Below are 56,321 nucleotides of genomic sequence, written 5' to 3' on the forward strand. Positions count from 1 at the left end.
GCAGCCCTTGCCCCCTGGCTGCAGGCGTACAACACGCGACGACGCCACACCGCCCTGAAGGGACTCCCATCCGTCAGCCGTCTGTCACCAACGTCATGACCGAGTACATCTAGCGCCTGCGTGACGGGGCGCGGCGCTCGAGGAGGGCGCCGCTGCCGACGGGGATCTCCGCGAAGAGGGTCTCGAGCACGACCGCCGGGTCGGTGTGGAGCAGGCGTGACGGCAGCGAGCGCAGGAGCGTCACGAGCGAGGCGGGCAGCGTCTCGTAGGCCTCGCCCGAGAGCACGAGCAGGCGCTCGCCACAGGCGATCCGGGCCGAACCGGGCGCACCGGGGGTCTCGGGCACGAGGTGCACGTCGTCCGACGTGACGAGCAGGGCCGGGGGTGCCGCCCACGAGCGCACGACGACCTCTCCGTCGTCCTGGCACACCACGTCGGTGTGGCAGGGCCCCCGCGTCCCGGCGTCGAGGTCCGCGGTGCCGTCACCGACGGTCACGACGAGTCGGCCGTCCACGCGTTCGGCGTAGGCCTGCGCCCCGGCCTGCTGCAGCATCGTCACCTCCCAGGCGACCGCGTCGGCGCCGGTGACGAGGTGGCGCCGGGCGAGCCCGCGCGGTCGGGCGGCGACGGTGCTCACCGCCGGCCTCCCGTCGCAGGTCCCCGCACCTCGAGCATCCCGCACCGGCGGAGCACGTCGAGGTTGCGCGAGCTCGGGTTGGTGACCCGGACCTCGATGCCGTGTCGCAGGCAGCCGCGCTTGACCCAGAGGAGCACGGCCACCGTGGCCGAGGAGAGCCGGGCCACGCCCGAAAGGTCGACACACACCGTGCCGTGGCCGCTCATGAGCAGTCGGGCCACCTGGCCACGCAGCTCCCGGAGGTCGCGGAGCAGGGTCTCGTCGTCGAGGCGCACCTCCACCGCGTGCCCAGCGGGCGCCAGGGTCATCTCCACCGTCATCCGTCCTCCCCGAGGGTCTCGTGCCCGGTCTCGTCGTGCTCCCCACGCTGGCAGGTGGGTGTCTCGCTGGTCGGTCGGGTTCTTTGCAGTTGTGTGACAACTCCCGGCGGCCGACCACGCCCGGACCGGCCGCGACCGGCCCGACTGGCAGCATGAGGGCATGCCACCCCGCCTGCTCGTGCTCGAGGACGACGACGGCATCCGGACCGCGCTCCGGATGTCGATGGAGGACGAGGGCTACGACGTGGTCGACCGCTCGGACGCCGAGGGCGCGCTCCAGGCGGTGCGCGACGAGGCGCCCGACCTCATGCTCGTCGACCTCATGCTCGGCGGGATGGACGGCTTCTCGTTCATCCGGTCGGTGCGCCCGACGAGCTCGGCGCCGATCATCGTGCTCAGCGCGCGGGCCGACACCCACGACATCGTGGCGGCCCTCGAGGCGGGGGCGGACGACTACGTGACCAAGCCCTTCGAGGTCAAGGAGGTCAGTGCGCGGCTGCGGGCGCTGCGCCGCCGCCCGCCCGTGGCGCCGAGCGAACCCGCCGGCAGCGCCGGGGCCGTCGTCGTCGATCGCCATGGCGGCCCGCTCGTGCTCGACCGGGATGCCGGTGTGCTCCGGCGCGGTGACGTGGACGTCCACCTCACGGTGACCGAGTTCCGCCTGCTCGGCGAGCTCGTGTCGGCCGCGGGGCGCGTGCTGAGCCGCCGCCAGCTGCTCGAGACCGTCTGGGACCGGGGCTACTTCGGTGACGAGCGCATCGTCGACGTGCACGTGCGCCGCCTCCGCACCAAGATCGAGCCGGATGCTGCCCGTCCCGAGCTGCTCGTGACCGTGCGGGGTCTCGGCTACCGGCTCGACCCGCGCTGAAGCGCCTGGGCTGGTGGGCGGATGACACGGTGACGGACGACGCGGGTGACGCGGTGGCGGGCGACGCGGTGGCGGGCGACCGGGGGAGCGCCGCGCGGCCCCGCGCCGGGCTGGGGCGGGTCTTCGCCGACAGGCTGCGACGCGCGGGCTGGCGCCTGCCCGGGCTGGGGCTGCGGGCCACGGTGACGGTCTCGTTCGCCGCGGGCGCGCTCGCCCTCTCGGTGCTGCTCTCGGTCGGCACCTACGTCGCGGCTCGGCACTACCTCGTCGACCAGCGCGAGCGGGTCGCCCTGCGCCAGGCCTTCGTCGACGCGTCCGTCATCCGTGACGGCCTGCTGACGAGCGGCGCGCGCACGAGCGACGTCATCGGGTCGATCTCGCCGCCGTCGGGCTCCGACGTCGTGCTTAACCGGAACGGCCGCTGGTTCTCCTCGTCACTTCGTGAGGGCTCGACGAGCGTGCCCGCGGACGTCGCCGACGCGGCCACGGCCGGGACGGTCACGCTCGCGTGGACGCGCACGTCGAGCGGCCCCGGCATCGTCGTCGGGGTGCCCCTGCCGGCGGTGCGGGCCCGGTTCTTCGAGGTCACCTCGACGACGGAGCTCGCTGCCACCCTGTCGACCCTGACCAACGTCCTGGCGAGCTTCGCCGTCGTCACGACCCTGAGCGGGGCCCTCGTGGGGCGTGCCGCGTCGCGGCGCCTCGTCGCGCCGCTCGACTCGATCGCGGGCGCCGCCGCCCGGATCGCCGTCGGAGAGCTCGGCACCCGGCTGCCGGGCACCGACGACCCCGACCTGGCGGTCATCGTCGGCTCGTTCAACAGCATGGTCGAGACCCTCCAGGAGCGCATCGAGCGCGACGCCCGTTTCGCGGCCGACCTCTCGCACGAGCTGCGCTCACCGCTGACGACGCTCAAGGCCAGCGTCGACGTGCTCTCGCGACGGCGCGAGGAGCTGAGTCCCCGGTCGCAGCAGGCGCTCGACCTCGTCGCCGTGGAGCTCGACCGCCTCCACCGCTCGCTGGAGGACCTGCTCGAGCTCGGCCGCCTCGACGCCGGCGTCGTGACCCGGGAGCTCACGGCGACCGACCTCGCCGAGCTCGTCCGGCACGCCCTGCGCGACAGCAGGCGCCCGGTAGAGGTGCTCGACGACGGCTCGTCGGCGGCCGGCACCGGCACCGCTCCCGAGCTGCCGGTGCTCGTCGACCGGGGCCAGCTCCACCGCGCGCTGCTCAACCTCTTCGGCAACGCCGAGACGCACGGTGGCGGTCTGACGGCCGTGACCGTGCGTCGGAGCGGCGACCAGGCCGTCGTCCTCGTCGACGACGCCGGTGACGGGGTGGCCCCCGCCGACCGCGAGCGGATCTTCGAACGCTTCGCCCGCGCCGGGTCCCGGGGATCGCGGCCCGGCACGGGTCTCGGCCTCAGCCTCGTCGCCGAGACCATGCGCGCGCACGGTGGCGCGGTCTGGTGCACCGAGGCCCCCGGTGGGGGAGGACGCTTCGTCGTGCGGCTGCCGCTGCGACCCGCCGGCGACGCGGAGGTGCGGGCATGAGGCCGCGGGCGCTCGCCCTGCTCGCGGCCCTCGGCGTGCTGGTGGTGGCCGGTTGCGGTCTGCCGCAGTCGACCCCGGCGCAGCTGGTCGACCCGACCGACGTGCCCTACCGGCTCGTCGACCCTGCGCCGTCCGGGCCGTCGACGTCGGTGCGGGGCACGGTCACGACGACCCCCCGGGTCTACCTGCTGACGACGGACGAGCTGCTCACGCCCGTGGCGGCCCCGCTGTCGCGTGCCGGCCTCGGGCCGGTCGTGGCGGCCCTGCTCGACCGCCTCGCGCAGGGCCCCGACTCCCAGCAGCGCGCCGCGGGGCTCGCCACGGCGCTGGGGTCAGGGTTCGTGCTGCGGCTCGAGCGCGTGGCCGGGAGGACCGCGGTCGTCGAGCTCGACCCCGGAGAGCGCGAGCTCAACGCCAGCCGGCTGCCGCTCGCCGTCGGCCAGGTCGTGCTGACCCTGACCTCCCTCGACGGCATCGACGACGTGCAGTTCGTCAGGCAGGGGCGCCCCGCGGAGGTCCCCCTGCCGGACGGCGCGCTGACCTCGTCGCCCGTCGACGGCGACGACTACGACTCCCTCGTCGGGCCACCGAACGGCAGCACCGCTCCCACGTCCCCGTAGCTGCCGGGGGGAGAAGACGGCTGCAACTGCGCCACGGCGCGGTTCGGGCCGGCATACGGGCTGGTTGGCGGCTGGAAGTGCGCCACGGCGCGGTTCGGGCCGGCATACGGGCTGGTTGGCGGCTGGAAGTGCGCCACGGCGCGGTTCGGGCCGGGGTACGGGCTCGTTGGCGGCTGGAAGTGCGCCACGGCGCGGTTCGGGGGGCGGGCCTGCGGGCGGGTGGTCTCGGCCTTCGCGCCGGCGGCGGCTCAGCCGTCGGTGCGGATGAGCATGGCGCGCACGGCTGCTCGTAGGTCGCCGGTGCCGTCGGCGGCGACCGCGGCCCGCATGCGCTGGTAGCCCGCGCCGTCGCGCAGGATGTCCTCGATGCCGGCGAGCTCGGCCGTGCAGCCCAGCCGCCGGGCGGTGGGCTGCAGCTGCTCGAGCAGGTCGTGGATGTCGTCGACGACGTGCAGCTCGGTGTTGTCGGCGTCGCGGATGATGATGGCGTCGAGGCCGTAGCGGGCCGCGCGCCACTTGTTCTCCTGCACGTGCCACGGCGGCAGCGGGCGGGCGAGCACGCCCTCGGCCAGCTGCCGCTCGAGGTGCGTGACGAGGCAGTGGATGAAGGCGGCGACGGCGGTGACGTCCTGCGGGCGGGAGAAGCCGTCGCAGGCACGCACCTCGATGGTGCCGAGCCGCAGCGACGGGCGGATGTCCCACCGCAGCTCGCTCGCGTCGCTGATGACGCCGGTCGTGTGCACGTCGTGGAGGTACTCGCGGTACTGCGGCCAGGTCTCGAACTGGAACGGCAGGCCGGCCGTCGGCAGCTGCTGGAAGAGCATGGTGCGGTTGCTCGCGTAGCCGGTGTCGGCGCCGGAGCCGTAGGGGGAGGACGCCGAGAGCGCGGTGAGGTGCGGGTGGTAGGTGAGCAGGGCGTTGACGAGCGGCCAGACCTTCGCGGCCGAGGTGACCCCGACGTGCACGTGGACGCCGAAGATCACCATCTGCCGGCCCCACCACTGGGTGCGGTCGATGAGCGTGGCGTAGCGGGGGCCCTCGGTGACCTGCTGGTCCTCCCAGCGTGCGAAGGGGTGCGCCCCGCCGCCGTAGAGGAGCACCCCGAGCTCGTCGGCGGCGGCCTGCACCCGGGCGAGGCCGTCGCCGAGGTCGGCGGCGGCCTCCTCCGCGTTGACGCAGATGCCGGTCACGATCTCGACCGTGTTGCGCAGCAGCTCCTGCGTCACGGTCGACCGCGACTTCGTCGGGCGCGCGTGCCCGTGGTCCTCGGGCGCGTTCGCGAGGGCGAGCAGTTCGTCGGCGCGCGAGGTGAGGTCGAAGGTGACCGGGTCGATGAGCCCGACCTCCCACTCCACGCCGAGCGTCTGGCCCGCCGAGGGGGAGAACCGGGTGTCGAGCGGTGCGTCGTGCATCGGGGGCCTCCGGAGCCGCGTCGGATATGCATCATGGCCCGGCGCCCTGTGGGGCACCGGGCCATGTGTCCGTCCTGACGAGCAGGACCGTGGGGTGAGTGACGGGACTTGAACCCGCGGCCACCTGGACCACAACCAGGTGCTCTACCAGCTGAGCTACACCCACCATGCACAACACGAGCCGGGCCCAAGGGCTCGGCGCCGTGTCACGGCGTCGACAATGCTACAGGCTCCGGTGAGGTGCTCGTGACCACCCCGCCGGACGGCATACGGCCTCGGCCGCGAGGGCGGTCGCGGCCGTGTGCCGGGGGGTCAGTGCTCGATGACGTGCGGGCTCGCGAGCGCCTTGGCCGTGGCGCTGTCGGGGCCGGGCTGGGGCACGAAGACGGCCTCGCGGTAGTAGCGCAGCTCGGCGATCGACTCGCGGATGTCGGCGAGGGCGCGGTGCCCGCCGGACTTCTTCGGGGCGTTGAAGTAGACGCGGGGGTACCAGCGCCGCGACAGCTCCTTGATCGAGCTGACGTCGATGATCCGGTAGTGCAGGTAGGACTCGAGCACCGGCATGTCCCGCGAGAGGAAGCCGCGGTCGGTCGCGACGGTGTTGCCGCCGAGGGGCGCCTTGCGCGGCTCGGGGACGAAGGTGCGCACGTAGTCGAGCACGATGTGCTCGGCCTCCTTGAGCGTGACGCCGCCGTCGAGCTCGGTGATGAGGCCCGAGCTCGTGTGCATGTCGCGGACGAAGTCGTCCATCTGCTCGAGGGCCTCGTCCGGCGGCCGGATGACGACGTCGATCCCCTCCCCGAGCTGGTTGAGCTCGAAGTCGGTGACGAGCGCGGCCACCTCCACGAGGGCGTCGGACGTCAGGGAGAGGCCCGTCATCTCGCAGTCGATCCAGATGATCCGGTCGGCGATGGCTCGGTGGTTCGTGTCGCTCACCGCTCCACCATAGAGGCTGGGGTCGGCAGGGCCGCTGCACTAGCCTGCGTCCATGAGCTCAGGGGACCCGACGACCATGCAGCCGGCCGGTGCGCCGGGCAGCCCGGCACCGCAGTGGAGCCCGGCTGCCAACCCGACGCGCCGCCCCCTCCTGCGCACGGTGATCACGGCCGGGATCGTCGCCAGCGGCTTCCTCGTCTGCCTGCTCGTCCTGCTCGACATCCTCGGCCAGCGCCTGACGACCCAGACCATCGTCGTGGCCGCGCTCATGGCGATCGTGCCGGTCTTCGTCATCGTGCCGACCTTCCTCTGGCTCGACCGCTACGAGGCGGAGCCGGTTCGCTACCGGGTGTTCGCGTTCCTCTGGGGCGCGCTCGTCGCGGTCGTCGGCGCCTTCTTCCTCAACACGTTCGGGCTCAAGCTGCTCGTCGAGGCGGCCTGGAACGACCCGCTCGCGACGGGCGCCGTCTACCTCGCACCGGTCACCGAGGAGACCCTCAAGGGCCTCGGCATCCTGCTCATCTTCCTGCTGCGGCGCCGCGAGTTCGACGGCGTCATCGACGGCATCGTCTACGCCGGCCTCATCGGCGCCGGCTTCGCCTTCAGCGAGAACATCCTCTACCTCGGCCAGGCCTACAACGAGTACGGCAGCGAGGGCCTGACGGCGACCTTCCTCGTGCGCGGGCTGATGGGCCCCTTCGGCCACCCGCTCTTCACCTCGCTCACCGGCATCGGGATCGGCATCGCCGTGACGGCCCGCCGCCCGGCCACGCGGGTGCTCGCCGTCGTCGTCGGCTGGGTCTGCGCCATGCTCCTGCACGGGCTGTGGAACCTCTCGGCGCTCGCCGGCATGGACGGCTTCTTCGAGGCCTACCTCACCTACCAGGTGCCGCTCTTCCTCGCCTTCCTCGGCTTCCTGCTGTGGCTGCGTCGTCGCGAGGGTCGCCTCATCGGCCGTCACCTGTCGCCGTATGCCGACGCCGGCTGGCTCACGCACGCCGAGGTGACGATGCTCTCCCACCTGCGCCTGCGGCGGGCGGCGCGGTCGTGGGCACGACGCACGGGCGGCCGCGCGGCGCGCCGGTCGATGGACGCCTTCCAGGACAGCGCGAGCGACCTCGCGCTGCTGCGCTCGCGGATCGTGCGCGGCACGGCGGAGGAGGGCGCGGCCGCCCGCGAGCTCGTGCTGCTCGAGGCCATCACGGCCCACCGCCGCGACTTCATCGGCTCGCCCGTCACCTGAGCCGGCTCGGACGCGGGGCCGGGTCGGCGGGTGCCTATCATGGGCTCGGCCACCGGCAAGGCGACGACCCGGGCCGGCCGGCCCCTGTAGCTCAGCGGATAGAGCAAGAGCCTTCTAATCTCTTGGTCGCAGGTTCGAGTCCTGCCGGGGGCGCCCAGGTCACGAGTCGGAACCGGTCTGCCGGTGCCGGGCTCGTCGGTTTGGCGCGGTTCGCCCGACACGGAAGAATCGCGGCTGTGGCAGACATCTCCGGCGCCGGCACCGACCGGCTCCTCTCGACGGTCCAGGGGCTGCGCTCCGCCGTCGCCGACGCCACCCTCCCGCTGGAGCTCGCCGGGGCCGAGGCCGCTCGCCTCGAGCGCTCCGCCCTGCTCCACCAGCTCGACGACTACGTGCTCCCGCGCCTCACCGCCCTCGACGCCCCGCTGCTCGCCGTCGTCGGCGGGTCGACGGGCGCCGGCAAGTCGACCCTCGTCAACTCCGTCGTCGGGCGCGAGGTGTCGCTGCCCGGCGTCCTCCGGCCGACGACGCGCTCGCCGGTGCTCATCCACCACCCGTCCGACGCCGCCTGGTTCTCGGGGCCGCATATCCTGCCGGGCCTGGCCCGGATCACCGGACGACACTCGGCCTCCGACGGCCCCGGCGCGGTGCGGCTCGTCTCCACCGACGCCGTCGCGCCCGGCCTCGCCCTCATCGACGCCCCGGACGTCGACAGCGTCGTCGCCGCCAACCGCGACCTCGCCACGCAGCTGCTCGCCGCCGCCGACCTCTGGATCTTCGTCACCACCGCCGCGCGCTACGCCGACGCCGTGCCGTGGGAGCTGCTGCGCGGGGCGTCCGAGCGCGGCACCGCCGTCGCGGTCGTGCTCGACCGCGTGCCGGCCGAGGCCGCCGACGACATCCGCACGCACCTCGCGGGGATGCTCCGCGAGCAGGGGCTCGACCAGTCGCCGATCTTCACCGTGCTCGAGTCGCAGCTCGTCGACGGCCTGCTGCCCGCCGAGCAGTCCGAGCGGCTGCGGGCCTGGCTCGGCGCCCTCGCCGGTGACGCGCAGGCGCGCGCCGTCGTCGTGCGCCAGACGCTCGAGGGCGCGCTCGCCTCCCTCGACGCGCGCACGCGCGCCGTGGCCGCGGCGACCGAGGCCCAGAACGCCGCGGCCCGCGCGCTCGTCGGCGCCGCGGCGACGGCATACGACGAGGCGGCCGAGCACGTGCGCGACGGGATGGTCGACGGCACGCTGCTGCGCGGCGAGGTGCTCGCGCGGTGGCAGGAGTTCGTCGGCACCGGCGAGTTCTTCCGCCAGGTGGAGTCGACGGTCTCGCGCGTGCGGGACCGCTTCACGGCGCTCCTCAAGGGGGAGCCGGCACGCGCCGAATACCTCGGCGAGGCGCTGCAGACGGGGGTCGAGGCGCTCGTCGTCAACCGCGCCGAGCTCGCGGCCGGCCAGATCGCCCGCGCGTGGCGGCTGCTGCCCGGCGGCGACCAGCTGCTCGCCGCGCAGCCCGCGCTCGCCGTCGCGGGCCCGCGCATCGACACGCGGATCCAGCGACTCGTGCGCGACTGGCAGGGCGACATCCTCCAGATGGTGCGCGACGAGGGCCGCGACCGGCGCACGACCGCGCGGATCATGGCCTACGGCGTCAACGGGCTCGGCGTCGTGCTCATGCTCGTCGCGTTCTCGAGCACCGGTGGGCTGCTCGGTGCCGAGGTGGGCATCGCCGGCGGCACCGCGGTCGTCGGGCAGAAGCTGCTCGAGGCCGTCTTCGGCGACCAGGCGGTGCGCGAGCTCGCGAAGAAGGCCCGCGAGCAGCTGATGACCCGGGTCGACGAGCTCTACGCCGCCGAGCTCGCCCGCTACGAAGGAGCAGTCACGACGGTGCAGGCCGACCCCGAGCAGACCGAGCGGCTCGTCCGCGCCGCCGAGGCCGTGCAGGCCGCCCGATGAGCCCGATCCGCATGGGCAGCGCCACGGTGCGCACCGTCTCGGCCGCCGAGCTCGCCACGCGCACGGCCGAGCTCGAGGCCGCGCTGGGCTCCGGCGCGGGGGAGCTCGACCCCGCGGCGGCGGACAACGCGCGGCGCGTCGTCACCAAGGCGGCAGAGCGCAGCGGCATCGCCGGTGACCACACGGTCGTGGCGCTCGCCGGCGCCACCGGCAGTGGCAAGTCCTCGCTCTTCAACGCGCTCGTCGGCGCCGACGTCGCGACGATCGGCGCCCGCCGGCCCACGACGTCCCTTCCCAGCGCCGCCGTCTGGGGCGACGCCGACGCGTCGGAGCTGCTCGACTGGCTCGGCGTGACGACCCGGCACGTCGTCGACGAGAGCCGCCCCGGCGGGGCGGACGGGCGGCAGCGCCGGGGCCAGGTGGCCGGCTCGCTCGGCGGGCTCGTGCTGCTCGACCTGCCCGACTTCGACTCGCGGGTCGTCGAGCACCGGCACGAGGCCGAACGGGTGCTCGAGCTCGTCGACGTCTTCGTGTGGGTGACCGATCCGCAGAAGTATGCCGACGCGCGCCTCCACGACGAGTTCGTCAGCCTCATGTCGCGCCACGACGCGATGACGCTCGCGGTGCTCAACCAGTCCGACCGCCTCGGCCGCGAGGCCCTGGCGTCGGTGCGCACCGACCTGACGAAGCTGCTCGTCGCCGACGGGGTCGCAGGAGCGGCCGTGCTGACGACGTCGACGGTGACCGGTGACGGTGTGCCCGACCTCCAGCAGCGACTGGCGAATGCCGTTGCAGGACATGCTGCTTCGCGTCAGCGCCTGAAGTCCGACGTCGTCGGTGCCGCCGAGCGGCTGCGGTCGGGGGTGTCCGAGACCGAGCCCGACGTGCGGGCCCTGGCGCGCACCGACCTCGACGCCGCCCTCGGCCGCGCTGCGGGCGTGCCGATCGTCCTCGACGCCGTCGAGCGCGACCACCGCCGGGAGGCGTTCGCCCACACGGGTTGGCTCTTCGGCCGGTGGACCACGGGCTTCGCCGCCGACCCGCTGCGCCGGCTTCGCCTCGACCGCACCGGTGGGCGACCGTCGATCCCCGTCGACATCGACGCCTCCGAGGTGCGCGCGGTGCTCGGCCGCTCGTCCATCCCCACGCCGACGGCCTCCACGGTGTCGGCCGTCGAGCTCGCCACGCGCACCTTCGTCCGCGACGCGTCGACCGGCCTGCCGGTGCGCTGGTCGCACGCCGTCGAGGACGCCGTCGACGAGGGTGACGGCTCGCTCGGCGACGCCCTCGACCGAGCCGTCGCCGGCACCTCGCTGCGCGCGCGCCGCCCCGCCTGGTGGTTCGTCGTCAACGTCCTCCAGTGGCTCCTCGGCGTGCTCGCCGTCGTCGGGCTGCTCTGGTATGCCGTGCTCTGGGTCGGTGGCCTGCTGGCCTTCGCGCGCCCGGAGACCCCGACGCTCGGCATCGTGCCGCTGCCGCTCGTGCTGCTCGTCGGGGGAGTCGGCCTCGGCATCCTGCTCGGCGTGCTGTCGAGGGCGTGGGCGCGCGTGGGGGCGCGCCGGCGCCGGACGCTCATCGCGCAGCGCCTGGACGAGTCGGTGGCGGGGGTCACCGACGCCCACGTCCTCGCCCCCGTCGACGCGGTGCTGGCACGGCACCGCGTGACGCGCGAGCACCTGGCCGCCGCCGCGCGCTGACCGCGCTCGCGCGCGAGCACGACGTCCGGGACGGCCGCAGGGGCGTCGTCCACACCCCCTCCGAGGGGGTGGGCCGTTGTCCACAGCCGCGGGGCAGGGCCTGCCGCGGCGGGTGCGGCGCCGGGAGAGTGGGAGCAGGCGGCACGAGGCCGCCGGTGACCACCAGGAGCGCTCGATGAACGAGATCGGCATCACCGTGCACGGCAACGTCGTGACCGACCCGACGGTGCGGCGTGACCGCAACGGCAGCAACTTCACGACCTTCCGGGTCGCGACGACGCCCTACAAGCGCACGGCCGACGGGCGGTTCGTCGACGGCGACACGAGCTTCTACAGCGTCATCGCCTTCGACGCCCTGGCCGGCAACGTCGCCGCGTCGCTCCGCAAGGGCCAACCGGTCGTCGTGTCCGGCACCGTCGCAAACAAGGAGTTCGTCGGCGCCGACGGAGGTCCGCGCCAGTCCTCGGAGATCGAGGCCAAGCACGTCGGCCACGACCTGTCGTGGGGGCGCTCGGCCTTCGAGCGGGTGAGCCGGGCGGCGGCGCTGGGCCAGGACCGCACGGCCGACCCCGAGGTGCAGGCCTCGCTCCGGGCCATCGCGGATGGCGGGTCCGCGTCGCGCCCGGTGGGTGTCGACGAGGACGGCGTCGCCTCTGCGGACTACGAGCCCGGCGGAGCCTCCGGGCCGGACGACACGAGCGACCCCGAGGAGACGGCCGACGAGGTGCCCGAGCCGGGCGACCCGCTCACCGACCCCTACGAGGTCGTCGACCGGGCGTCCGCCTGACCGTCGGTCCTGGGATTCCCAGGACCGACGGCTGGTGGCAGCCGGGTCGGGCCCGGTCAGAAGTCGATCGGGGGCGTGTCCATCTCGCTGCAGTTGTCGCCGGCGTTGTTGACGTTGCGGCAGACCCTGATGTTCATCTTGATCTTGTCACCGGCCGTCTTGTCGAGCGCCGACATCTTGTCGAGGACGTTGATGGACGGCGAGGTGTAGAGGGTCGTGCCATTGCCGCACACTTCCTTGCGCAGCTCGTAGCCGGAGAGGCCGACACCGAACCAGGTGCCCGTGTAGCCGTAGTGGACCTTGGGTCGGAACGTGATGTAGGCGCACGAACCGTCGGCCTTGGTGTCCTTCACCGAGGCGCTGAACGAGTAGGTCTGTGCAGAGGTCGACCAGCTGCCGGAGGACGATGCCCCCGTCGTGCTGAGCGACCAGGTGCCGGTCTGGGCGTGAGCCATCGAGTTGCCGACGAACAGCAAGGCGACGGTCGTGCCGATGAGTGCCGAGGAGCGTGCTGCGATTCTCTTCATGATGCCCCTTCACAACGGGTGCCCGCCCGCAGGCGCCGGCGGATAGGCCGGAGCCTAGGGCTGATCACGTCTCCACGGACATGGATTCGGCGCCATGCCCTGTGGCCGATAGCCTCAGGGCATGGCCGAGTACATCTACACCATGACCCGCGCGCGCAAGGCGCACAACGAGAAGGTCATCCTCGATGACGTCTCGATGTCGTTCTACCCCGGTGCGAAGATCGGCATGGTCGGCCCGAACGGCGCCGGCAAGTCGACGATCCTCAAGATCATGGCGGGACTCGACCAGCCGTCCAACGGCGAGGCCCGCCTCGCGCCCGACGCGACGGTCGGCATCCTGCTGCAGGAGCCGCCCCTCAACGAGGAGAAGACCGTCCTCGGCAACGTCGAGGAGGGCGCCGGCGAGATCAAGGCCAAGCTCGACCGCTACAACGAGATCTCGGCCGAGATGGCCGACCCCGATGCCGACTACGACGCCCTGCTCGCGGAGATGGGCAAGCTGCAGGAGGACATCGACCACGCGGACGCGTGGGACCTCGACAGCCAGCTCGAGCAGGCGATGGACGCCCTGCGCTGCCCGCCGGCGGACTCGCCCGTCACCACCCTCTCCGGTGGCGAGCGTCGCCGCGTCGCCCTGTGCAAGCTGCTCCTGCAGAAGCCCGACCTGCTGCTGCTCGACGAGCCCACCAACCACCTCGACGCCGAGTCGGTGCTGTGGCTCGAGCAGCACCTCGAGAGCTACCCCGGCGCCGTCATCGCCGTCACCCACGACCGCTACTTCCTCGACAACGTCGCCAAGTGGATCGCCGAGGTCGACCGCGGCAGGCTCTACCCGTACGAGGGCAACTACTCGACCTACCTCGAGAAGAAGTCCGAGCGCCTGCAGATCCAGGGCAAGAAGGACGCGAAGCTCGCGAAGCGGCTCAAGACCGAGCTCGAGTGGGTCCGCAGCAACGCCAAGGGCCGTCAGGTCAAGAGCAAGGCCCGCCTGGCCCGCTACGAGGAGATGGCGGCCGAGGCCGAGCGCACCCGCAAGCTCGACTTCGAGGAGCTGCAGATCCCGCCGGGCCCGCGCCTCGGCTCGACGGTCATCGAGGTCAAGAACCTCAAGAAGGGCTTCGGCGACCGCGTCCTCATCGACAACCTCTCGTTCTCGTTGCCGCGCAACGGCATCGTCGGCGTCATCGGCCCGAACGGGGTCGGCAAGTCGACGCTCTTCAAGACGATCGTCGGCTTCGAGGAGCCCGACTCGGGCGAGGTCAAGATCGGCGAGACCGTCAAGATCTCCTACGTCGACCAGGGCCGCGAGGGTCTCGACCCGACGAAGAACCTCTGGGAGATCGTCTCGGACGGCCTCGACTACATGAAGGTCGGCAACGTCGAGATCCCCTCGCGTGCCTACGTCAGCCAGTTCGGCTTCAAGGGCCCGGACCAGCAGAAGCTCTCCGGGGTCCTCTCCGGTGGTGAGCGCAACCGCCTCAATCTCGCGCTGACCCTCAAGCAGGGCGGCAACCTGCTGCTCCTCGACGAGCCGACCAACGACCTCGACGTCGAGACGCTGGGCTCGCTCGAGAACGCCCTGCTCGACTTCCCGGGCTGCGCCGTGGTCATCACCCACGACCGGTGGTTCCTCGACCGGATCGCGACGCACATCCTCGCCTACGAGGGCACCGAGGAGAACCCGTCGCGCTGGTACTGGTTCGAGGGCAACTTCGAGTCCTACGAGGCCAACAAGGTCGAGCGCCTCGGCCCGGATGCCGCTCGCCCGCACCGCGTCACGTACCGCAAGCTGACGCGCGACTGAGCGCCCGTCGACGACGCCGGCGCGAGCCGTCGACAGACAGGAGGGCCGGGACGCACTGCGTCGCGGCCCTCCGGCGTCAGATCCAGCCCTTGCGGCGGAAGACGACGTAGAGGGCGACGGCAACCCCCGCGATGACGGCTGCGCTGAACACGACGCCCCACGGCTGCTGGAAGCCGGGGTAGGGCACGTTCTGGCCGAACCAGCCCGTGACGGCGGTGGGGACGGCGATGATCGCGGCCCACCCGGTCAGCTTCTTCATGACGGTGTTGAGCCGGGCGTCCTGCAGCGACAGGTTCGTCTCGAAGATCGTCGTCACCATGTCGCGCAGCGACTCGGTCCACTCCGCCGCTCGCAGGACGTGGTCGTAGAGGTCGTCGTAGAAGCCGTCGAGCTCGGTGTGCCGCTGGTCGAGCTCGCCGCGGTGGCGCAGCACGGCGTTGACGACGTCGCGCATCGGCAGCACGACGCGGCGCAGCTCGACGAGCTCCTTGCGCAGCCGGTACGTGCGCACCTGCACGGTGTGGGTGCGGCCGCGCTCGTCGAAGAGGAGGTCCTCGAGGGCCTCGATGGCGTCGTCGAGCTGCTGGATCGCCTCGAAGTGGCCGTCGACGACGGTGTCGAGCAGGCCGTGCACGAGGGCGCCGACGCCCAGGCGGAGCAGCTCGGGGTCGTCGTTCCAGCGGTCGAGCACGGGCTGCATGTCGAACGCGTCGCTGCTGCGGACGGTGATGATGCCGCCGGGCAGCACGAACGCCGAGATGCGGGCCGTGCGCAGGCGCGACTCGGGGCCGGCGGGCTCGGTGTCCGCGGCCGCACCGTCGCGGTGCGCGCCTCCCAGCTCGCCGGTTGCCTCCGTCTCGGGGCCGCGCTCGAGCCGGGTCGCGTAGACGGTGAGGAAGGTGTGCTTCGCGATGCCGGGTCGCCTTGGGGCGCTCACCGGCCGACACGGCGTCCTCGACGGCGTGCGGGTCGAGCCCCAGCTCGCCGGCGAGGGCGCGCAGACCCGCGTGGTCCGGCTCGCAGAGGTCGACCCAGATGAGGGAGTCCTCGCGGTGCAGGAGGTCGGAGACGTCCTCGAGGGGGAAGCCCTCGTCGACGACCTTGCCGTGCTCCCACCGGCAGGAGGTGATGCGCCCGGCGCTGTCGTTGCCCACGCCGCCAGTCTCGCAGCCCACCCGGGCTCCCGACGTCAGGCGATGAGGGGCGTCACCTCGCGCCGTCCGCCGCAGTGGCCGCCCTGGGCGGCCTGCCAGGCGGACGCGAGGCGACGACCGACCTCGTCGGCCTCGTCGGGCGCCACGCAGAACGGCACGCGAACCCACCGCGAGAACCCGCCCTCGGCGCCGAACTGCCCGCCGCGGGCGAGCCGGATGCCGTGCGCCTCGGCCACCCGGGCCAGCTCGTCGCCACGCGCCTCCGGCAGCTCGCACCAGAGGTTGAGCCCGCCGCTCGGCACGTCGAAGCGCCAGTCAGGCAGGTGCCGGCGAAGCGAGCCGACTAGGGCGTCGCGCCGGGCCTTGGCCTCTCGCCGTCTCTCGATGAGGAGTGAATCGCCCTGTCGCAGCAGCTCGGTCACGACGAGCTGCTCGAGGATCGCCGTGCCGAGGTCGAGGCTGTGGCGCGCCTCGATGACGGCCTCCGCGCCCCCGCGGGGAGTCCGCACCCAGCCGACCCGCAGCCCGCCCCACCACGTCTTGCCGGCGCTGCCGAGGGTGTGCGCGTCGCGCGACGTCGCGGCGAACGGTGCCACGGGGTCCTCGTCCCCGAGGGCGAGCTCGACGAAGGTCTCGTCGACGACCGGCGTCGTCCCGGCCCGGGCGAGCACCCGTCCGAGCGCCTCGCGCGTGTGGACGTCCATGACGAGGCCGGTGGGGTTCTGGTGGTCGGGGATGAGGTAGGCGGCGCGGGCGCCGCTCTGGCGCACCGTCGTCGCGATCGCCTCCACGTCCCAGCCCGTCGGCGTCAGCGGGGCGGGCACGGCCCGGTAGGCCGACCGCCGCACGCCGACGATGGCGTTCGGGTACGTCGGGCTCTCGACGACGACGCGGTCGCCGGTCTCGAGCCGGGCGCGGAGCACCGCGGAGAGCGCCCCGTGCGCGCCGGAGGTGATGACGACCTGACCCGGGTCCGTCGGCAAGCCACGTCCCTCGAACCACGCCGCGACCGCCTCGCGGGTCTCGGGGAGGCCGCGCGGGTCGTAGCCGGCGGTCGCGAGGTGGCGCGGCAGCTCGGTCAGGGCGTGCTCGTAGGCGGCGGTGACGCCCGCCGCGGCCGGGAGGGCGGCATACGTGAGGTCGATGACGTCGGGCGGCACGTCGGTCGGGATGAGGCCCGCCTGCGAGAGGGCGAGTCCGGCGGGCCCGGACGGCAGGCGCACGACGCTGCCCGAGCCGCGACGCGTCACGACGAAGCCGTCGTCGCGCAGGGTGTCGAGGGCGGCGCCCACCGTCGTGCGGCTGAGGCCGAGCTCGGTCATCAGGGTCCGCTCGCTCGGCAGGCGGGTGCCGACGAGGAGGCGCCCGTCGCAGACGAGGCGGCGGACGGCGTCGGCGAGGCCGCGGTACGCCGGCCGGGGCAGCGGCTCGGGGCCGAGCAGCAGGGCGAGCGATCGGGCGGAGATGGTGCGCACCGGTCCACTGTCGCACGACTGGACCTGAGAAGTCGGTCCACTTGGCGGCATGCTGGGGGCATGCGCCGCTCCGTGCCCCTCGCCAACCTCAGCCCGCGCCAGCAGCTGCGGGCCGGCCGACTGCCCCGCCGCCTCACCCAGCTGCTCGGCGGGCTCACGCTCTACGGCGTCTCCATGGCCATGATGATCCGCTCGACGCTCGGCCTCGACCCGTGGGACGTCTTCCACGCAGGCATCACGAGCCACCTGCCGATGACCTTCGGCCAGGTGACGATCGTCGTCGGCGCCCTCGTGCTGCTGCTCTGGGTGCCCCTGCGCCAGTGGCCGGGGCTCGGCACCGTGGCCAACGTCGTCGTCATCGGGCTCGCGGCCGACGCCGGCCTCGCCCTCATCGCTCCGCCCGAGGCCCCGTGGGCGCGGGTGCTGATGCTCACCTCGGGCATCGTGCTCAACGGCGTCGCGGGCGGGCTCTACATCGGCAGCCAGCTCGGGCCGGGCCCGCGCGACGGGCTCATGACCGGTGTCGCGCGCCGCACCGGCCTGTCGATCCGCCTCGTGCGCACCTCGATCGAGGTCACGGTGCTCGCGGTCGGCTGGCTCCTCGGCGGCCCCGTCGGTCTCGGCACGGTGGCGTATGCCGTCCTCATCGGTCCGCTCGTGCAGTTCTTCCTGCCCCGCCTCACCGTCGACCTCGGGCAGCCGACGGTCTCAGCCGCCGAGGCGCCAGGAGTGCAGCACCCGGCAGCGACCGGGCTCGTACCAGGCGAGGTCGAGCCGCTCGGCCCGGCACCGGGCCGGTAGCCACGGCGCGACGAGCGCGCGCGTCGACGCCTCGGAGACGTCGGCGCCCAGGGCGTCGAGCGTCAGGTGCGGCACGACGGCGGCGAACCGGCCGGCATACGGCGGGCACTGCGGGAAGGCGTCCGCCAGCTGCGCGGTCAGCTGCGCGAAGGGCGCCGACGGGGCCGGCAGGAGGTGGACGATGCCGTTCGGGAAGGTGTCGACGGTGTCGAGGGTGAAGTCGAACGGCGCTGTGCCGGAAGCGATCTCGCCGACCTGTCCGAGCGCTTCGACCGTCTGGTCGGTGAGGTCGAGGAACGGCCCGAGGGCCGTGACGTGCGCGTGCGTGAAGGCCGGGTCCGCCGAGACGTAGTCGAGGTCGTAGTGCCGGGTGCGGGCGAGCACGAACGGCTCGAGCGGCGGCACCGGGACCTGCAGCACGGCGTGCCCGCGCCACTCGGGGCGGTCCCCGGTCGGCACCGGCTCGGCCGGCACCGCCTCAGCGGCCGGCGCCGACGAGCCGCAGCGCGAGGGCGGCGTTCGTCGCGCCGATCTCGGCGGGGGAGCGCCGGATCGTGGGGGAGTACCACCGGGCGACGTCGACGACGATCGAGAGCAGCGCCAGCGCCGTGTCGCCGGTGTCGGCGCTGTCGTCGACGGTGAAGCTGCCGTCCGCGAGCCCGCGGTCGAGCACGTCGCGCACGAGCGAGTCCATCTCCTTGCGCAGCGCGAGAACCTCGGCGTGGTGGTCGGGGGTCAGGTGGTGGTGCTCGTACTGCACGACGCGGGCCACCTGGTACTGCTCGACGTGCCACTCGCTGAAGCGGGCCATCAGGGCGGCCAGCTGGTCGGCGGGCGTCGTGTGCGCGGCGATCGCCGCGCGCAGCAGCCGCAGCGCGGACTCGTGCCCGCTCCGGCTGAGGTGGAAGAGCAGCTCCTCCTTGGAGCCGAAGTGCACGTAGACGCCGGCGGGCGACAGGCCGGCGCCCGACGCGATGTCGCGCGTCGTCGTCGCGTGGAAGCCCTTGTCGGCGAACGCGTGCGCGGCCGCCTGCATGAGCCGGTCGACCGTCGAGGCGTCCGGATCCGCGGACGGGGCGGAGGCCGTCGCCGGGGCGGGGGGCGTCGTCTGCGTGGGCTGCGGCACGTTGACAGCATGCCGCAGCGGAGGGAGACTAAGCAAGCGCTTAGTTACCGGTCGGTACCGCGCCACGCACCCGCTCGCCCGATGGAGGACGCCATGCCCCGCAACATCTACGACGAGGACCACGAGGCGATGCGCGCCTCGGCGCGCGAGTTCGTCGCGCGCACCCTCGCCCCGCGCGCCGAGGAGATGATCGAGGGCAAGTCGATCCCGCGCGACATCTGGCTCGAGGCCGGCAAGCAGGGCTTCTTCGGCCTCGACATCCCCGAGGAGTTCGGCGGGGCGGGCGTCGACGACTACCGCTTCAACGCCGTCGTCGCCGAGGAGATGTCGCGCTTCAACGCGGCGACGAGCTCGTGCTTCGGCATCCACTCGGACGTGTGCCCGCCCTACGTCGTCGACCTCGGCACCGAGGAGCAGAAGCAGCGCTGGCTGCCCGGCATGGCGAGCGGAGAGCTCATCTGCGCCATCGCCATGACGGAGCCCTCCGGCGGCTCCGACCTCGCTGCCCTCAAGACCACCGCCGTGCGCGACGGCGACGGCTGGGTCCTCAACGGCTCCAAGACCTTCATCACGAACGGCTACCAGGCCGACCTCGTCATCGTCGCGGCCCGCACCGACCCCTCCAAGGGCGCCAAGGGCATCACGCTGCTCATGGTCGAGCGCGGGATGGAGGGCTTCGTCAACGGCCGCAAGCTCGACAAGGTCGGCATGGACGAGTCCGACACGGCGGAGCTGTTCTTCGAGAACGTCCGTGTGCCCGACGAGAACCGCCTCGGCGAGGAGGGCATGGGCTTCATCGCGATGATGCAGCGCCTGCCGCAGGAGCGCGTCGGCGCGGCCGTCAGCAACGTCGCGCACGCCAAGGCGATCCTCGAGGAGACGATCCAGTACGCCAAGGACCGCAAGGCCTTCGGCCAGCCGATCGGCGCCTTCCAGCACAACAAGTTCCTGATGGCCGAGCTCGTCACGAAGATCGAGGTCGCCGAGGCGTACGTCGACGACTGCGTGGCCGCTCACGCCGAGGGCAAGCTGTCGGCCGTCGACGCCGCCAAGGCGAAGTGGTGGAGCTCGCAGGTGCAGAACGACGTGCTCGACCACTGCGTGCAGCTGCACGGCGGCTACGGCTTCATGAACGAGTACCGCGTGGCCCGCGCCTGGCGTGACGCCCGCGTCACGAAGATCTGGGCGGGCTCGAACGAGATCATGAAGGAGCTCATCGGCCGGGACCTCGGCTTCTGATGGGCGTGCACGAGGGCGCGGTCGCCATCGTCACGGGCGCGAGCCGCGGCATCGGGCTCGGCATCGCCGAACGTCTCGTCGCCGAGGGTGCCCGTGTCGTCATCACGGCCCGCAAGCCGGAGGCGCTCGCCGAGGCCGTCGCGACGCTCGGCGGCCCGGAGCACGCGCTCGGGATCGCCGGCAACGCCGCCGACGAGGCGCACCAGGACGAGGTGGTCGCCGCCGCCCGCGAGACGTTCGGCGGGTTGCACCTGCTCGTCAACAACACCGGCATCAACCCCGCCTACGGGCCGATGCTCGACTCCGGCGTCGACATCGCGCGCAAGGTGCTCGACGTCAACGTCGTCGCCGCCTTCTCGTGGATCAAGAAGGCCGTCGCCGCCGGCCTCGGTGACGACGACCACCCCGGCGCGGTCGTCAACCTCGCCTCGGTGGCCGGGCAGGGCGCGAGCGGCGTCATCGGGTGGTACGGCGTGTCCAAGGCGGCGCTCATCCACCTCACGACCGAGCTCGGCTACGAGTTGGGACCCGACGTGCGCGTCAACGCCGTGGCCCCGGCCGTCGTCAAGACGAAGTTCGCGGAGGCGCTCTACGAGGGGCGTGAGGAGAAGGTGGTGCGCGCCTACCCGATGAAGCGGCTCGGCGTGCCCGAGGACGTCGCCGGAGCGGTCAGCTTCCTGCTGAGCCGCGACGCGTCGTGGATCACCGGGCAGACCCTGACCATCGACGGCGGGGTGACCCTCGGGGGCGCTCTCTGACGGGTCACCCTGCGCCACAGGTGATCTCGCCGATCAGGTATGCCGTCCGGGCCCGTGCTGCTGCACGGGCCCGGACGCATGTCGGCCGCCATTTGACAGAGGTCAGGGTGCCCTTACTAAGGTGAGGCTTACCTTAGCCACCCGAGGATGTCCGACGGGCACGGCTGGGGCTCCCGTCCCCTGACAGAGAGACGCCTCACGTGTCCCGCCTCACGACCGCCCTCGTCACCGCCGCAGCCGCGGTGCTCGTCCTCGCCGGGTGCACCACCGGGCCCACCGGTGGCGCCGCCGCCCCGACCGCCGCAGCCGGGTCGGGCGGCACGTCCACCGGCGCCGACCCCACGGCCTACCCCGTCACCCTGACCGACGCCTTCGGCTCGGCCACGATCACGAAGGAGCCGAAGCGGGTCGTGACCCTCGGCTGGTCGGACGCCGACCACGTGGCCGCGCTCGGGGTGGCCCCGGTGGGTGCGCCCAAGGTGTCGTGGGGTGGCAACGCGAAGCTCTCGACCGACTGGTTCGACGCGCAGCTGGCGACCTTCGTCGGCGCCGCACCGACCCGCTTCGACGACTCCGACGGCAACCCCGTCGAGGAGATCGCGAAGCTGGCGCCCGACCTCATCCTCGCGACGAACTCCGGCATCACGAAGGACGAGTACGACAAGCTGAGCAAGCTCGCGCCCGTCGTCGCCTACCCGGAGGTCGCCTACGGCACGCCGTGGAAGGACTCGCTCGAGACGATCGGCAAGGCGCTCGGCCGCTCGGGTCGCGCCGACGAGGTCGAGCGGGCGACGGAGGCGACGCTGGCCAAGGCCCGGGCCGACCACCCGCAGCTCGAGGGCAAGACGTTCGTCTACGGCTACGTCGCGCCGACCGACCTCTCGCAGATCGGCTTCTACACCCCGAGCGACCTGCGGCCCCAGATGCTGACCGAGCTCGGCATGAAGAACGCGCCGTTCGTCGAGGCCCGGGCCAGGTCGTCCAAGGAGTTCTACCTCACCGTCAGCGCCGAGCAGGCGGCCGCGCTGGACTCCGACGTCTTCCTCACCTACATCACCGAGGACTCCGAGGTGCAGACGATGACGAAGGACCCGCTCGTCGGACGGGTGCCGGCGATCCGGTCGGGTGCGCTCGTCGCGACCAAGGACCAGAAGGTGGGCCTGACGATGAGCTCACCGACGCCGCTGTCGATCCCCTACATGACCAGGCTGTTCGTGCCGCTCGTCGCGGCGGCAGCCGACAAGGCCGCAGCCTCCTGATGGTGAGCCCGCAGACCGTCGAGCGCGTGGGGGAGGCGGCCCCGGCGCCCGTGCCGCCGTCGCGGCCGGGGTCGGGTGCGCGTCGTCGCGCCGTCGCCGTCACCGCCGTGCTCGCCGGGCTGCTGCTCGTGGCGCTCGTCTGCTCGATCACGTTGGGGTCCAAGCCGATCCCGCTGTCAGACGTGGTGCAGGTGCTCCTCGGCCACGGCGACGGCATCGACGACCGGGGCATCGTCGATGCCCGGCTCGCGCGCACCGCGGTGGGCGTCCTCGTCGGGGCGGCCCTCGCCGTCGCAGGCGCCGCCATGCAGGGCCTGACCCGCAACCCGCTGGCCGACCCGGGCCTGCTCGGCGTCAACGCGGGGGCGGCTCTCGCGGTCGTCGTGGCGATCAGCGTCTTCGGGGTGGGCTCCCTGACCGGCTACGTCTGGTGGGCCATGGCCGGCGCGGGCGTCGCGGCGGTGCTCGTCCACGCGCTCGCCGGCCTCGCCGGTGGCGGGGTGACGCCACTGCGGCTCACCCTCGCGGGGGCGGCCGTGACGGCGGGCCTCACGAGCTGGTCGTCCGGCCTGCTCGTGTCGAACCGTCAGTCCTTCGACGCGTTCCGGTTCTGGCAGGTGGGGACGATCGGCGGGCGCGGGCTCGACCTCGTGATGACCGTGCTGCCCTTCGTCGTCGTCGGCCTCGTCGTCGTGCTGCTCGCCGTGCGCCGGCTCAACGCGCTGGCCCTCGGCGACGACCTCGCCCGCGGCCTCGGCGAGAACGTCGTGCTCGCCCGCGTCGCCGTCGCCGTGGGGGTCGCCGTGCTCTGCGGCGCGGCCACCGCCCTCGCCGGGCCGGTCGGCTTCCTGGGGCTCGTCGTGCCGCACGTCGCGCGCTTCGTCGTCGGCCCGGACCACCGCCGCATCGTCCCGGTCTGCCTCGTCGCCGGTCCGACCCTGCTGCTCCTCGCCGACACGGTGGGGCGCCTCGTCGCGAGGCCGAGCGAGGTCCAGGCCGGCATCATGACGGCGGTCGTCGGGGTGCCCTTCTTCGTCGTGCTCGTGCGCCGGGGACGGATGGCGAGCCTGTGAACGGCGTGTCCACGGCGCCGGCCACGGGCACCGCGCCCGGCAGCACGCCCGTCGCGGGCCCCGTCGCGGGCCCCGTTGGGGTCGAACCGCTCACCCCGGCCGCGCCCGTCCCGGCGGCCGACGTCTCCCGCGTGCGCCGCGCCCGGCTGCGCCCGGCGCGGAGGGTGCGGCTCGTGCTCGCGGGCCTCGGTGTGGCCGCCGTGGGTTCCGTGCTGGTGCGGGTGCTGCTCGGCGACTACGTCGTCGCGCTCGCCGACCTCCTGCCGATCCTGCGCGGCGAGATGCTCCCCGACGCGCCGGGTGCGTCGTTCATCGTCATGGAGGCCAAGCTCCCGCGCGCCCTGCTCGGTGCCCTCGCCGGCTCGGCGTTCGGCGCCGCGGGCTCGATGTTCCAGACGACCCTGCGCAACCCGCTCGCGAGCCCCGACATCATCGGGATCAGCCTCGGCGCCTCCGCCGCCGCCGTCGTCGCGCTGACCGTCCTCGACGCGCAGGGCCTGTGGCTCCCGGCCGCCGCGCTCGCCGGCGCCCTCGCCGTCAGCCTGCTCATGCTGGCCGTGGCCCGGGGAACGGCCCTCGCCGGGCAGCGGATGGTCCTCGTGGGCATCGGCATCGCCGCCCTGCTCGCCAGCGTCATCCAGCTCGTCATGACCCGCACCTCGGTCCAGGACGCGCAGGCGGCCCTCGTCTGGCTCACCGGCTCCCTGGCGCGCGCCACCTGGCCCGTCATCGGCCTCCTCGCCCTCTCGCTGGCCGTGCTCGCCCCGCTCCTGGCCACCTGCTCGGCCTGGATGCGCCTCGCCGAGCTCGGTGAGGACGTGTCGACGACCCTGGGCGCACCGGCCGGCCGGGCGCGTCTCGGCCTGCTCGTCGCCGTGGCCATGGCCGCGGCCGCGACGAGCGCGACCGGACCCATCGCCTTCGTCGCCTTCGTCGCCGGCCCGATCGCGCGCCGGCTCTGCGGCGGACGGCCGTCGCTGTGGGCCGCGGCCCTCGTCGGTGCCGTCGTCGTCGTGCTGTCGGACTTCGCCGGCGACTACCTCATCCCCGACGTCAACCTGCCGGTCGGCGTCGTCACGGGTGCGCTCGGCGCGCCCCTCATGGTCGCGGTCGTCGTGGCCGCCGGACGAGCCGGAAGGGCTTGAGATGACCGCCACCACCCGTGACCGCACGCCCGTCGGAGCACCTGCCGACGCCGGAGGGCCAGCGACGGCCGCCGGTCTATCTGCGCGCGGCGTCACGCTCGCCTACGACGGTCGCCGGGTCGTCGAGGGTCTCGACCTCGAGGTCCCGGCCGGCAGGGTCACCGTCGTGGTCGGCCCGAACGGGTGCGGCAAGTCCACCGTGCTCCGCGGCCTCTCGAGACTGCTCCGACCCACCGCCGGCGCGGTGCTGCTCACCGGCGAGGCCGAGGAGCAGGACGTGTGGTCGCTGAGGCCCAAGGACGTCGCGCGCCGGATCGCGCTGCTGCCGCAGAGCCCGCCGCTCCCCGAGGGCATCACGGTCGTCGACCTCGTCGGCCGCGGTCGCCACCCGCACCACACGCTCGTGCGGCGCTGGTCACCGGCCGACGACGAGGCCGTCGCCCGGGCCATGCGGGCGACCGGCGTGCTCGACCTCGCCGACCGGCACGTCGAGGAGCTCTCCGGCGGTCAGCGCCAGCGGGTCTGGATCGCGCTGACCCTCGCCCAGGAGACCGGGGTCGTGCTGCTCGACGAGCCGACGACCTTCCTCGACGTGGCGCACCAGGTCGAGGTGCTCGACCTGCTGCGTGAGCTCAACCGCACGCGCGGCACCACGGTCGTCATGGTGCTGCACGACCTCAACCTGGCCGCCCGCTACGCCGACCACGTCGTGGCGATGCGCGACGGGCGCCTCGTCGGCAGTGGCGCACCCGGCGACGTCATCGACGAGGAGTTCGTCAGCGACGTCTTCGGCCTCGACAGCCGCGTCATCGCCGACCCGGTCACGGGCTCCCCGCTCGTCGTGCCGGTGTCGGCCTCGCCGGTCTCGATGTGCTCCCCGTCCGCGTCCACCCTCTCGCAGAGCGGAACCCCTTCGTGACGACCGACACCACCACCACCTCCAGCACTGCCACGGCCGACCCGGTCCTGCTGCTCACGGCCGTCGTCCGCGACGTGCAGCGGCTCAGCCCCTCCTTCGTGCGGATCCGTCTGGGCGGCGACGGTTTCGAGCACCTCGGGCCCGAGGGCCCGACGCTCGACCAGCGGGTCAAGCTGCTCGTGCCGTCTCCGGGGCGCTCGTGCGTGACCGCGCACCTCGACGCCCGGGGCTGGTACGCCGCGTGGCTGGCGCTGCCGGAGGCCGACCGCGGCGTCCTGCGCACCTACACCGCCCGCGCCGTCGTCGGCGAGGGCGCCGAACGACAGCTCGTCGTCGACTTCGTGCTGCACGGCAGCGCCGGTCACGGAGGGTCCGGCGACGTGGGTCCCGGCGACGGCGGCGTGGGTCCGGCCGGGGCCTGGGCCGCGGCTGCGGCTGTCGGCGACGAGATCGGCCTGATCGCCCCGCGGCGCGGGTGCGAGGACGGCTTCGGCGGCATCGAGTTCCGGCCCGGCTCCGCCAGCCGGCTCGTCCTCGTCGCCGACGAGACGGCGCTGCCCGCGCTCGCCTCGATCGCCGAGGCCCTCCCGCCGCACGTCGAGGGCGTGGCCGTCGTCGAGGTGCCCGACGCGCTCGACGCCGCCGACGTGTGCCTGCCCGCCGGCATCGAGGTGCACCGCATCGTGCGAGGGGGGCGACCGCGGGGCGAGCAGACGCTCGAGCGGCTGCGCGCCTGCCTGCGCCTCGACTCCGAAGGGCGCACGGCGGCCGAGCCGCCGTCGCTCGGGCTCGCCGGTGCGGGTGCCGGCGCGCTGCCGGGGGAGCTCGACGAGCACGTCTGGGAGACCCCGGTCCACAGCTCGTCGGGGGAGGAGGTCGCGGCGGCCGCGCCCCTCGGGTCCGACGACACGTACGCGTGGGTGGCGGGGGACTCCGACACGGTCAAGGCGTGCCGGCGCCTGCTCGTCGGTGAGGCGGGCCTGCCGCGTCCGCAAGTGGCCTTCATGGGGTACTGGAAGCACGGACGCCCCAGCTGACCGTTGCGCAGCCTGCCCGCAGGGCGCGCCGACCGGCATACGGCCGGTCTTGCGCACGACCGGCCACGGCAGGAGACAATGCGCACTGCGGCCACTGTCGTCCGCTCGACGCCCCACCTGTGGCGCCGTGGCGTCCGCGCCACGACCGATGACGGAAAAGAAGGTCCATGGAGATCTGGCCCGGCAAGCCCTACCCCCTCGGGGCGACCTACGACGGTTCTGGAGTCAACTTCGCCGTCTTCTCGGAGGTGGCCGAGCGCATCGAGCTCTGCCTGCTCGACGACGACCTCGGCGAGACCCGCCTCGACCTGCCGGAGGTCGACGGGTTCGTGTGGCACGGCTACGTCCCCTACGTGCAGCCGGGGCAGCGTTACGGCTTCCGCGTGCACGGCCCGTACGACCCCGAGAACGGTCACCGCTGCAACCCGAGCAAGTTCCTGCTCGACCCCTACGCCAAGGCCATCGAGGGCCAGGCCGAGAACGACCAGTCGCTCTACTCCTACACGTTCGGTGACGAGGACGCGGCCACGACGACGGAGACCAACACCGACGACAGCGTGCGCCACACGATGCACTCGGTCGTCGTCAACCCGTTCTTCGACTGGGGCGACGACCGCCCGCCGCGGCACGAGTACCACGAGACGGTGATCTACGAGGCCCACGTCAAGGGCCTGACGATGCTGCACCCGGAGATCCCCGAGGAGATCCGCGGCACCTACGCCGGCATCGCGCACCCGGCGATGATCAAGCACCTCAGCGACCTCGGCATCACGGCCATCGAGCTCATGCCCGTGCACCAGTTCGTGCAGGACGCGCCGCTCGTCGACCGCGGCCTGAGCAACTACTGGGGCTACAACACCATCGGCTTCCTCGCCCCGCACAACGAGTACGCGGCGGGTGGGCAGCGCGGCCAGCAGGTGCTCGAGTTCAAGGCGATGGTCAAGGAGCTGCACGCGGCGAACATCGAGGTCATCCTCGACGTCGTCTACAACCACACGGCCGAGGGCAACCACATGGGCCCGACGCTCGCCTACCGCGGCCTGGACAACAACAGCTACTACCGGCTCGTCAGCGACGACCTCACGCACTACTACGACACGACCGGCACCGGCAACAGCCTGCTGATGCGCAGCCCGCACGTGCTCCAGCTGATCATGGACTCCCTGCGCTACTGGGTGACCGAGATGCACGTCGACGGCTTCCGCTTCGACCTCGCCGCGACGCTCGCGCGCCAGTTCCACGAGGTCGACAAGCTCTCGGCCTTCTTCGACCTGATCCAGCAGGACCCGGTCGTCAGCCAGGTCAAGCTCATCGCCGAGCCGTGGGACGTCGGCGAGGGCGGCTACCAGGTCGGCAACTTCCCGCCGCTGTGGACGGAGTGGAACGGCAAGTTCCGCGACACCGTCCGCGACTTCTGGCGCGGCGAGGGGGGCGCGCTCGGTGAGTTCGCTTCTCGCTTCACGGGATCGAGCGACCTCTACGAGCACTCGGGTCGCAAGCCGATCGCGTCGATCAACTTCGTCACGGCGCACGACGGCTTCACGCTGCGCGACCTCGTCTCCTACAACGAGAAGCACAACGAGGCCAACGGCGAGGGCAACAACGACGGCGAGAGCCACAACCGCTCGTGGAACTGCGGCGTCGAGGGCCCGACCGACGACGCGGGCATCAGGGAGCTGCGCCTGCGCCAGCAGCGCAACTTCCTCACGACGCTGCTCTTCTCGCAGGGCGTGCCGATGCTCCTGCACGGCGACGAGCTCGGCCGCACGCAGGGCGGCAACAACAACGGCTACTGCCAGGACAACGACATCTCCTGGATCCAGTGGGTGCTCGACGAGGACGACCAGCAGCTGCTCGCCTTCACCCAGTCGCTCGTCAAGCTGCGGCGCGAGCACCCGGTGTTCCGGCGGCGTCGCTTCTTCGCCGGCAGCGCCGACCACGGCGGCGAGAGCGAGCTCGGCGACATCGCCTGGTTCACTCCCGAGGCGGCCCACATGGACGAGCAGATCTGGAGCGACGGCCGCGCGAAGTCGCTCATGGTCTTCCTCAACGGCTCGGCGATCCCCGAGCCCGACCCGCGCGGCCAGCAGATCCTCGGTGACTCGTTCCTCGTCATGTTCAACGCGCACGACGACGCGCTGACCTTCACGCTGCCCGACGACGAGTGGGGCGCCCAGTGGGTCCCGGTCATCGACACGGCGCTGGCGCTCGTCGAGAGCACCCCGCTCGAGCCGACGTGGCAGATCCAGGTGCAGCCACGGAGCATCGTGGTGCTGCGCTGCCCGCGCGAGGTCGTCACGACCACCGTCCCCGGCATGACGGAGGAGGCTTCCGCGTGAGGTACGCCACGGCGCCCGTATCGACCCACCGGCTCCAGCTCGAGCCGGACTTCACCCTCGCGGACGCCGTGGCCCGGGTCGGCCACCTCGCGACGCTCGGGGTCACCCACCTCTACCTCTCCCCGGTGCTCCAGGCGTCCTCGGGCTCCAAGCACGGCTACGACGTCGTCGACCACACCCGGGTCGCCGAGGGTCTCGGCGGTGACGAGGCCTTTGCGCGACTCGTCGAGGCGGCCCACGCGGCCGGCCTCGGCGTCGTCGTCGACGTCGTGCCCAACCACATGACGACCCCGACGCCCCTCTCGCTCAACCGCCCGCTGTGGTCGGTGCTGCGCGAGGGCCGGGCGTCGGCATACGCCACGTGGTTCGACGTGGACTGGGACGCCCAGGACGGGAAGATCCTGATGCCCGTCCTCGGGTCCTCGCTCGAGGACGTGCTCGCCGACGGCGAGCTCGAGCTCGGGGAGCACGAGGGGGAGGCCGTCGTCCGCTACTACGACCACGTCTTCCCCGTGGCCTCGGGCACCGACGTGACCGCGCCCCTGGCCGACGTGCTCGCGCGTCAGCACTACCGCCTCGCCTCGTGGACGGTCGGGGACTCCGAGCTCAACTACCGGCGCTTCTTCGACGTCACTTCGCTCATCGCGGTGCGCGTGGAGGAGCCCGAGGTGTTCGACGCGACGCACGCCCTGCTCGTCGACGGCATCCGGTCGGGCGCGATCGACGGGCTGCGCATCGACCACCCGGACGGCCTCGCCGACCCCGAGGGCTACCTCGAACGGCTGGGGGACGAGACGGGCGACGCCTGGGTCGTCGTCGAGAAGATCCTCGAGGGCGACGAGACCCTGCCGCCGACGTGGCGAACGGCCGGCACGACGGGCTACGACGCGATGCTGCGGGTCGGCGGCCTCTTCGTCGACCCCTCGGGCGCCGCGCCGCTCGACGACCTCTCCGCCGAGCTGCTCGGGGAGCGGCAGGACCTCGAGGCCATCGTCGCCGAGTCGAAGCGCTGGGTCGTGCAGGTCATGCTCGCCACCGAGGTGAGCCGCCTGCTGCGCCTCGTCGCACGCGCCCGGCCCGACCTCGACGGGCCGGCCGCCCGCACCGTCGTCGAGGCGATGCTCGTCGGCATGGAGCGCTACCGCGTCTACCTCCGGCCGGGCACGCCCGCGCACGCCGACGACGCGGCCGAGCTGCAGGCCGCTGCCTCTCGCGGCGCGCACGTCGTCGGCGAGCTCGACCCTGCCGCCGTCACCGGCGTGCTCGACCTGGCCCTCGGCCAGGGCGGCGCCGAGGACCGCGCGGCGGCCGACGAGTTCGTCGTCCGGTTCCAGCAGACGTGTGGACCGGCGATGGCCAAGGCCATCGAGGACACCGCCTACTACCGCCACGTGCGGCTCGTCGGCCTCAACGAGGTCGGTGGCGACCCGACGCTCGTCGGGGTGCCGGCGGCCGACTTCCACCGGTTCGCGCAGACCCTGCTCGCCGAGTGGCCGCAGGCGATGACGACGCTCTCGACGCACGACACCAAGCGTGCGGAGGACGTACGAGCACGCCTCTTCGTGCTCGCCGAGCGTCCGGACGCGTGGGCCACCTGGGTGCGCCGGGCCCGCGAGCTCGCGGGTGACGTCCGCGCCGAGGAGCTCGACGCGCTGACCGAGTACTTCCTCTGGCAGAACGTGGTCGGCGCGTGGCCGATCAGCGAGGAGCGCCTGCAGGCATACGCCCTCAAGGCGATTCGCGAGTCGAAGCTGCACACCCGCTGGACCGAGCCCGACGAGGCCTACGAGGCCGCCGTCGAGCGGTTCGTCACGGGGATCGTGACGACGCCGGCCGTCGCCGAGCACGTCGAGGCGTGGGTGGCGTCGACGGCGACCGAGGCGCGGGCCAACGTGCTGGGCCAGAAGCTCGTGCAGCTGACGATGCCCGGGGTGCCCGACGTCTACCAGGGCACCGACCTCGTCGACCTCTCGCTCGTCGACCCCGACAACCGGAGGCTCGTCGACTACGGCGAGCGTCGTGACCGCCTCGCGCGGCTCGACGGGGGAGCGGAGCCCGCCGACCTGCACGACGAGAAGCTGCTCGTCACCGCGGCCGCGCTACGCACCCGCCGCGAGTGGCCCGAGTGCTTCACCGGCACCGACGCGACCTACGTCGCGCTCGAGACCGGCTCCGAGCACGCGATCGCCTTCGGGCGCGGCACGTCCGAGGGAGTCCAGGTCGTCGTCGTCGCCACGCGCCTCGCGGGCCGGCTGGCGGACGGGGGCGGTTTCGGCGACGCGAGCGTCGTCCTGCCGTCCGGGCACTGGTCGGACGTCGTGTCGGCACGGACGTTCGACGAGGGCACCGTGCGGCTCGCCGACCTCGTCAGCGCCTCGGACGACGGCCGGGCGGGCCTGCCCGTCGCGCTGCTCGTCCGCGTCACGGAGGAGGAGGCCTGATGGCCGGCAGCATCCGGGTGTGGGCGCCGGGCGCCTCGGGCGTCGAGGTCGTCGCCACGCGCCTGCGCGGACCGGGGCTCGAGCCGACCACGGCGGCCGCTCGCGCGCCGATGGTGGCCCAGGACGGCGGCTGGTGGTCGTGGGAGCGCCCCACCGACGACGAGCTGGACTACGCGTTCAGCCTCGACGGCGGCGACCCGCGGCCCGACCCCCGGTCGGCCTGGCTGCCGCACGGCGTGCACGGGGCGAGTCGCACCTTCGACCCGTCCGCGCACGCGTGGTCCGACGCGTCCTGGCGGGGCGCCCGCGACGGTCGCGGCATCCTCGGGGGTGTCGTCTACGAGCTGCACGTCGGCACGTTCACCCCCGAGGGCACCTTCGACGCCGCGGTCGCCCACCTCGAGCACCTCGTCGACCTCGGCGTCGACGTCGTCGAGGTCATGCCCGTCGCGGCGTTCGGCGGCACGCACGGGTGGGGCTACGACGGGGTCGCGCCGTATGCCGTGCAGCACGCCTACGGGGGCCCGGCGGCCTTCCAGCGCTTCGTCGACGCGTGCCACGGGCGGGGCCTCGGGGTCTGCCTCGACGTGGTCTACAACCACCTCGGGCCGACCGGCAACTACCTGGCGGAGTTCGGGCCCTACTTCACCGACACCCACATGACCCCGTGGGGCCCGGCGGTCAACCTCGACGCCGACGGCAGCCACGAGGTGCGGCGCTGGATCGTCGACAACGCGCTGCGCTGGTTCCGCGACTTCCACGTCGACGCGCTGCGTCTTGACGCCGTGCACGAGCTGCGCGACGAGTCGGAGCCGCACATCCTCGCGCAGCTGTCTGACGAGACCGCCTCCCTCGCAACGGAGCTCGGCCGACCGCTGGACCTCGTGGCCGAGAGCGACCTCAACGACGCGGTGATGGTGACACCGACCGCCGAGGGCGGTCGCGGCATGACGGCGCAGTGGGACGACGACATCCACCACGCCCTGCACGTCGCCCTGACGGGTGAGACCCAGGGGTACTACGCCGACTTCGCGGGCGGCACGGAGGCCTGGCCGGAGGGTGGGCCCGTCTCGGTGCTCGCCAAGACCCTGACCGACGCGTTCCTGCACGACGGGCGCATGTCGACCTTCCGCGGCGAGCGGTGGGGTGCGCGCGTCGACCCCGAGGCCCACTCGGGTCACCGGTTCCTCGCCTACCTGCAGACGCACGACCAGGTGGGCAACCGCGCGACGGGCGACCGCATCAGCGCCCAGGTCTCGCCCGGGCAGCAGGCGGTGGGCGCCGCGCTCTACCTGCTCTCCCCGTTCACGGCCATGCTCTTCATGGGCGAGGAGTGGCGGGCCTCGACCCCGTTCGCGTTCTTCACCTCCTTCGAGGAGGAGTGGCTCGCCGACGCCGTCCGCTCCGGACGGCGGGCCGAGTTCGCCGCGCACGGCTGGGACGAGGCCGACGTGCCGGACCCGCAGGACCCCGCCACGCGCGCCGACAGCGTGCTCGACTGGCGCGAGCCGGTCGCGCCCGGCCACATCGAGATGCTGCACTTCTACCGCGAGCTGATCAAGGTCAGGCGCAGCCAGCCGGACGTCGCGTCGGGCGACCTGCGGGCCACCTCGGTGCGCTTCGACGAGGACGCCCGCTGGATCGTCGTGAGCCGCGGGCGCGTGCACGTCGTCGCGAACCTCGCCGGCCGGTCGCAGCAGGTGCCGTTCTCCGGCGAGGTCGAGCACGTGCTCGCCTCGTGGGGACGCTCGCCGATCGTCGACGGCCAGGGCGTGCGCCTCGACGGCCACGACGTGGCGGTGCTGCGCACCGTGTGAGCGCCGGGTCGGGCAGCCGTCCGGGTCAGGACTCCTTGACCCGGACCATGCCCTCCTGGGCGGTCGTCGCCACGAGCACGCCGTCGGCGCCGAAGATCTGGCCGATCGAGAGCCCCCGGCCGCTGACCGCGGAGGGCGACTGCTGGTCGTAGAGCAGCCACTCGTCCGCACGGGCGTCGCGGTGGAACCACATCGAGTGGTCGAGGCTCGCGACGCGGAGGCGCCGGTCGCTCCACACGAGCCCGTGCCGGCGCAGGACCGGCTCGAGCAGCGTGTAGTCGCTCGAGTAGGCGAGCACCGCGGCGTGCAGCAGCGGGTCGTCGGGCAGCCGGTCGACGGCCCGCATCCACACGTGGTTCGTGGCGACCTGCTCCGGCCCGGCGTCGACGAACATGTTGCTCTCGACGGGCCGCAGCTCGATGGGCCGCGACTCCGCGATGTGCCGGGCGCCCGGGTGGTCGACGCCGCGGAACGACTCGGCGAGCGAGACGAGACCCTCGGGGCCGACGACGTCGGGCATCGGCTCCTGGTGGTCGAGCCCACCGGCCCGCTCCTGGAACGAGCAGACCATCGACATGATGGGCGCGCCCTTCTGGACGGCGTGCACGCGCCGGGTCGAGAACGAGTTGCCGTCGCGCATCTCCTCGACGGCGAAGCGGATCGGCAGCGTGTCGTCGCCGGGCCGCATGAAGTAGCCGTGCAGGGAGTGGATCGGTCGGGTGCCGTCGCCGTCGAGGTCGCGCACCGTGATGCCCGCCGCCATGACGCACTGGGCGAGCACCTGGCCGCCGAAGACGCGCCCGTGCGGCATCTTCTGGCTGCGGCCCTCGAAGACGCGCGCCGACGTCGCGCCGATCGACTCGGTGGCATCGCGTCCCTGCACGTCGGTGACGGCGATGTGGGCCGTCCCGACGTCCTTGAGGTCGAGGACGTCGAGGAGGTCCTCGAGCGGGTTCAGCGGGCGCGGGTCGGGCGTGGTGTCGGCCTTCACAGCTCGACCCTAGTGGTCGCTTCCGGTCCCGCGCTGCGCCCTCCGGACGGCGTCACGCCTCGAGCGCGAGGGTGAGGGGGAGCACGGCGGGCGCCCCGGCCTCGCGCAGCAGTCCGGCGCACACGGTGAGGGTCCAGCGCGAGTCGCTGACGTCGTCGACGAGCAGCACGGGGCCGGGGACGCCGGCCAGTGCGGCGGCGAGCTCGGTGCCCACCGCGAGCCGACCCCAGACGTTCGCGAGCCGGAAGGCGCTGTTGCCGCCGGGCTCGCCGACCGGACCCCCCTCGACGAGGTCGAGCGCCCCGAGGTAGGGCAGCCGGCCCAGCTCGCCCAGCCCCGCCGCGAGCGTGGTCACGAGCTCGGGCCGCCGGCGCGACGGCACGGAGACGATGGCGGCGGGCCGCTCCTGCCAGCCCCAGCCGGCGAGCACGTCGACGCAGGCCCGCACCACCTCGGCGGGCACGGCGCGGTCGCCGGAGCGGAGCAGCTCGCGCAGCCGCTGGCCCCAGCCGAGGTCGCTGAGGCGCGCGACGGCGCGTCCCTCGCCCATCGAGACCGACGCGGCGATGCGGCCCTTGAGCGGCACCCCCAGCCGATCCATGCCGCTCGGCCACTGCGCGCGCGGCTCGAGCACGACGCCGGGCCGCTCGAGCCGGGAGCGGGCGGTGTCGACCGCGGCCTCGGGGATGGCCGTCTCGAACCACGGCTCGGTGCAGCGGTCGCAGCGTCCGCACGGCTCGGCGCCGGCGTCGTCGAGGCAGGTCTGCAGGAACGCCATGCGGCAGCCGTCGGTGCGTTCGTAGTCGACCATGAGCTGCTGCTCGCGGTCACGGGCCTCACTGACGCGCCCGTAGCGCTCGGCGTCGTAGGTCCACGGCTCGCCGGTCGCCGTCCAGCCCCCGGGCACCCGGTGGACCGCGCCGTCGACGTCGAGCACCTTGAGGAGCAGCTCGAGGCGCGTGCGCCGGACGTCGACGATCGACTCGAGGGCGACCGTCGAGAGGGCCTTGGGCGACTCGGCGAGGGCCCGCAGGACGGCGTCGGCCTGGTCCTGGCGGGGCATCGACGCCGAGGCGAAGTAGCGCCAGATGTCCTTGTCCTCCGGCCCCGGCATGAGCAGGACGTCGGCGCGGTCGGTGGCTCGGCCGGCGCGACCGACCTGCTGGTAGTAGGCCACCGGCGAGGACGGCGCCCCGAGGTGCAGCACGAAGCCGAGGTCGGGCTTGTCGAAGCCCATGCCGAGCGCCGAGGTCGCGACGAGCGCCTTGACCCGGTTGTCGCGCAGGGCCTCCTCGAGCCGGATGCGCTCGGCGGGCTCGGTGCGCCCCGTGTAGGCCGCCACCTCGTGGCCGGCCTCGCGGAGCGCGACCGCCACGTCCTCGGCGGCGGCGACGGTCAGGGCGTAGACGATGCCGGAGCCGGTCAGCTCGCCGAGGTGCGCGATGAGCCAGGCGAGGCGCTGCTCGGGTGACGCGAGCGGGAGCACACCGAGGCGCAGCGACGCCCGCGCGAGCGGTCCGCGGAGCGTGAGCACGTCGCGCCCACCGGCGCCGAGCTGCTCGACGACGTCGGTGACGACGCGGGCGTTGGCGGTCGCGGTCGTCGCGAGCACCGGCGTGCGCTCGGGCAGGGTGGTCAGCAGGTCGCGGATGCGGCGGTAGTCGGGCCGGAAGTCGTGGCCCCAGTCGCTGATGCAGTGGGCCTCGTCGACGACGAGGAGCCCGCACGACTCGGCGAGCGCCGGCAACTGCTCGTCGCGGAAGCGCGGGTTGTTGAGCCGTTCGGGGCTCACGAGGAGGACGTCGACCTCACCGCGGGCCAGCGCACCGGAGACGGCACCCCACTCGTCGGCGTTCGTCGAGTTGAGCGTGACGGCCCGGATGCCGGCTCGCTGGGCGGCGCCGATCTGGTCGCGCATGAGCGCGAGGAGCGGGCTGACGATCACGGTGGGACCGGCACCCTCGGCGCGGCGCAGCGCGGTCGCCACGAAGTAGACCGCGGACTTGCCCCACCCCGTGCGCTGCACGACGAGCACCCGGCGGCGGCCGGCGACGAGCTCGTTGACGGCCTCGAGCTGCCCGTCGCGGAAGTCGACGTCGTCGCGGCCGACGAGCCGTCGCAGGGCCGCCGTGGCGCGGTCGCGGAGGTCGGGGTCGACGTCGGCGACGGCAGGGGCGGCGGTGGAGGGCGACATGGGACCAACCTACGTCGCCCCACCGACCGCGCCGCACGGCACACCCGGGCCTGTGGACGGCCGCCCCGGTCCGCGGAGGGGATGTGGACGACCCACCCGCCCGGCAGGCTGGAAGGATGGGTCCATGACGCAGACCACGCCGTATGCCGCGCACGTCTCGTTGCGCTGGTCGGACATGGACGCCTACGCGCACATCAACAACGTGCAGTTCCTCCGGCTGCTCGAGGACGCCCGTGTCATCGCGTTCCGCGACTGGTTCGACGCGGCCGGCGCGGGCGACAAGTCGCTGCTCGACGAGGGCGTGCTCGTGTCGCGCCACGAGATCGAGTACCGCCGCCCCCTCGGCTTCCGCCACGAGCCGGTCGAGATCCAGCTCTGGGTCTCGCGCATCGGCGGCGCCGGCTTCGACGTCGCCTACATCGTCACCGACCCGGCCGCGTCCGACGCCCCGGGGGAGCCGCCCGTCTACGCCGTCGCCGAGACCGAGCTGGCGCTCTACGACTTCGCCGGCGCCTCGCCCCGGCGGATGCGTCCCGAGGAGCGCGCCTCGCTCGAGAGCCGCCTCGGTGACCGTGCCCCGTTCCGCAGGCGCAAGCGGTGAGCAGCACGCCGACCATCGACCTGGGTGACCCGCGCGGGCTGTCCGACCTCGGCACCTTCGTCGGGCGCGCCCGCCGGGCGAACCCGGAGGGAGCGGTGCGCCTGCAGACGATGGGCACCGTGCTGCTCACCACCGTCGCCGTCATCGAGGGGAGCGGGCTGATGGGGGAGGGGACGGTGCTGGGGCTCCGGGTCGTCCCGATCCGTCCGACCGATGACGTCGACGTCACCGTGTCGTTCACCTCGGTGGCGGATCGCCTTGCGCACCAGACGGACTCGGCGGTCTTCTCGGTGCCGCCGGTGACGGTCAGGGCGCCGTGGAGCGGGCTCACGCCCCCGCGTGACGGGTGGGAGCCCGTCGGCCAGCTGGCGGGTGAGGTCGTGGACTCGATTGCGAGACAAGGCATCTCCGACATCGCCACGGGCTCTCCCGACGGCGCGGGTGGTCATGCCGTCGATGCCCTCCGCCGCCGCGTGTGGGGGACCATGAGCGACACCGTGCCGCCGATCGCCGCTGGGCTCGCCTTCGGTGCGCACGTGCTGGGCTTCGTCGTGCCGGGTGAGCCCGCGGCTCTTGCCGCGCAAGGGCGCTGGACCCGGCTCAGCACCACGCGTGGGCACGTGCTCGTCCGCTGACCACGCTGCGGCTCAGGGGCGCCCGGTCCACGACCCGCGGTCGACGAGCACCTGCTTGAGCACGTCGATGCGGTCGCTCACGAGACCGTCGACCCCGAGGTCGAGGAGGCGGTGCATCTCGTCGGGCTCGTCGATCGTCCAGACGTGCACCTGCTTGCCGGCCTGGTGCGCCGCCCGCACGAGACCGGGCGTCACGACCGGCACGGTGCGACCCCGCGCCGTGACCGAGGGCGGCACCTGGAACACGTCGGCCGGCGTGCGCAGGGCCCGGGGCAGCCAGCGCGGCCCGAAGCGGGCCGCGGCCGTGCCGAGCTGGCCCGCCGCGGTGGCCACGGTGCCACGCGAGAGGCGGCGGAACCGGCTCAGGTGTCGCTGCGAGAAGGAGCCGACGCAGACCTGGTCGTGCACGGCGCGCTCCTGCACGAGCTGCCAGAGCGGCTCGGCGGTGCCGGGTGCCTTGAGGTCGATGTTGAGGTTGATGGTCGGCCAGGCGTCGAGCACCTCGGTCAGGAGGGGGACCCGCTCGGTCGCGCCGCGGGACGGGTCGCCCAGCGTCGCGGCCGACACCTCGGCCCACGTCAGGTCGCGGAGGCGTCCCTGCCGGTCGCTGACGCGGTCGAGACGCACGTCGTGGAAGGCCACGAGGTGCCCGTCGCGGGTGACGTGCACGTCGGTCTCGAGGTGGGTGTAGCCGAGCGCGACCGCGTTGCCGAAGGCCGTCAGGGTGTTCTCGAGCCCGACGTTCGGCGCGTAGCGGGCGCCGCCCCGGTGCGCGAGCGCCACCGGGGTGCGGTCGAGGTAGGGCCGTGGTCGCGCCATGCGGCCGAGGCTAGCGCGACCGTGGTCGGCCCGCCGGGACGCTCGGTCGGGACGGTCAGTCGAGGGGTCGGTCGACCTGCCACGCGCGCCGGCCGCGCTCGAGGCCCTCCGGCGTGGCCTCGAGCCAGACCAGGAACGAGTCCTGGGCACCGTCGGGGTCGGCACGCCACGTCGTCGCGACGTGCTCGGCCGCGGCGCCGGGGGAGCGCCGCCACGGCTCGAACCCCGCGCGGGTGACGGTGCCGGCGACGGCGAGGCCCTGCTCGAGGAGCGCCGTCACCAGGCCGACGGCGACCTCGACGAGCGCGGTGTCGTCGGTCGGACCGGCATACCGGGCCACGTCGAAGACGTCACCGGGGTGCACCCAGTCCTCCGCGGCACGGGACAGCAGCTCGTCGAGCTGCTCCTCGTGCGCGAGTCGTGACGTGGGCAGTGACCACCTCATCGGATGTGGACCTTCTTCCAGGTTCCGTCGGAGAACGTGAGGTCGATCGTCGCACCACCGGACGTCGAGGCCTCGCGGAAGCGCACCTCGACGCCGTCGGGCCGCAGGAAGCGCAGCCCGGGGTAGTGGCCCGCGTCGACCCGCTTCGCGCCACGGGTCAGGTCACGGAGCAGCGTGCGCAGCTGCGCCTCGCTCTCGACGAGCTTGGTCGTCGAGCTGCGGCCGCGCGGCAACCGGTCGAGCTCGGGAAGGCGTCCGTCGCGGCCGGCCGCGACGCCGAGCCGGCCCGGGTCCCGTGCAGCGCCGCGCCTCGCCGCGTCCTCGACCCGGCGGAGCGAGCCCTCGTCGCGCAGGGCGTCCCAGGCAGCCCTGATTTCGGCCTCCCGGGCGGCGCGCAGCTGCGGGGCCGTCGGCAGGGCCGGGGCCCGTGCGGCCCCTCGGTCGAGGGCTGCCGTCACGCTCGCCACGGGACCGATGCCGGGGAGCGCCAGCACGCGGCCGACGAGGGCGAGCCGTCGGCCGTCGTCGCGGAGCGTCTGGTCGAGCTCGACGTCCGAGCACACGACGGCCACGGCGAGGTCGTCGGCGGCCGTGCGCATCGTGCCACCCGTGGCATACGTGCCGATCACGGTCCGCAACCCGGCCACGGGGTCCACGCGCAGCGCGAGCGCCACCCCCTTGGCCTCCGCCAGGCCCTGCCAGGCGGCCCGGTCGAGCTCGTCCTGGGCCCGGGCCACGTCGACGAGGGCTGCGGCGGCCGCGCGGTCGAGGAAGCCGAGGCGCGCGAGGTCCGCGGCCGGCGAGCCTCCCTGCGACAGGGACCGTCGTGTCGCGGCGAGCTCCCCGTCGAGCAGCAGGTCGTACGCGCTCGCCGGATCCCGTGCGTGCAGGCCCGTGCCGGTCTCGACCGCGAGCGCCGCGACGACCCCGGCCAGCTCGTCGGCGTCGAGCAGCGGCTGCGGCCCGTTCGCCGTCGGTGCGACGTAGGCCCCGTGGTCGATGGTTCCCGGCGGCGCCGCGAGCGCGCGGTCGACGTTCGCCCGCATCGCGGCCAGCCACGTCACGACCGTGGGCTCGAGCGTGGCCGTGCCGGCGGCATACAGAGCGGTCGACGACGCCTCCCGCACGGCGTGCGCGCTCGTGCGCGACACCTCGAGCACGAGCCGCGCCCTGACCGCCGCGGCGAGTCCCGGCCCGACCCCTCCGGTCGCCACAGCCGCGGTGGCCGGTGCCGCCGACGAGGCGGCGAGGCCGGTGAGGCCGGTGAGCAGGCGATCGAGGTCGTCGTCCGTGGCCAGCTGCAGGCCGTGGTGCGTCTCGGTGCCGCCGGCCTCGACGACGACCCAGCGGCGCACGAGGTGCTCGCCGACCGTCAGCCGGTCACCGCGCGAGTTCGCCAGGGCGGCCCCGAGGCCGCCGACGTCCGGCAGGGGCTCGGCGAGGAGCGCGGCTGCGGCCCCCGGCTCGTCGGTCACCTCGCCCAGCACGACGTGCAGGGCGTCGCCGGTACGGTCGGCATCGGCGAACCACGAGGCGAAGACGTCCGACCCGTCCGGTCGCAGCGTCGTGCCGCGCCGCAGGCCGACGTCGTCGTCGCGGGTCTCGGCCACCTCGGCGGCGGCCACGGCAGCCGCTGCCCGGCGCACGAAGCGCGCCGGCAGGGGCCGGCGGTCTCCCGAGGCGCGCGCGCCGACCAGCAGCTGTCCGAGCAGCCAGCCGCCCACGGCTCGGCTGCGGCCGCCGGCTCCGGTGTGGACGGTGCCGAGCCCGGCGACGAGCTCGTCGGCGAGCAGGGCTGCGCCCGAGGCGAGCTGGTCGCGGGTCCGAGGGTCGGTCACCGGCTGCCCGGCCACCGGCTGACCCGCAGCAGGCAGCCTGGCTGTCAGCGGCTGCATCGCCGACACGAGCAGCGACCCGAGCAGGCCCAGGACCTCGCGCACGGCGTCCACGTCGGTGGCCGGCCCCGCCGCGGTCAGCTCGGTCACGGCCGCGCCGAGCCCGTTGGCGCCGAGCTCGGCCAGCAGGGCCTGGGCGTGGAGGGCGTCACCGCGGTGGGCCCGCAGGCGGGCGCTCAGCGCGGCCGACGCCGCCGCGTCGGGTGGGCCGCCGAGCACCCGGCGCAGCGCCGCCGCGTCGCCGAGCGCGGACTCCCTGGCGTCCCGGGCCGCGACGACCCCGTCGGCGAACGGCAGGCCCCCGGTCACCGCCCCGCGCACCCGGGTCGCCGTGGGGTCGAGGGGCCACGGCAGCGTGCGATCGGTGGCCGCCGCGATGGCCGAGGCGCAGCGCAGGCCCGCCGACCGGAGGAGGTCGAGCTCCTCCTCGTGGGCGCGTCGGAGCCTCGCGCGGGCCGCGCGGTGCTCGTCGTCCAGGCGCCGGCGGTGCTCCTCGACCAGCGGACCGGTGACCGGCGCGGCACCGCCGGTGAGGGCGGCGACGGCGCGCTCGTGCGCCTCGTCGGCGGCGTCCCACCGTCGCTGCACCGAGCGGACCCGCGCGATGACGCCCTCGAGCGTGCCGGCATACGCCAGGAGGGCGTGGGCCGCGGCGGGGAGGGCGTCGACGACGGCGCGCGCCCGGCCCGCGAGCGCCGCCGCCTCGTCGACCGCGGCGGTGGCGGCGTCGCCGGTCCACACCGCCCCGAGGCGCGGGGCGAGCTCGCCGCGCAGGGTCGGCGTCGCCCTGGCGCGGGCGGCCACCCGGGCGACGGCACGCGCTCCCGAGCGCAGCTCCTCCGGACGGCCGGTCGGGGTCGGCAACGCCTGGGCGCCCGCGACCGGCCCGGGCGGGTCGTGCGCGGCCTCGGCCGGGTGGCTCACGGGGCTCCCGGGCCCGCGGCCGCAGCCCACCCGCCCGTGCTGGCCAGCGCACCGGTGACGGCGAGCTCCACGGCCCGCGCCTCGGCGGCCGAGCGGTCGAGCCGCCCGCCGAGCGCGTCGGCCGCCTCCGCGACGGCGTCGAGCGCGTGCGCGTGCACGAGGCGGAAGCGCTCGGTCGCCGCACGCACGCCCGCGGCGTCGCTGCCCAGCGCGCCGAGCACGTGTGCCGTGGCAGCCGCGAGGGCCGAGGCGCACGCGCGCAGCTCGGCGGGGTCGTGCGCGAGGGCGAGCCGTTCGCGGGAGACCCCGTCGGCGTCCATGGCGTACCGCGTCATGCAGCGACGGTAGGAGAACCACCCGCCGCCGCCGGCCCGTCATCCACAGGCGCCCCGACGCGACGAGGCCCCGTCCACGGGGGACGGGGCCTCGGCCGTACGGTCGGGCGCCCGGGGGCGCCCGTCGCTCAGGCCCAGCGGGCCCAGACGGTCGTGTCGGTCGGGACGAGGCCGTCCTCGAGCGGGCCGGAGGCCACGACGACCTCGGCGCCCTCGGGCAGGGCGACCGGCGCCTCGCCGAGGTTGGCCACGACGAGCACGCGCTCGCGCGCGTCGCTGCCGTTGGTCAGCGCGACGACGTCGTCGGCGTACCCCTGCACCCAGCTCAGCGAGCCGGTGCCGAGCGAGAGCTCGCGGCGCGCGGCGAGCAGGGCGCGGTAGAGCTCGAGCGTCGAGCCGGGCACGCCCACCTGGCGGTCGACGGCGTAGTCGGCGTAGACGGCCGGCTGCGGCAGCCAGCTGCTCGCGCTCGGGCCGAAGCCGAGCGACGGGCCCTGCGACGACCACGGGATCGGCACGCGGCAGCCGTCGCGACCGGTCTCCGCGCCGTCGGTGCGCGCGAAGGTCGGGTCCTGGCGGAACTGCGCCGGCATGTCGGTCGAGTCGGGCAGGCCCAGCTCCTCGCCCTGGTAGATGTACGCGCCGCCGGGCAGCGCGAGCATGAGGGTCGTCGCGGCGCGGGCGCGGCGCAGGCCGAGCGCGCGGTCGGGCTGCGGGTCGGTCGCGGCGATGCCGTTCATCCGCGGCGTGCCGGGCGCGAAGCCGAGGCGCGACGCGTGGCGCGCGACGTCGTGGTTCGAGAGCACCCACGTCGAGGGCGCGCCGACCGAGTCCGCGGCGTGCAGCGACGAGGTGATGACGGCACGCAGGTCCTCGGCCACCCACGACGAGGTGAGGAAGTCGAAGTTGAACGCCTGGTGCATCTCGTCGGGGCGCACGTACTTGACGGCGCGCTCCTGCGGCTCGACCCAGGCCTCGGCGCAGAGGATGCGGTCGGGCGTGCCGTAGGACTCGAGGATCTTGCGCCACGCGCGGTAGACCTCGTGGACGCCGTCCTGGTCCCACATCGGGCTGCGCTTCGTGTGGTCGATGCGCGGCGCCTCGACACCGTCGTGCGCGCCGTGCGCACCGTGCGCGCCCTCGTGCCCGTCCTCGGCGTGGCCGAGCATCGTGGTGCGCTCCTCCTCGGTGTCGGGCAGGCCCTGCTCCTTGATGAGGCCGTGCGCGACGTCGACGCGGAAGCCGTCCACGCCGCGGTCGAGCCAGAAGCGCAGGATCGACTCGAACTCGGCGCGCACCTCGGGGTGCTCCCAGTTGAAGTCGGGCTGCTTGGTGTCGAAGATGTGCAGGTACCACTGGCCGGGGTTGCCGTCGGCCTCGGTGACCCGGGTCCAGGCGGCCCCGCCGAAGACCGACTCCCAGTTGTTCGGGGGCAGCTCGCCGTGCTCGCCGCGCCCCTCCCGGAACATGTAGCGCTCCCGCTCGGCCGAGCCGGGACCCGCGGCGAGGGCTGCCCGGAACCAGGCGTGCTCGTCGGAGGAGTGGTTCGGCACCATGTCGACGATGACCTTGAGGCCGAGCTCGTGGGCACGCGTGATCATCGCGTCGGCGTCGTCGAGCGAGCCGAAGATCGGGTCGATGTCGCGGTAGTCGGCGACGTCGTAGCCGGCGTCGGCCTGCGGCGAGGTGTAGAACGGCGAGAGCCAGATGGCGTCGACGCCGAGGTCGCGCAGGTGCGGCAGTCGCGAGGTGATGCCCGGCAGGTCACCGATGCCGTCGCCGTCGCTGTCCGCCCAGGAGCGCGGGTAGATCTGGTAGATCACGGCCTGCCGCCACCAGGCGGCGTCGGGTCGGTCGGCAGGGTGCACCGGGGTCGGGTCCTCGCGCAGGTCGGTCGCCGGCGAGGGGTGGTTCAGGGTCTGGGCTGCGAAAGGCGTCACGGGCCACCATCGTTCCGCATCCGCCCGAAAACTCAAAGAAAGTTCTGCAACTTCTTGCAGCGCGTCGGATTCCTCCGCGTGTCGGCGGGGTGGGGTAGACACGGTCCATGAGGTCCGGCTTCGTCGTCCCGTATGCCACCGAGCGCGAGTTTGCGCAGCTCGCCCGCCTCGGCGAGGAGCGGGGGTGGGACGCCGTGCTGGGCTGGGAGGCGCTCTACGGTGTCGACGCGTGGGTGCAGCTCGGGGCCGCCGCCATGGTCACCGAGCGCATCCGGCTCGGCACGCTGCTGACGCCCGCGTCGCGCCACCGGCCGTGGGACCTCGCCTCCCGCGTCGGCTCGGTCGACCGGATCAGCGGCGGGCGCGCCTTCATGTCGGTCGGGCTCGGGGCGCTGCACCCCGGGTGGCTGGCCTTCGAGGCCGACGAGGGGCGCGCGGTGCGGGCGCGCAAGCTCGACGAGAGCCTCGCGGTCTACGCCGGGCTCGTCGACGACGCCGCCACGTTCACGTATGCCGGCCGGTACTACAGCGCGCAGGCCAACGACTTCATGCTGCCGCCGCCCACCCCGCAACGACCGCACCCGCCGGTCTGGGTCGTCGGGGCACCCACCCCGGGCGGGGGCCGGCAGCGCTCGCTCGAGCGGGCGGCCCGGTGGCAGGGCCTGATCCCGGCGATCAGCCCGCCGGACGGGCAGCCCAAGACGCTCGCGGCGTTCGCCGCCGTCGTCGAGCCCGTCCGCCGGTTGCGGGAGGAACGGGGCCTGCCGTGGGAGGGCTACGACGTCGTCATCGAGGCCGACTCGTGGGGCTCCTTCACGACGCTCGAGCCTGCGGAGCCCGGGGCGTGGGAGCAGGCGGGCGCCACGTGGTGGATCGAGAGCTGGTGGGACGTGCCGCAGGGCGCCGAGGGGCTCGCCGAGGTGCGGCGCCGCGTCGAGGCCGGGCCGCCGGCCCTGCGGTGAGGGCGCGCGCCGGCGGCACGTGCTGACGGCATCCGTCCTCGTCGCACGCACTAGCGTGGAGGTCCATGACGACCTTTGTCACGGCTGCCTTCGCCCTCGTGCGCGACGGGCGGATGCTCACGGTCCGCAAGGCGGGCTCGAGCCGGTTCATGCTGCCCGGCGGCAAGATCGATCCCGGCGAGACGCCGCGGGAGGCGGCCGTGCGCGAGGTGATGGAGGAGGTCGGCCTCGACGTCACCGACCGCGGGCTCCCGCTCGGGCGCTACCTCGACGTCGCCGCGAACGAGCCCGGCGCGTGGGTCGACGCGACCGTCTACGTCGCGCACCTCGGGCCCGACGACGAGCCCTCGCCGTTGGCGGAGATCGCCGAGCAGCGCTGGCTCGGGCTCGATGCCGAGCTGCCGGCCGACCTCGCGCCGTTGCTGCGCAACCACGTCGTGCCCGCCGTCCGGGATCACCTCGCCGCGACCTGACGAATACGCCCGCGCCCGCTCGACGGGCGAGGGGAGCCGGAACGGATCGGGTGGGTCAGTGCCGGTCGGGCCCGGCGCCACGGCCGTCGATGACGCCCGCCTTGACCGCCTTCTCGACGGCGTCGGCCTCCGCCTGCGTCAGGGTGCCGGCCCTGACGGCCGCGGCGAGCCGGTCGTCGAGCGCCTTCTGCTCAGCGGCTTCGTGCGCCGTCCGCAGCTGGGCGAACGCCGCCTTGACCTTGGCCGCGTCGATGCCGAGCCTGCTCGCGAGCTTCGTGGCGAGCTGGTCCTGCAGGGTCGCGGGGTCGGGCTTGGTCGTGCTGCTGCCCTGGCCCGACGACCGCGCGGCCCGCAGCTCGTCACGCACGGCCGCGAGCGCATCGCGCAGCTTCGTCTCGTCGACGCCGAGCGTCGTGGCGAGCGCGCCGAGGTCGGCGCCGTGGCCCATCCCGAAGCCCATCCCGAGGCCCATCCGGCCGGGGCCCGTGCCCGGGCCACCGTGCCGGCCTCCCGGTCCCCAGCCGGGGCCGGGGGCCTGGGAGGTCCCCGGCGCGCCGGTCGCCGTCGGGGTGGGCGTGGCCGGGCGCGCCGCGTTGTCGACGGCGGGGTCGACGGCGGTGTCGACGGCGGCGTTCGTGGTGCCGGCCCTGCCGGTGGGGGAGCCCGTGTCGTCGGCGCGGGCGCCCTGCGAGACGCCGAGGCCGATGGCGGCTGCCGTCGCGGCCACGACCGCCACACCTGCCGACTTCCTGCTGATCGAGACCATGCGCGTCCCCTTCGTCGGCCGCCGCGCGCAGCGCGCCCGGCGGTGGATGGTGCCTGGTCCCAGCGAACACCCGAGCCGCGACCGGCGACCCGTGAACCGCCTGTGACTTGCTGTGAGTCCGGGGACCGGGGGCCGAGGGACCCGAGGCTCAGAAGGTGCCGTCGGGTCCCGGGGCGTTGACGAGGGAGTAGGCGGCCCGGGTGAGGTAGTCGCGCAGCCGGTCGTCGTCCTCGGGGGAGAGCTCCAGCGTGTCGACGGCCGTCATCATGTGCAGCAGCCACCGGTCACGCATGTCGGGGGTCACCGCGAAGGGCATGTGGCGCATCCGCAGCCGTGGGTGGCCGCGCTGCTCGGAGTAGGTCGTCGGGCCCCCCCAGTACTGCTCGAAGAACATCCGCAGCCGCTCCTCGGCCGGGCCGAGGTCCTCCTCGGGGTAGAGGGCCCGTAGCTCCTCGTCGCCGGCGACCCCGCGGTAGAACTCGCGGACGAGCCGGGCGAAGGTCTCGTGGCCGCCGAAGTCGTCGTAGTACGTCACGCGGACCAGTCTCCCAGAGCCCCCGTCAGTGCGGCTGCGTGCCCCCGTAGGGCGGCATCATCGTCTGGGGGCTGCGCACCCCGGCGCGGTCGAGGGCGAGCTTGATCCGCTCGCGCATCTCGCGCTGCAGGCCGAACTGCTCGTTCGCGACCGTCTTGGCCATGATGCGGATCGTGATGGCGCCGTTGGCGATCGACTCGACGCCCACGACGTTGGGCTCCTCGAGGAGGACGTCCTTCCAGGCCTCGTCGTCGTCGAGCCCGCTCACGACGTCGCGGATCGTGCGGATCGCCTTCTCGACGTCCTGGTCGTAGGCGATCGGGATGTCGACGAGGGCCGTCGACCAGCCCTGCGTCTTGTTGCCGATCCGGATGATCTCGCCGTTGCGCACGTACCACGTCATGCCGTTGGCGTCGCGCAGCTGGGTGACGCGGAGCGAGACGTTCTCGACCGTGCCGATGACCTCACCGGTGTCGATGACGTCGCCGACGCCGTACTGGTCCTCGACGATCATGAAGACGCCGGAGAGGAAGTCCTTGACGAGGCTCTGCGCGCCGAAGGCGAGGGCCACGCCGCCGACGCTCGCCGAGGCGAGCATGGGCCCGAGCGGGATGCCGACGAGCGAGAGCACCGTGAGCACGGTGATGCCGCCGACGACGAACGTCGTGATGCTCTTGAGCAGGGCCCCCATCGTCTGGGTGCGCTGCACGTGCCGGGTGTTGGCGACGCCGACGGCCTGCAGCGCCCGCCCGGCGCCCGGCAGGGTGGTCAGCCGCTCGGCCCGCTTGGAGGTCGCCGTGGTGACGACCCGGTTGATGAGCCGGTGCAGCACGAAGCGGGCGATGACACCGACGACGAGCACGGTGATGACGAGCAGCGGGGTGCCGACGAGCCAGTCGCCGACGCCCGACCATGTGAGGCCGGAGACGTCGGGCATCGAGAGGTCCACGGGCTGCTCCTGGGAGGGACTCGGGGTGGCGGGCGACGGACCGGTGGTGGGGTCCGCCGCCCGCGGGGCGAGGAGGGTGACGGTCGTGAGGGCGTCGTGCACGGGTCAGCCGCGGCGGTCGCGCTCCTGGGCCACGAGCGCGCGCGAGATGGTGTCGCGGTTCTCGGCCACCGTGCGCACGAGGCCGGGAGCGGCGTCGGCGTGCGTGGCGAGCCACGCGTCGGAGGCGTCCTTGAGCTCCTGGCTCGCGAGGGAGAACGGGTAGAAGCCGCCCACCACGCGCTCGCCGATCGCGACGCTGCGCTCGGCCCACGCGTCGACGAGCATCGCGTGGTACCGCTCGACGTAGGGCTCGAGGAGGGAGAGGTCGGTGCTGCGACGGAAGCCGGCGCTCACGGCCTCGACCATCTGGTTGGAGAGCACGTTCTGCTCCACCGCGTCGGCCCACGCCTGCGCCTTGGCCTCGGCCGTGGGGCGGGCGGCGCGTGCCTCGGCGGCGCGCTCCTTGCCCGTGGCGGTCGGGTCGCGGTCGAGCTCGGCGTCGATCTCGGCGTCGGTCGCGACACCGAGGGCGGCCAGGGCCTTGAGCAGCGTCCACCGCAGCTCGGTGTCGACGGTGAGCCCCTCGAGGGCCTCCTCGCCGGAGAGCAGGGCGCGCAGCCGGGCCTCGTCGGCGGCGTCGGCCGTCGCCGCGGCCCAGGCCTCGACGAGCTGGAACTGGGCGTCGCTGCCGGCCTCGGCCGACTCGGCCAGCGCGCGGAGCGAGGTCGCGAGCAGTGCGCCCGTCTCGGCGCGGTGCTCGGGAGCCGTGTAGAGCCGGGCCGCCGTCGACGCCTGCCCGAGGAGCACCCGGAGCAGCGTCGAGTCGGTCTCGCCGGGCAGCGACTCGAGCACGAAGCGGACGAAGTCGCGCGCCGGCATCTCGCCGTCGCGGGTCATGTCCCACGTGGCGCCGAGCACGAGCGAGCGAGGCAGCGAGTCGGTGAACCCGCGGGGGAGCGAGAGCGCGGTGGCGAGCGAGCGCTCGTCGAGGCGAATCTTGCCGTAGGCGAGGTCGTCGTCGTTGAGCAGCAGCAGGTCGGGCTGCTCCTGCCCGACGAGCTCGGCGAGGTCGGTGCGCTCGTCGGCGATGTCGACCTCGTCGTAGCCGACGCGCTCGAGCACGTCTCCCGCGTCACCCGGGCGCACGGCGTACCGGCCGATGCCGATGCGGTGCGGACGGAGCGTGGGGTGCTCGGCCGTCGCGGACTGGGTGATGACGAAGGAGCTGTAGCGCCCGTCGGCGTCGACCTCGAAGACGGGGCGCAGCGTGTTGACGCCGGCGGTCTCGAGCCACAGCCTGCTCCACGCGGTCAGCTCGCGGCCCGAGGCCTTCTCGAGCTCACCGAGCAGGTCGGCGAGGGTCGTGTTGCCCCACGCGTGCTTGCGGAAGTACTCGCGCAGCGCGGCCACGAACGGCTCGCGGCCGACGTAGGCGACGAGCTGCTTGAGCACCGAGGCGCCCTTGGCGTACGTGATGCCGTCGAAGTTGACCTCGACGTCCTCGAGGTGGCGCATGTCGGCCGCGATCGGGTGGGTCGAGGAGAGCTGGTCCTGGGTGTAGGCCCACGCCTTCTCGGACGTGCCGAAGGTCGTCCACGCGCTCGTCCACTCGGTAGCCTCGGCCTGGCACGTCGTCGACGCCCACTCGGCGAAGGACTCGTTGAGCCAGAGGTCGTCCCACCACTTCATCGTCACGAGGTTGCCGAACCACATGTGGGCCAGCTCGTGCAGGATCGTCAGCGCGCGGCGCTCGATCTTGGCCTCGGAGACCTTGGAGCGGAAGACGTAGACCTCGACGAAGGTGACGGCGCCGGCGTTCTCCATCGCGCCCATGTTGTACTCGGGCGTGAAGATCTGGTCGTACTTCTCGAAGGGGTACGGCTGGTCGAACTCCTCCTCGAAGAACGCGAAGCCCTTCTTGGTGCAGTCGAAGATGTTGTCGGCGTCGAGGTGCTGGGTCAGCGACTTGCGGCAGAAGACGCCGAGCGGCACGACGCCCTTGCGGGTCTGCACCTCGTCGCGCACCTCGTCGTACGGCCCGGCGATGAGGGCCGTGATGTAGGAGGAGATGCGCTGCGTCGGCGCGAAGGCCCAGGTGGCCACCTCGACGCCGTCGGCCACGCCGGCCGGCTCCGGCTCGGGCGTGGGGGAGTTGGAGATGACCTTCCAGTGCGCCGGAGCGGTCACGGTGAAGCTGAAGGCGGCCTTGAGGTCGGGCTGCTCGAAGACGGCGTACATGCGCCGCGAGTCGGGCACCTCGAACTGCGTGTAGAGGTAGACCTCGTTGTCGACCGGGTCGACGAAGCGGTGCAGGCCCTCGCCGGTGTTCGTGTAGCGGCCGGTCGCGTCGACGGTCAGCTCGTTCTCGGCGGCGAGGCCGCGCAACGCGATCCGCGAGTCGGCGAAGACCTCCGCCACGTCGAGGTCGGTGCCGTTGAGGGTGATCCGCTGCGCCGAGTCGGCGATGAGGTCGATGAACGAGTCGGCGCCGGGGTCGGAGCACGTGAACCGCACCGTCGTGACGGTCCGGAACGTCTCGGGTCCCGTCGTGAGGTCGAGACGGACGTCGTAGGCGTCGACGTGCAGGATCGCTGCGCGGCTCGCCGCCTCTTCGCGGGTCAGGTTCTTGCCGGGCACGTGGGGACCTCCTGGGGACGGATGCAGTGCGCGACGGATCATCGGTCGGACGGCCGCCGTCGCGGGCCATCCTCGCACGGAACCCCGAGCGCCCCACCACCGGATTGTCGGCCCGGCGGCGGGTGCCATGATGGCGCCATGACCGACGTGAACGAGAGCACCCCGACGACGACGAACCAGGTCGAGATGTGGTTCGACCCCATCTGCCCGTGGGCCTGGATGACCTCGCGCTGGCTCATGGAGGTCGAGAAGGTGCGCGACATCGAGGTGACGTGGTCGGTCATGAGCCTCGCCGTGCTCAACGCGGACCGTGACGACCTCGACGACTCGTACCGCGAGATGATGAAGACGGCGTGGGGACCGGTGCGCGTCGTCATCGCCGCCGCCCAGGCCCACGGCGACCAGGTGGTCAAGCCGCTCTACGACGCCATGGGCACCCGCATCCACCTCGGCCAGGTCAAGGACTACGACGTCGTCGTCCGCGAGGCGCTCGAGGAGGTCGGACTGCCGGCGGAGCTCGCCGAGGAGGCGCACCGCGAGACCCACGACGACGCGCTCCGGCACAGCCACGAGCGGGGCATCAGCCTCGTCGGCACGGAGGTCGGCACCCCGATCATCTCCGTCGAGGGCGTCGCCTTCTTCGGCCCCGTCGTCACGCCCGCCCCCAAGGGCGAGGCGGCCGCGCGCCTCTGGGACGGCTGCGTGCTCGTCGCCGGCACCCCCGGCTTCTACGAGCTCAAGCGGACCCGCACCCAGGGCCCCGTCTTCGACTGACACGACTCCGACCGACCCGTCACCCCCACGACACCGAGGACGACCATGCGCATTCACATCGGCGGCGACCACGCGGCGTACGAGCTCCACCGGACGCTCGTCGCGCACCTGCAGGAGGCCGGTCACGACGTCGTCGACCACGGCCCCCACGACTACGACGCCCAGGACGACTACCCCGTCTTCGTGCTGCGTGCGGCCGAGGCCGTCGCGGCCGACCCGGGCTCTCGCGGCGTCGTGCTCGGCGGGTCGGGCAACGGCGAGCAGATCGCCGCGAACAAGGTCGCCGGCATCCGGGCGGCGCTCGCGTGGAGCGCCGAGCTCGCAGGCCTGGCGCGCGAGCACAACGACGCCCACATCGTCTCGATCGGCGCGCGGTTCACGTCCGACGACGTCGCCAAGGCCATCGTCGACACGTTCGTCGCCACGGAATTCAGCGATGAGGAGCGCCACCGTCGGCGTCTGGGTATGGTTTCGGCGTACGAGACGACGGGGAACGTGCCGGCGCTGCCGGCCTCGGAAGACCGCTGAGGACGCCGCCTCCGGGCCGGTCCCCCCAGGCCCAGCAAGGGAGGCACGTGGCCACCAACGAGAGCATCGTCTCTCGGCGCGCGCGCTACGCTGCCGGACCCGTCCGTCGCCTGCGAATGCTCGGCCCGACGCTCAGCCACTCACCCTGGGTGCTCGTCACCTTCTTCGTGCTCGTGAGCGTCTGCGCGGGTGCCGGCATCTTCATCTGGCCGGACCGGGTGCCGTGGGGCGTCTACGGCCTCATCGTCGTCGCGGCGGGTCTCTTCCTCGAGCCGCGATTCCTGCTCGTCGTCTACATCGGGCTGTTCCTGTCGATGGCGATCCTCGGGGCCTACCTCGGCTCGGCGAAGACGACCACCGCCGGCGCGCAGGTCGTCACCGTCGCGACGATGGCGCTGATGATGTGGCTCTCGCACGCGCGGGCCCAGGTCGGCGTCGTCGGGGTGAGCGGCGAGTCGATGCTCGTCGACATGCGCGACCGCCTGCGCGCGCAGGGCGAGCTGCCCCCGCTGCCCGCGCCGTGGGGCGCCGAGGTCGCGCTGGAGTCGGCCTACGGCGACGGCTTCGCCGGTGACTTCGTCGTCGCGAGCCGCTCGACCGACGGCCGCACGCTCGAGATCGCGCTCGTCGACGTCTCCGGCAAGGGCCGCGAGGCCGGCACCCGCTCGCTCCTGCTCTCCGGCGCCCTCGGTGGCCTGCTCGGCGAGATGAGCCAGGGCGGCTTCCTCCAGTCGGCGAACAACCACCTGCTGCGCCTGCGCTGGGGCGAGGGCTTCGCCACGGCCGTGCACGTCGCCGTCGACCTCGAGAGCGGCGACTTCACCATCGGGTATGCCGGCCACCCCGCGGGCGTGCAGTTCGCCGCCGGCTCGGGTCGGTGGCGGATGCTGGAGGGCGGCCGCGGTCCGTTGCTCGGCGTCATCGAGCAGGCCGACTTCCCGCGCGAGCACGGCACGATCCGCCACGGCGACGCGCTCGTGCTCTACAGCGACGGCGTCATCGAGGCGCGCGACAAGGCCCTCGTCGACGGCATCGACCGCATGCTCGGCCGCGCGGAGTCCTTCATCCGCACCGGTTTCGAGGGCCTGGCCCAGCGCCTGTGCGACCAGGCGGCGGCCGGCCTGGGCGACGACCGCGCGGTCGTCGTCATCTGGCGCGGCTGAGAGCGCGCCGCGCGCGTCACTACGATGCCGGGGTGAGCGAGCGACCCCCGACGAACCTGCCCGACCTGCCGCCCGGCGTCACCCCCGCCCGGGTGCGCACCTTCGTGCGCCGGGGCCGGCTCTCCACGCTGACCCTCGACCGCGTCGAGCGCCTCGCCCCGGCCCGGTCGCTGCCCGACGGCCCCTTCGATGCCGCAACCGCCTTCGGGCGCAGCGCCCCCGTCGTCCTCGAGATCGGCTGCGGTCACGGGCACGCCGCCATCGCGTATGCCGCCGCGTTCCCCGAGCACGACATCGTGGCCATGGACGTGCACACCCCGGGCCTCGCCCGCATGCTCGCCGACGCCGACGAGGCCGGCGTGCCGAACCTGCGGGTCGAGATCGGCGACGCGGTGCTCTTCCTCGAGGAGCGGGTGGCCCCCGCCAGCTTCGACGCCGTGCACCTCTTCTTCCCCGACCCGTGGCGCAAGAAGAAGCACACGAAGCGCCGGTTCGTCAGCCGGTCCAACCTCGACGAGCTCGCCCGGGTGCTCAAGCCCGGTGGTCACGTGCTCGTCGCCACCGACCAGGACTTCTACGCCGAGCACGCGCTCGAGCAGGTCGCCGCGCACCCGCGGTTCGAGGCCCGACGCGTCGGTCGTCCCGCCTGGCGACCGGGTGCAGGCTTCGAGGCCAAGGGGATCGCCGCCGGACGCACGATCAACGAGCTGCGTTTCGACCTGCTGCCTGCGGACTGACCGCGGGCTGACCGCGGACTGACGGACCGCCCTGCCGCGACGAGCGACAGGCCCGCTGGAGGCGAGGTCGTCGCTGCCAGCGGGCCCTGTCGGTGAGTCGGGGTGACAGGATTTGAACCTGCGGCCCTTGCGTCCCAAACGCAATGCGCTACCAAGCTGCGCCACACCCCGTGGCGTCGGAATCGTAACGGACCCGAGCGCGGTCTGACGCGGGACCGCGACCGGGGCCTGTCGATTTCAGCGGCCGGACGCGAACCAGTAGGCTCGTGCCTCGGATGCCGGCAGGACCGGCTCCTCGCGGGCGTAGCTCAATGGTAGAGCCTCAGTCTTCCAAACTGATTACGCGAGTTCGATTCTCGTCGCCCGCTCCACAAAAGCGCTGGACCCCGGGGTCGGGCGCTTCCTACGGTGGCCGCATGTTCCGCCCCGACCTGCAGGACGCCCTCCGCGACCGCGACGCCGTCCTGCGCGCCTTCCTCGCCCCCGACGGCTCGCTCACGAGCATCCCGACGAAGATCCGCAAGCGGCTCGTCGTGCTCGACCTGCTCTCGCAGCAGTTCGAGCCGGGGGAGCGCTACGACGAGACGCAGGTCAACAACCGGCTCCGCGCGTTCCACCCGGACGTGGCCGCCCTGCGCCGCTACCTCGTCGAGGAGGGCTTCCTCGATCGAGCCGACGGCAGCTACTGGCGCAGCGGCGGCACCGTCGACTGACCCGTCAGCGGAAGCCGAGCGCCTCGCTGAGGTGGCTCTCGGCGCCGTCGGCCTCGAGGCCCGCCTCGACCGCGGCGGCGGTGCGCGGCGAGGGCCACGCGTGCACCCAGAAGAGCGCGAACCCGCCGGGCAGCGCGATGAGCAGCGGCAGCCACGTGTGCGGCGTGAAGAGGAACGAGGCCGCGAACGCGACGAGCACCGGGGCCTCGGCGAGCGCCGTGCGCAGGGTCGTCGTCGACGTGAAGTAGCGCAGGCTGGTGGCCTCGGCGTTCTCACGGGGCAGGCCGAGCGGCAGGGAGGGAACGGCATACCCGACCCAGCGGATGAGCACGGCCGCGGCGACGAGCGTGGCGAGCACGAGCGCGACCGCCCACGGCGAGGGCATCGGTGCCGCCGGGTCGACGAGGATGCGCACCGCGCTCAGCATCGGCGCCCCCATGCCCACGGCGACGCACACCATCTGGATCGGTCGGAGCGTGGCGCGCTCGGGCGAGGCGAAGGGGCTCGGCGTGGTGCTCATGGGGCCCGAGCATAGGCGGACCGAGGGCCTGGACGATCCGCGCATTTAGCCATCCGGCCCCCGGCCTATAGCATGGTGCGCTGGCCCGTCCGTTCACCGTCGACGACCACGTCGGCACCACCCCAGGAGTACCCCGCAGTGAAGAGTGCGCTCGAGACCCTCAGCCCGACCCGGGTCAAGATGACCGTCGAGGTCCCGTTCGAGGAGCTCAAGCCGAGCCTCGACGCGGCTATCAAGCACATCGGTGAGCACATCCAGGTGCCCGGCTTCCGCAAGGGCAAGGTCCCGGCCCGGATCATCGAGCAGCGTGTCGGCCGTGCCGCCGTGCTCGAGGAGGCCGTCAACAACGCCCTGCCGACCTTCTACGGCCAGGCCCTCGAGGAGAACGAAGTGCGCCCGCTCGGCCAGCCCGAGATCACCGACCTCAAGGTGCCCGCCACCGACGGTGAGGACTTCGTCTTCACCGCCGAGGTCGACAAGCGCCCCGAGATCGACCTGCCCGACTTCGGTGGCATCGAGCTCACGGTCGACGAGGTCAAGGTCGAGGACGAGGCCGTCGAGCAGCGCCTCACCGACCTGCGCGCCCGCTTCGGCACGCTCAAGGGCGTCGACCGCGCCGTGCAGGACGGCGACTTCGTCTCCATCGACCTGTCCGCCGAGATCGACGGCGAGCAGATCGACGAGGTGACCGGCGTCTCCTACGAGGTCGGCAGCAAGAACATGCTCGAGGGTCTCGACGAGGCGCTCGTCGGCATGACGTCCGACGAGACCAAGCAGTTCACGGCCCCGCTCGCCGGTGGCGACCAGGAGGGCCAGGAGGCCAACTGCACCGTGACCGTCACCGCGGTCAAGGAGCGCGAGCTTCCCGAGCTCGACGACGAGTTCGCCCAGCTGGCCTCGGAGTTCGACACCCTCGACGAGCTCAAGGCCGACCTCACGGCCAAGGCCGAGGTCGACGCCAAGTTCGCCCAGGGCGTCGCCGCCCGCGACCAGCTGCTCGAGGCCATCCTCGAGAAGGTCGAGGTGCCGATCCCCGAGAGCATCGTCGAGGCCGAGGTGCACAGCCACCTCGAGGGCGAGGGTCGTCTCGAGGACGACGAGCACCGCGCCGAGGTCGGCGAGAGCACCCGCAAGGGCCTCAAGACCCAGCTCGTGCTCGACGCCATCGCCGAGAAGGAAGAGGTCAAGGTCGAGCAGCAGGAGCTCATCGAGTTCCTCGTCATGAGCTCGCAGCAGTACGGCATGGACCCGAACCAGTTCGCGCAGTCGCTCGACCAGGAGGGTCAGATCCCCGCCATGGTCGCCGAGGTCGCCCGCCGCAAGGCGCTCGCGACGGTGCTCGAGAAGGTCTCCGTCAAGGACACCGCGGGCAACGTCGTCGACCTCAACGAGGCCGTCCCCGGCACCGAGGGTGACGACGACGACGCCGCCGTCGAGGGCGTCGAGGCCGACGAGGCCACGTCCGAGAAGGCCGACGCCTGAGCGTCCCCTCCACTCCGGAGCCTGAGGCCGGTCCCCGCACGGGGGCCGGCCTCACGCGTCCCCGGGTAGCGCCGCCCGCCCCCGGGGTACGTCGCAGGGGAGCCGCCGGCCGGTGGCCGCTGGATCAGACGCACCCGGAGAAGGAGCCCCACCGATGAGCAACGACGACACCAACCCGCCCGAGGGCGACAGCGCGGCGGCCCAGGGCTCGGGCGACGACGCCGAGCGGGGCAACCTCGACGGCAGCAACGCCACCGACGAGCCCCGCGACCGCTCGCTCGACCAGGCGGCGGGCAACGGCTCGTTCGACCAGGTCTCCGACCAGAGC

At 73.4% G+C, this 56,321-nt stretch carries 51 protein-coding genes and 4 tRNA genes (1 of these 55 running past the window's edge); 32 read left to right on the forward strand and 23 right to left on the reverse strand.

Annotated elements, in window-relative coordinates; translation table 11 throughout:
• Positions 1-109: 109 nt before the first annotated feature.
• Together ABD979_RS15440 and ABD979_RS15445 are read right to left on the reverse strand one after the other, a co-directional pair.
• Complete coding sequence (locus ABD979_RS15440; protein WP_345508389.1) at positions 110-637, reverse strand: hypothetical protein; 528 nt, start codon at positions 635-637, stop codon at positions 110-112.
• Complete coding sequence (locus tag ABD979_RS15445) at positions 634-957, reverse strand: STAS domain-containing protein (protein WP_345508390.1); 324 nt, start codon at positions 955-957, stop codon at positions 634-636. The genes ABD979_RS15440 and ABD979_RS15445 overlap by 4 nt, the downstream gene beginning before the upstream one ends.
• Positions 958-1,117: 160 nt before the next feature.
• Here ABD979_RS15445 and ABD979_RS15450 point away from each other — a divergent pair, with 160 nt between their 5' ends.
• From ABD979_RS15450 to ABD979_RS15460, 3 genes are read left to right on the forward strand one after another with little or no spacing between them, the layout of a single operon-like run.
• The gene (locus tag ABD979_RS15450) at positions 1,118-1,825 is read left to right on the forward strand and encodes a winged helix-turn-helix domain-containing protein (protein ID WP_345508391.1); all 708 of its coding nucleotides are present in this window, start codon (positions 1,118-1,120) and stop codon (positions 1,823-1,825) included.
• A 29-nt stretch (positions 1,826-1,854) separates the two neighbouring features.
• Complete coding sequence (locus ABD979_RS15455) at positions 1,855-3,378, forward strand: sensor histidine kinase (protein ID WP_345508392.1); 1,524 nt, start codon at positions 1,855-1,857, stop codon at positions 3,376-3,378.
• Complete coding sequence (locus ABD979_RS15460; RefSeq protein ID WP_345508393.1) at positions 3,375-3,998, forward strand: GerMN domain-containing protein; 624 nt, start codon at positions 3,375-3,377, stop codon at positions 3,996-3,998. The genes ABD979_RS15455 and ABD979_RS15460 overlap by 4 nt, the downstream gene beginning before the upstream one ends.
• A 248-nt stretch (positions 3,999-4,246) precedes the next feature.
• On the opposite strand, the gene ABD979_RS15465 is transcribed toward ABD979_RS15460, so the two are convergent.
• The 3 genes from ABD979_RS15465 to orn all read right to left on the reverse strand — a co-directional run bounded on the left by ABD979_RS15465 (position 4,247) and on the right by orn (position 6,346).
• Entirely contained in the window at positions 4,247-5,410 is a 1,164-nt protein-coding gene (locus ABD979_RS15465; protein WP_345508394.1) for a glutamate--cysteine ligase, read from the reverse strand.
• 90 nt (positions 5,411-5,500) lie between these two features.
• Positions 5,501-5,576: transfer RNA gene (locus ABD979_RS15470), tRNA-His, on the reverse strand.
• A 146-nt stretch (positions 5,577-5,722) separates the two neighbouring features.
• Entirely contained in the window at positions 5,723-6,346 is a 624-nt protein-coding gene (gene orn / locus ABD979_RS15475; protein WP_345508395.1) for an oligoribonuclease, read from the reverse strand.
• A gap of 52 nt (positions 6,347-6,398) precedes the next feature.
• Here orn and ABD979_RS15480 point away from each other — a divergent pair, with 52 nt between their 5' ends.
• The 5 genes from ABD979_RS15480 to ABD979_RS15500 all read left to right on the forward strand — a co-directional run bounded on the left by ABD979_RS15480 (position 6,399) and on the right by ABD979_RS15500 (position 12,019).
• The gene (locus ABD979_RS15480; RefSeq protein ID WP_345508396.1) at positions 6,399-7,589 is read left to right on the forward strand and encodes a PrsW family intramembrane metalloprotease; all 1,191 of its coding nucleotides are present in this window, start codon (positions 6,399-6,401) and stop codon (positions 7,587-7,589) included.
• A gap of 80 nt (positions 7,590-7,669) precedes the next feature.
• Positions 7,670-7,742 (forward strand) — tRNA-Arg (locus ABD979_RS15485).
• A gap of 83 nt (positions 7,743-7,825) precedes the next feature.
• Positions 7,826-9,535, forward strand: coding sequence for an ABC transporter (locus ABD979_RS15490; RefSeq protein ID WP_345508397.1), 1,710 nt, complete (start codon positions 7,826-7,828; stop codon positions 9,533-9,535).
• On the forward strand, positions 9,532-11,232 hold the full coding sequence (locus tag ABD979_RS15495) for a GTPase (protein WP_345508398.1): 1,701 nt from the start codon (positions 9,532-9,534) through the stop codon (positions 11,230-11,232). Before ABD979_RS15490 ends, ABD979_RS15495 begins: the two co-directional genes overlap by 4 nt.
• A 175-nt stretch (positions 11,233-11,407) precedes the next feature.
• The gene (locus tag ABD979_RS15500) at positions 11,408-12,019 is read left to right on the forward strand and encodes a single-stranded DNA-binding protein (RefSeq protein WP_345508399.1); all 612 of its coding nucleotides are present in this window, start codon (positions 11,408-11,410) and stop codon (positions 12,017-12,019) included.
• A gap of 56 nt (positions 12,020-12,075) precedes the next feature.
• Here ABD979_RS15500 and ABD979_RS15505 read toward each other — a convergent pair whose 3' ends face one another.
• Positions 12,076-12,546, reverse strand: a complete 471-nt coding sequence (locus ABD979_RS15505; protein ID WP_345508400.1) for a hypothetical protein — start codon at positions 12,544-12,546, stop codon at positions 12,076-12,078.
• Between the two features lie 121 nt (positions 12,547-12,667).
• Here ABD979_RS15505 and ettA point away from each other — a divergent pair, with 121 nt between their 5' ends.
• Positions 12,668-14,350 (forward strand): energy-dependent translational throttle protein EttA, encoded by a 1,683-nt coding sequence (ettA, locus tag ABD979_RS15510; protein ID WP_345508401.1) that lies wholly within the window; start codon positions 12,668-12,670, stop codon positions 14,348-14,350.
• 76 nt (positions 14,351-14,426) lie between these two features.
• Here ettA and ABD979_RS15515 read toward each other — a convergent pair whose 3' ends face one another.
• Positions 14,427-15,287, reverse strand: coding sequence for a magnesium transporter CorA family protein (locus ABD979_RS15515; RefSeq protein ID WP_345508402.1), 861 nt, complete (start codon positions 15,285-15,287; stop codon positions 14,427-14,429).
• A 252-nt stretch (positions 15,288-15,539) separates the two neighbouring features.
• On the reverse strand, positions 15,540-16,979 hold the full coding sequence (gene yczR / locus ABD979_RS15520) for a MocR-like transcription factor YczR (protein ID WP_345508403.1): 1,440 nt from the start codon (positions 16,977-16,979) through the stop codon (positions 15,540-15,542).
• A 60-nt stretch (positions 16,980-17,039) separates the two neighbouring features.
• On the opposite strand from yczR, the gene yczE reads away from it, so the two are divergent.
• A complete protein-coding gene (gene yczE, locus ABD979_RS15525) occupies positions 17,040-17,780 on the forward strand; it encodes a membrane protein YczE (RefSeq protein ID WP_345508404.1) in 741 nt (246 codons plus the stop codon).
• On the opposite strand, the gene ABD979_RS15530 is transcribed toward yczE, so the two are convergent.
• Complete coding sequence (locus ABD979_RS15530; protein ID WP_345508405.1) at positions 17,688-18,254, reverse strand: 2'-5' RNA ligase family protein; 567 nt, start codon at positions 18,252-18,254, stop codon at positions 17,688-17,690. The two genes, yczE and ABD979_RS15530, sit on opposite strands and share 93 nt — an antisense overlap.
• Before the next feature lie 4 nt (positions 18,255-18,258).
• Positions 18,259-18,906 (reverse strand): TetR-type transcription factor C-terminal domain-containing protein, encoded by a 648-nt coding sequence (locus ABD979_RS15535; protein ID WP_345508406.1) that lies wholly within the window; start codon positions 18,904-18,906, stop codon positions 18,259-18,261.
• A 93-nt stretch (positions 18,907-18,999) separates the two neighbouring features.
• Here ABD979_RS15535 and ABD979_RS15540 point away from each other — a divergent pair, with 93 nt between their 5' ends.
• The 10 genes from ABD979_RS15540 to treZ all read left to right on the forward strand — a co-directional run bounded on the left by ABD979_RS15540 (position 19,000) and on the right by treZ (position 32,933).
• A complete protein-coding gene (locus ABD979_RS15540; protein ID WP_345508407.1) occupies positions 19,000-20,145 on the forward strand; it encodes an acyl-CoA dehydrogenase family protein in 1,146 nt (381 codons plus the stop codon).
• Entirely contained in the window at positions 20,145-20,903 is a 759-nt protein-coding gene (locus ABD979_RS15545; RefSeq protein ID WP_345508408.1) for an SDR family oxidoreductase, read from the forward strand. Before ABD979_RS15540 ends, ABD979_RS15545 begins: the two co-directional genes overlap by 1 nt.
• 200 nt (positions 20,904-21,103) lie before the next feature.
• A complete protein-coding gene (locus ABD979_RS15550; protein WP_345508409.1) occupies positions 21,104-22,162 on the forward strand; it encodes an iron-siderophore ABC transporter substrate-binding protein in 1,059 nt (352 codons plus the stop codon).
• Complete coding sequence (locus tag ABD979_RS15555) at positions 22,162-23,235, forward strand: FecCD family ABC transporter permease (protein WP_345508410.1); 1,074 nt, start codon at positions 22,162-22,164, stop codon at positions 23,233-23,235. The genes ABD979_RS15550 and ABD979_RS15555 overlap by 1 nt, the downstream gene beginning before the upstream one ends.
• A gap of 5 nt (positions 23,236-23,240) precedes the next feature.
• Positions 23,241-24,380 (forward strand): FecCD family ABC transporter permease, encoded by a 1,140-nt coding sequence (locus tag ABD979_RS15560; RefSeq protein ID WP_345508411.1) that lies wholly within the window; start codon positions 23,241-23,243, stop codon positions 24,378-24,380.
• 1 nt (position 24,381) lies between these two features.
• Positions 24,382-25,299 (forward strand): ABC transporter ATP-binding protein, encoded by a 918-nt coding sequence (locus ABD979_RS15565; protein WP_345508412.1) that lies wholly within the window; start codon positions 24,382-24,384, stop codon positions 25,297-25,299.
• Positions 25,296-26,336, forward strand: a complete 1,041-nt coding sequence (locus ABD979_RS15570) for a siderophore-interacting protein (RefSeq protein WP_345508413.1) — start codon at positions 25,296-25,298, stop codon at positions 26,334-26,336. Before ABD979_RS15565 ends, ABD979_RS15570 begins: the two co-directional genes overlap by 4 nt.
• A 167-nt stretch (positions 26,337-26,503) precedes the next feature.
• Positions 26,504-28,675: a glycogen debranching protein GlgX gene (gene glgX, locus ABD979_RS15575; protein ID WP_345508414.1), complete on the forward strand. Its 2,172-nt coding sequence runs from the start codon at positions 26,504-26,506 to the stop codon at positions 28,673-28,675.
• Positions 28,672-31,116: a malto-oligosyltrehalose synthase gene (gene treY / locus ABD979_RS15580; protein ID WP_345508415.1), complete on the forward strand. Its 2,445-nt coding sequence runs from the start codon at positions 28,672-28,674 to the stop codon at positions 31,114-31,116. The genes glgX and treY overlap by 4 nt, the downstream gene beginning before the upstream one ends.
• Positions 31,116-32,933 (forward strand): malto-oligosyltrehalose trehalohydrolase, encoded by a 1,818-nt coding sequence (treZ, locus tag ABD979_RS15585; RefSeq protein ID WP_345508416.1) that lies wholly within the window; start codon positions 31,116-31,118, stop codon positions 32,931-32,933. The genes treY and treZ overlap by 1 nt, the downstream gene beginning before the upstream one ends.
• A gap of 25 nt (positions 32,934-32,958) precedes the next feature.
• On the opposite strand, the gene ABD979_RS15590 is transcribed toward treZ, so the two are convergent.
• Both ABD979_RS15590 and ABD979_RS15595 read right to left on the reverse strand, forming a co-directional pair.
• Complete coding sequence (locus ABD979_RS15590; protein WP_345508417.1) at positions 32,959-33,924, reverse strand: acyl-CoA thioesterase; 966 nt, start codon at positions 33,922-33,924, stop codon at positions 32,959-32,961.
• 52 nt (positions 33,925-33,976) lie between these two features.
• Complete coding sequence (locus tag ABD979_RS15595) at positions 33,977-36,118, reverse strand: RecQ family ATP-dependent DNA helicase (RefSeq protein ID WP_345508418.1); 2,142 nt, start codon at positions 36,116-36,118, stop codon at positions 33,977-33,979.
• 124 nt (positions 36,119-36,242) lie between these two features.
• Between ABD979_RS15595 and ABD979_RS15600 the strand changes: the two genes are divergently transcribed.
• Both ABD979_RS15600 and ABD979_RS15605 read left to right on the forward strand, forming a co-directional pair.
• Positions 36,243-36,719 (forward strand): acyl-CoA thioesterase, encoded by a 477-nt coding sequence (locus ABD979_RS15600; RefSeq protein ID WP_345508419.1) that lies wholly within the window; start codon positions 36,243-36,245, stop codon positions 36,717-36,719.
• On the forward strand, positions 36,716-37,354 hold the full coding sequence (locus ABD979_RS15605) for a DUF8185 domain-containing protein (protein ID WP_345508420.1): 639 nt from the start codon (positions 36,716-36,718) through the stop codon (positions 37,352-37,354). The genes ABD979_RS15600 and ABD979_RS15605 overlap by 4 nt, the downstream gene beginning before the upstream one ends.
• A 12-nt stretch (positions 37,355-37,366) precedes the next feature.
• On the opposite strand, the gene ABD979_RS15610 is transcribed toward ABD979_RS15605, so the two are convergent.
• The 5 genes from ABD979_RS15610 to ABD979_RS15630 form a co-directional block, all read right to left on the reverse strand.
• Positions 37,367-38,173: a glycerophosphodiester phosphodiesterase family protein gene (locus tag ABD979_RS15610; RefSeq protein WP_345508421.1), complete on the reverse strand. Its 807-nt coding sequence runs from the start codon at positions 38,171-38,173 to the stop codon at positions 37,367-37,369.
• 55 nt (positions 38,174-38,228) lie between these two features.
• Entirely contained in the window at positions 38,229-38,618 is a 390-nt protein-coding gene (locus ABD979_RS15615; protein WP_345508422.1) for a hypothetical protein, read from the reverse strand.
• Positions 38,615-41,437, reverse strand: coding sequence for a hypothetical protein (locus ABD979_RS15620; protein ID WP_345508423.1), 2,823 nt, complete (start codon positions 41,435-41,437; stop codon positions 38,615-38,617). Before ABD979_RS15620 ends, ABD979_RS15615 begins: the two co-directional genes overlap by 4 nt.
• Positions 41,434-41,772, reverse strand: coding sequence for a hypothetical protein (locus ABD979_RS15625; RefSeq protein WP_345508424.1), 339 nt, complete (start codon positions 41,770-41,772; stop codon positions 41,434-41,436). Before ABD979_RS15625 ends, ABD979_RS15620 begins: the two co-directional genes overlap by 4 nt.
• A 128-nt stretch (positions 41,773-41,900) precedes the next feature.
• Positions 41,901-43,712 carry a glycoside hydrolase family 13 protein gene (locus ABD979_RS15630; RefSeq protein WP_425583991.1) on the reverse strand — a complete coding sequence of 604 codons (1,812 nt, stop codon included), beginning with the start codon at positions 43,710-43,712 and terminating at the stop codon, positions 41,901-41,903.
• A 107-nt stretch (positions 43,713-43,819) separates the two neighbouring features.
• Between ABD979_RS15630 and ABD979_RS15635 the strand changes: the two genes are divergently transcribed.
• Positions 43,820-44,674, forward strand: a complete 855-nt coding sequence (locus tag ABD979_RS15635; protein WP_345508425.1) for an LLM class flavin-dependent oxidoreductase — start codon at positions 43,820-43,822, stop codon at positions 44,672-44,674.
• Positions 44,675-44,739: 65 nt separating this feature from the next.
• On the forward strand, positions 44,740-45,147 hold the full coding sequence (locus ABD979_RS15640) for an NUDIX hydrolase (protein WP_345508426.1): 408 nt from the start codon (positions 44,740-44,742) through the stop codon (positions 45,145-45,147).
• A 55-nt stretch (positions 45,148-45,202) separates the two neighbouring features.
• On the opposite strand, the gene ABD979_RS15645 is transcribed toward ABD979_RS15640, so the two are convergent.
• The 4 genes from ABD979_RS15645 to pepN all read right to left on the reverse strand — a co-directional run bounded on the left by ABD979_RS15645 (position 45,203) and on the right by pepN (position 50,076).
• Entirely contained in the window at positions 45,203-45,913 is a 711-nt protein-coding gene (locus tag ABD979_RS15645; RefSeq protein ID WP_345508427.1) for a hypothetical protein, read from the reverse strand.
• A gap of 148 nt (positions 45,914-46,061) precedes the next feature.
• Positions 46,062-46,448 carry a globin gene (locus tag ABD979_RS15650; protein WP_425583992.1) on the reverse strand — a complete coding sequence of 129 codons (387 nt, stop codon included), beginning with the start codon at positions 46,446-46,448 and terminating at the stop codon, positions 46,062-46,064.
• Positions 46,449-46,473: 25 nt separating this feature from the next.
• Complete coding sequence (locus ABD979_RS15655) at positions 46,474-47,397, reverse strand: mechanosensitive ion channel family protein (protein ID WP_345508428.1); 924 nt, start codon at positions 47,395-47,397, stop codon at positions 46,474-46,476.
• 105 nt (positions 47,398-47,502) lie between these two features.
• Positions 47,503-50,076 (reverse strand): aminopeptidase N, encoded by a 2,574-nt coding sequence (gene pepN, locus ABD979_RS15660; RefSeq protein WP_345508429.1) that lies wholly within the window; start codon positions 50,074-50,076, stop codon positions 47,503-47,505.
• A 138-nt stretch (positions 50,077-50,214) separates the two neighbouring features.
• On the opposite strand from pepN, the gene ABD979_RS15665 reads away from it, so the two are divergent.
• Genes ABD979_RS15665 through trmB form a run of 4 tightly spaced genes read left to right on the forward strand, consistent with a single transcriptional unit; the run spans position 50,215 to position 53,278 of the window.
• Positions 50,215-50,850, forward strand: a complete 636-nt coding sequence (locus tag ABD979_RS15665) for a mycothiol-dependent nitroreductase Rv2466c family protein (protein ID WP_345508430.1) — start codon at positions 50,215-50,217, stop codon at positions 50,848-50,850.
• Positions 50,851-50,895: 45 nt separating this feature from the next.
• Positions 50,896-51,378 (forward strand): ribose-5-phosphate isomerase, encoded by a 483-nt coding sequence (locus ABD979_RS15670; protein WP_345508431.1) that lies wholly within the window; start codon positions 50,896-50,898, stop codon positions 51,376-51,378.
• Between the two features lie 47 nt (positions 51,379-51,425).
• On the forward strand, positions 51,426-52,541 hold the full coding sequence (locus ABD979_RS15675; protein ID WP_345508432.1) for a PP2C family protein-serine/threonine phosphatase: 1,116 nt from the start codon (positions 51,426-51,428) through the stop codon (positions 52,539-52,541).
• A 32-nt stretch (positions 52,542-52,573) separates the two neighbouring features.
• On the forward strand, positions 52,574-53,278 hold the full coding sequence (trmB, locus tag ABD979_RS15680; protein ID WP_345508433.1) for a tRNA (guanosine(46)-N7)-methyltransferase TrmB: 705 nt from the start codon (positions 52,574-52,576) through the stop codon (positions 53,276-53,278).
• 97 nt (positions 53,279-53,375) lie between these two features.
• On the opposite strand, the gene ABD979_RS15685 is transcribed toward trmB, so the two are convergent.
• Positions 53,376-53,449 (reverse strand) — tRNA-Pro (locus ABD979_RS15685).
• A 126-nt stretch (positions 53,450-53,575) separates the two neighbouring features.
• Here ABD979_RS15685 and ABD979_RS15690 point away from each other — a divergent pair.
• Positions 53,576-53,649 (forward strand) — tRNA-Gly (locus tag ABD979_RS15690).
• Positions 53,650-53,694: 45 nt separating this feature from the next.
• The gene (locus tag ABD979_RS15695; RefSeq protein ID WP_345508434.1) at positions 53,695-53,991 is read left to right on the forward strand and encodes a DUF2087 domain-containing protein; all 297 of its coding nucleotides are present in this window, start codon (positions 53,695-53,697) and stop codon (positions 53,989-53,991) included.
• Between the two features lie 4 nt (positions 53,992-53,995).
• On the opposite strand, the gene ABD979_RS15700 is transcribed toward ABD979_RS15695, so the two are convergent.
• The gene (locus ABD979_RS15700; protein WP_345508435.1) at positions 53,996-54,511 is read right to left on the reverse strand and encodes a hypothetical protein; all 516 of its coding nucleotides are present in this window, start codon (positions 54,509-54,511) and stop codon (positions 53,996-53,998) included.
• Between the two features lie 138 nt (positions 54,512-54,649).
• Between ABD979_RS15700 and tig the strand changes: the two genes are divergently transcribed.
• Together tig and ABD979_RS15710 are read left to right on the forward strand one after the other, a co-directional pair.
• Entirely contained in the window at positions 54,650-55,993 is a 1,344-nt protein-coding gene (gene tig / locus ABD979_RS15705) for a trigger factor (protein ID WP_345508436.1), read from the forward strand.
• Between the two features lie 154 nt (positions 55,994-56,147).
• On the forward strand, positions 56,148-56,321 hold the 5' portion of the coding sequence (locus ABD979_RS15710; protein ID WP_345508437.1) for a hypothetical protein. 69 nt of this gene lie beyond the right edge of the window; 174 of the gene's 243 nt are visible here — the first part of the coding sequence; the start codon lies at positions 56,148-56,150; its stop codon lies off the right edge, out of view.

Source organism: Terrabacter aeriphilus, assembly GCF_039542985.1.
Taxonomy (GTDB): Bacteria; Actinomycetota; Actinomycetes; order Actinomycetales; family Dermatophilaceae; genus Terrabacter; species Terrabacter aeriphilus.

Bases quoted from the DNA above. Each gene is read 5' to 3' on its own strand.
- ABD979_RS15445 (WP_345508390.1), bottom strand. From the start codon at position 957: ATGACGGTGGAGATGACCCTGGCGCCCGCTGGGCACGCGGTGGAGGTG.
- ABD979_RS15450 (WP_345508391.1), top strand. From the start codon at position 1,118: ATGCCACCCCGCCTGCTCGTGCTCGAGGACGACGACGGCATCCGGACC.
- ABD979_RS15460 (WP_345508393.1), top strand. From the start codon at position 3,375: ATGAGGCCGCGGGCGCTCGCCCTGCTCGCGGCCCTCGGCGTGCTGGTG.
- ABD979_RS15465 (WP_345508394.1), bottom strand. From the start codon at position 5,410: ATGCACGACGCACCGCTCGACACCCGGTTCTCCCCCTCGGCGGGCCAG.
- ABD979_RS15480 (WP_345508396.1), top strand. From the start codon at position 6,399: ATGAGCTCAGGGGACCCGACGACCATGCAGCCGGCCGGTGCGCCGGGC.
- ABD979_RS15495 (WP_345508398.1), top strand. From the start codon at position 9,532: ATGAGCCCGATCCGCATGGGCAGCGCCACGGTGCGCACCGTCTCGGCC.
- ABD979_RS15500 (WP_345508399.1), top strand. From the start codon at position 11,408: ATGAACGAGATCGGCATCACCGTGCACGGCAACGTCGTGACCGACCCG.
- ABD979_RS15505 (WP_345508400.1), bottom strand. From the start codon at position 12,546: ATGAAGAGAATCGCAGCACGCTCCTCGGCACTCATCGGCACGACCGTC.
- ettA (WP_345508401.1), top strand. From the start codon at position 12,668: ATGGCCGAGTACATCTACACCATGACCCGCGCGCGCAAGGCGCACAAC.
- yczE (WP_345508404.1), top strand. From the start codon at position 17,040: ATGCGCCGCTCCGTGCCCCTCGCCAACCTCAGCCCGCGCCAGCAGCTG.
- ABD979_RS15540 (WP_345508407.1), top strand. From the start codon at position 19,000: ATGCCCCGCAACATCTACGACGAGGACCACGAGGCGATGCGCGCCTCG.
- ABD979_RS15545 (WP_345508408.1), top strand. From the start codon at position 20,145: ATGGGCGTGCACGAGGGCGCGGTCGCCATCGTCACGGGCGCGAGCCGC.
- ABD979_RS15555 (WP_345508410.1), top strand. From the start codon at position 22,162: ATGGTGAGCCCGCAGACCGTCGAGCGCGTGGGGGAGGCGGCCCCGGCG.
- ABD979_RS15565 (WP_345508412.1), top strand. From the start codon at position 24,382: ATGACCGCCACCACCCGTGACCGCACGCCCGTCGGAGCACCTGCCGAC.
- glgX (WP_345508414.1), top strand. From the start codon at position 26,504: ATGGAGATCTGGCCCGGCAAGCCCTACCCCCTCGGGGCGACCTACGAC.
- treZ (WP_345508416.1), top strand. From the start codon at position 31,116: ATGGCCGGCAGCATCCGGGTGTGGGCGCCGGGCGCCTCGGGCGTCGAG.
- ABD979_RS15595 (WP_345508418.1), bottom strand. From the start codon at position 36,118: ATGTCGCCCTCCACCGCCGCCCCTGCCGTCGCCGACGTCGACCCCGAC.
- ABD979_RS15600 (WP_345508419.1), top strand. From the start codon at position 36,243: ATGACGCAGACCACGCCGTATGCCGCGCACGTCTCGTTGCGCTGGTCG.
- ABD979_RS15610 (WP_345508421.1), bottom strand. From the start codon at position 38,173: ATGGCGCGACCACGGCCCTACCTCGACCGCACCCCGGTGGCGCTCGCG.
- ABD979_RS15615 (WP_345508422.1), bottom strand. From the start codon at position 38,618: ATGAGGTGGTCACTGCCCACGTCACGACTCGCGCACGAGGAGCAGCTC.
- ABD979_RS15625 (WP_345508424.1), bottom strand. From the start codon at position 41,772: ATGACGCGGTACGCCATGGACGCCGACGGGGTCTCCCGCGAACGGCTC.
- ABD979_RS15635 (WP_345508425.1), top strand. From the start codon at position 43,820: ATGAGGTCCGGCTTCGTCGTCCCGTATGCCACCGAGCGCGAGTTTGCG.
- ABD979_RS15640 (WP_345508426.1), top strand. From the start codon at position 44,740: ATGACGACCTTTGTCACGGCTGCCTTCGCCCTCGTGCGCGACGGGCGG.
- ABD979_RS15645 (WP_345508427.1), bottom strand. From the start codon at position 45,913: ATGGTCTCGATCAGCAGGAAGTCGGCAGGTGTGGCGGTCGTGGCCGCG.
- ABD979_RS15665 (WP_345508430.1), top strand. From the start codon at position 50,215: ATGACCGACGTGAACGAGAGCACCCCGACGACGACGAACCAGGTCGAG.
- ABD979_RS15670 (WP_345508431.1), top strand. From the start codon at position 50,896: ATGCGCATTCACATCGGCGGCGACCACGCGGCGTACGAGCTCCACCGG.
- ABD979_RS15695 (WP_345508434.1), top strand. From the start codon at position 53,695: ATGTTCCGCCCCGACCTGCAGGACGCCCTCCGCGACCGCGACGCCGTC.
- ABD979_RS15700 (WP_345508435.1), bottom strand. From the start codon at position 54,511: ATGAGCACCACGCCGAGCCCCTTCGCCTCGCCCGAGCGCGCCACGCTC.